The sequence below is a fragment of the Pseudomonas sp. SWRI50 genome (assembly GCF_014269095.1).
GTDB classification, from domain to species: domain Bacteria; phylum Pseudomonadota; class Gammaproteobacteria; order Pseudomonadales; family Pseudomonadaceae; genus Aquipseudomonas; species Aquipseudomonas kermanshahensis.
In genome coordinates, this window is sequence record NZ_JABWRW010000031.1 from 1 (window position 1) to 55590 (window position 55590).

Below are 55590 nucleotides of genomic sequence, written 5' to 3' on the forward strand. Positions count from 1 at the left end.
ACGATGCATCGCCGATGGTAGTGTGGGGTTTCCCCATGTGAGAGTAGGTCATCGTCAAGATTCATTTCGCAAAACCCCTATCTGCGCGAGCAGGTAGGGGTTTTGTCTTTTCCGATCGAAAATAGTCCTTCCTGCGGTCTTTCCGGGCAGCCCTTTTCCTATGCAAGCCCCCTACCCATAGCTATCATGCCAGCCTTATTCCAAGTCGAGACTGGCATGCTGAAGTTGTTGAATCTCCTCAAGGATGGCCGGTTCCATTCCGGAGAAGCCTTGGGGGCAGCCCTCGGGGTGAGTCGCAGCGCCGTTTGGAAGCAGCTGCAGCACCTGGAGACTGAGCTGAACCTCACCATTCACAAGGTTCGTGGGCGTGGCTACCAGTTGGCGGCACCTCTCGCCCTGCTCGAATCACAAGCGATCAATGAGTTCGCCGAGGGTGAGCAGTGGCCTGTTTTCATCCACGAAACCATCGATTCAACCAATGCTGAAGGGCTTCGGCTTGCTAGCGAAGGTCAGCCGGCGCCATTCCTGGTCCTTGCCGAGCGCCAGAGCGCTGGGCGTGGCCGCCGCGGTCGACAATGGGTCAGTCCGTTCGCAGAAAACCTCTATTACAGTCTCGTCCTGCGTGTCGAAGGTGGCATGCGTCAGCTCGAAGGGCTGAGCCTGGTGGTGGGGTTGGCAGTGATGCGGACCCTGCAGGGCTTTGGAGTAAAGGATGTGGGGCTGAAATGGCCCAATGATGTGCTTGTTCGTGGGCAGAAGATCACCGGTATCTTGCTTGAGTTGGTCGGTGATCCTGCAGACGTGTGTCACGTTGTGCTTGGAATAGGTATCAATGTGAACATGCAAGCCAATGACCAGGTCGACCAGGAGTGGACCTCGATGCGGCGTGAGGTAGGCACCGCTATTGATCGCAACCGTCTGGTGGCGAAGCTCAGTCAACAGTTGCAGCATGAATTGGCGCGTCACCGCCGCTATGGTTTTGCTGCTTTCCAGGAAGAATGGGAGCAGGCGCATCTATGGCAGGGGCGTAATGTATCGCTTGTTGCCGGCAGTACTCGCATTGATGGGGTGGTGCTGGGGGTGGACGGGCAGGGCGGTTTGCGCCTTGAGGTCGAAGGTGTAGAAAAGAGCTTCAGTGGTGGTGAGCTCAGTTTGAGGTTGCGTGATGATTCTTGAGCTCGATTGCGGTAACAGCTTCATTAAATGGCGGGTGATTCACGCCGCCGACGCTACGATCGTGGGCGGCGGTATTGTCGATTCCGACCAGGCATTGGTTGCCGAGGTCAGTGCGTTGGCGTCGTTGCGTTTGTCTGGCTGCCGTATCGTCAGTGTGCGCAGCGAAGAAGAAACTGCGGCGCTCTGCGCACTGATCCGTCAGGCGTTCTCGGTAGTGGCGCGCGTTGCCGAACCTGCACAGCAAATGGCAGGGGTGCGTAATGGTTATGAAGACTACCAGCGCCTGGGCATGGATCGTTGGCTTGCGGCATTGGGTGCATTCCACCTGGCCAAAGGGGCTTGCCTGGTGATTGATCTTGGCACCGCCGCCAAATCCGATTTCATTGCCGCCGATGGCGAGCACTTGGGCGGTTACATCTGCCCGGGCATGCCGCTCATGCGCAGCCAGCTGCGTACGCATACACGGCGTATCCGCTATGACGATGCTTCGGCAGTACGCGCACTGACAAGCCTTGCCCCTGGCCGCTCGACGGTCGAGGCTGTGGAGCGTGGCTGTGTGTTGATGCTGCAGGGCTTTGCTCACACTCAGCTTGAGCAGGCGCGGGCGCTGTGGGGGGAGAATTTTACGGTGTTCCTTACCGGTGGGGATGCGCCGTTGGTGCGTGAAGCGGCACCGACGGCGCGCGTAGTCCCTGACCTGGTATTCGTTGGCCTGGCAATGGCCTGCCCACTGGACTGAGGTGCTTATGCGTTGGTTGTTTCTGCTGTTGCTGGTGCTCAACGTCTTCTATTACGTCTGGCACCAACAGGAAGCCCCGCTCAAGGCCAAGGATGTCGCCCCGCTGTCGTTGTACAAAGGTAGTCAGCAAGAAATTCGCCTGTTGCGTGAAACCGGTGTATCCGCGCCGGCCCGTCGTCGTGATGAATGCCTGGTAGTAGGTGGCCTGGCGGCAAAAGAGCAGCTCGATGCACTGCGCCAGCGGCTGTTGAGCCTGGATATCAATGCGTTGCCGGTGCTGGGTCAGTTACCGGGTGCTGATGGTCTCTGGCTCAAGATTTCCCCGGAAAGCGAGCGTTTGCTGGACCAAACAGTACTCGTCGCTCTTTCCAACGATTTCAAAGACTTAAAACATAAAATTATTTTCTGCCAGGGTATTGCAACTGGCGAATAGCTTGATAGAATGGCGCCCGCTTCACAGGGAACACCACTGAGGTGGTAGAACTGGAAGCGGTGTCAAAGCAGCTAAGTTTCAGATTTGATTGAAAAAATTTGAAAAAACGCTTGACACTAGGGGCGGCAGACAAATAGAATGCCGGCCACATCTGGAGGGATTCCCGAGCGGTCAAAGGGGACGGACTGTAAATCCGTTGCGAGAGCTTCGAAGGTTCGAATCCTTCTCCCTCCACCAGTTTTAGCGAGAGCCGCAAGCTCCGCGGGTATAGTTTAGTGGTAGAACCTCAGCCTTCCAAGCTGATGATGCGGGTTCGATTCCCGCTACCCGCTCCAAGTTTGCTGGATTTTGCGCAAAGTGTTTCGCTCTTGTAGCTCAGTTGGTAGAGCACACCCTTGGTAAGGGTGAGGTCAGCGGTTCAAGTCCGCTCAAGAGCTCCATATAAACAAGGCAGATATGAAAATATCTGCCTTTGTTTTATCAGCTTTATCAGCGTAAGACTATTTCTTCTGCGGAGGATTGTATCGATGGCTAAGGAAAAGTTTGATCGTTCCCTACCACACGTGAACGTTGGCACTATCGGCCACGTTGACCATGGTAAAACCACTCTGACCGCAGCTCTGACTCGCGTCTGCTCCGAAGTTTTCGGTTCGGCAGTCGTTGAGTTCGACAAGATCGACTCGGCTCCGGAAGAAAAAGCGCGCGGTATCACCATCAACACCGCTCACGTCGAGTACAACTCGAACATTCGTCACTACGCTCACGTCGACTGCCCAGGTCACGCTGACTACGTGAAGAACATGATCACCGGTGCTGCCCAGATGGACGGCGCGATCCTGGTTTGCTCGGCCGCCGATGGTCCGATGCCACAAACCCGTGAGCACATCCTGCTGTCCCGTCAGGTTGGCGTTCCGTACATCGTGGTCTTCCTGAACAAGGCTGACCTGGTAGACGACGCTGAGCTGCTGGAACTGGTCGAGATGGAAGTTCGCGACCTGCTGTCCACCTACGACTTCCCAGGCGACGACACCCCGATCATCATCGGTTCGGCTCGTATGGCGCTGGAAGGCAAAGACGACAACGAAATGGGCACCAGCGCTGTCAAGAAGCTGGTTGAAACTCTGGACAGCTACATTCCAGAGCCAGAGCGTGCTATCGACAAGCCGTTCCTGATGCCAATCGAAGACGTATTCTCGATCTCGGGTCGTGGTACCGTTGTTACCGGCCGTATCGAGCGTGGTATCGTCCGCGTTCAAGATCCGCTGGAAATCGTTGGTCTGCGTGACACCACCACCACCACCTGCACCGGTGTTGAGATGTTCCGCAAGCTGCTGGACGAAGGTCGTGCTGGCGAGAACTGCGGCGTTCTGCTGCGTGGTACCAAGCGTGACGACGTTGAGCGTGGCCAGGTTCTGGTCAAGCCAGGTTCGGTCAAGCCGCACACCAAGTTCACCGCAGAAGTCTACGTCCTGTCGAAGGAAGAAGGCGGCCGTCACACTCCGTTCTTCAAAGGCTACCGTCCTCAGTTCTACTTCCGTACCACTGACGTGACCGGTAACTGCGAGCTGCCGGAAGGCGTTGAAATGGTAATGCCAGGTGACAACATTCAGATGACTGTCACTCTGATCAAGACCATCGCAATGGAAGACGGTCTGCGCTTCGCTATCCGTGAAGGCGGTCGTACCGTCGGCGCCGGCGTCGTAGCAAAAATTATTGAATAAGTAGTTGATTTACTTGATCAGGCCGGTATAATGGCCGGCCTGATACAGCGTTACAGGTCAGTAGCTCAATTGGCAGAGCGACGGTCTCCAAAACCGTAGGTTGGGGGTTCGATTCCCTCCTGACCTGCCATTCACCTCGGTGTGATTGGCTTTCTTCTCACAGGATCCTCCCCGATGACTCCCAAAACTGAAGCCCAAGAATCGCGTTTTGATCTGTTCAAGTGGCTGGCTGTAGTTGCTTTGGTGGTTGTTGGCGTCGTGGGTAATCAGTATTACTCCGCCTCCCCAATCCTGTATCGCGTACTCGCACTGCTCGCCCTGGCTGCGGCTGCTGGCTTTGTTGCCTTGCAGACTGCGAAGGGTAAGTCGTTCTTTGCGCTGGCGAAGGAAGCTCGTACCGAGATCCGTAAAGTCGTGTGGCCGACCCGCCAAGAAACCACTCAGACCACGCTGATTGTCGTGGCTGTAGTTCTGGTTATGGCGCTGCTGTTGTGGGGTCTTGATTCCCTGCTCGGCTGGGCGGTCTCCTTGATTGTTGGCTAAGGGTGTCCCGTGGCTAAGCGTTGGTACGTAGTGCATGCTTACTCGGGTTACGAGAAGCATGTGATGCGCTCGCTGATCGAGCGCGTCAAGCTGGCTGGCATGGAAGACGGTTTCGGCGAAATTCTGGTTCCGACCGAAGAAGTCGTTGAAATGCGTAACGGCCAAAAGCGCAAAAGTGAGCGCAAATTCTTCCCTGGCTATGTTCTGGTCCAGATGGAGATGAACGAAGGGACTTGGCACTTGGTCAAGGATACCCCTCGTGTGATGGGCTTTATTGGTGGTACCGCAGACAAGCCTGCGCCAATCACTGATAAAGAAGCTGAGGCTATCCTGCGTCGCGTTGCCGACGGCAGCGACAAGCCGAAGCCGAAGACGCTGTTCGAGCCAGGTGAAGTGGTTCGTGTCATTGACGGCCCGTTTGCTGACTTCAATGGCAGTGTCGAAGAGGTTAACTACGAAAAGAGTCGCCTCCAGGTGGCGGTGCTCATTTTCGGTCGCTCTACTCCGGTAGAGCTCGAGTTCAGCCAGGTCGAGAAGGTCTAGGCGAACGAAGCATCCCATACCCCGCAGCCCTGTGTGCTGCGGGGTTTTGTCGTCACTGGGATAAAACGCAAGTCATCCGGGGAGCCATCTGGCGTTTGTACCCGATTTTGGAGTAGCTCATGGCTAAGAAGATTCAGGCTTACATCAAGCTGCAAGTTAAGGCCGGCCAGGCCAACCCAAGCCCACCCGTTGGTCCAGCACTGGGCCAACACGGTGTGAACATCATGGAATTCTGCAAGGCCTTCAACGCCCGTACTCAGGGTCAAGAAGCCGGCCTGCCGACTCCTGTGATCATCACTGTTTACAGCGACCGTAGCTTCACTTTCGAGACCAAGAGCACCCCTGCCTCGGTTCTGCTGAAGAAAGCTGCTGGCCTGACCAGTGGTTCGGCTCGTCCGAACACCGTTAAAGTCGGTACCGTGACCCGTGCTCAGCTCGAAGAGATCGCCAAGACTAAACAGGCTGATCTGACCGCTGCTGACCTGGACGCTGCTGTACGCACCATCGCTGGCTCTGCCCGCAGCATGGGCCTGAACGTGGAGGGTGTGTAATGGCTAAGCTGACCAAGCGCCAAAAGGCCATTGCTTCGAAAATCGAAGCTGGCAAAGTTTACAACTTCGAAGAAGCAGCAGTGCTGCTGGCCGAACTGTCCACCGTGAAGTTCAGCGAATCCTTCGACGTTGCCGTCAACCTCGGCGTTGACCCGCGTAAATCCGACCAGGTCGTTCGTAGCGCTACTGTGCTGCCACACGGCACTGGCAAGACCGTACGCGTTGCCGTCTTCACCCAGGGTCCAGCTGCTGAGGCCGCTCTGGCTGCCGGCGCTGACCGTGTAGGTATGGACGATCTGGCTGCAGAAATGAAAGCCGGCGACCTGAACTATGACGTCGTCATCGCATCGCCTGATGCCATGCGCGTTGTTGGTCAGCTGGGTCAGGTTCTGGGTCCTCGCGGCCTGATGCCTAACCCGAAAGTGGGTACTGTGACTCCAGACGTAGCCGGCGCTGTCAAAAACGCCAAGGCTGGTCAGGTTCGCTACCGTACCGACAAGAACGGTATCATTCACACCTCCGTTGGCAAAGTCGGCTTCGAAGCTGGCAAGCTGAAGGAAAACGTTGAAGCCCTGATCGCTGATCTGAAGCGTATCAAGCCAGCTTCTTCGAAAGGTATCTACGTCAAGCGCGTTACCCTGAGCACCACTATGGGCCCAGGCCTGGTCATCGACCAGGGTTCGCTGAACGCGTAAGACCATGGCGGTGCGACGTGTCGCGCCGCCAGCAAAAAATTGGGGTCCCTGCCTGGCGGGGGCTATCCAAGACCGTAGGCGGCGCAAGCCTTAAACCACAAGCCTACGCAGATGGTGCTCCCGATTCGTTATCGAATCAGACACCAAAACGACATCCGGCTTCGGCCAGATGAAACGGTAGAAACCAGGAGTAAACCCGTGGCAATTAAACTCGAAGACAAGAAGGCCATCGTCGCTGAAGTCAACGAGGCTGCCAAAGTCGCTCTGTCCGCTGTCGTGGCTGATGCCCGTGGTGTGACTGTAGGCGCAATGACCGGACTCCGTAAAGAGGCTCGTGAAGCTGGCGTTTACGTACGTGTCGTACGTAACACCCTGCTCAAGCGCGCTGTTGCCGATACTGAATTCAGTGTCCTCAACGACGCCTTCACTGGCCCGACCCTGATCGCTTTCTCCAACGAACACCCGGGCGCTGCTGCTCGTCTGTTCAAAGAGTTCGCCAAGGGTCAGGACAAGTTCGAGATCAAGGCAGCTGCGTTTGACGGCAAATTCATTGCCGCCAACCAGATCGATGTACTGGCTACCTTGCCGACCCGTGACGAAGCTATCGCACGTCTGATGAGCGTGATTCAAGGCGCCACCAGCAAGCTGGCTCGTACTCTGGCGGCCGTTCGCGACCAGAAAGAAGCTGCTGCTGCCTAAGGCGGCGTAACCTCTTTCAAAATCATTTGTTTAATTTGATGGCTGCGAAGGCTGTCACCCCAATACAGGATTTAAGTCATGTCCCTGACTAACGAGCAAATCATCGAAGCAATCGGCCAGAAAACCGTTCTGGAAGTTGTTGAGCTGATCAAAGCTATGGAAGAAACCTTCGGCGTTACCGCTGCTGTTGCCGCTGCTGGCCCAGCTGCTGCTGCTGCCGTTGTTGAAGAGCAAACCGAGTTCAACGTTGTTCTGGTTGAAGCCGGCGAGAAGAAAGTAAACGTGATCAAGGCCGTTCGTGAACTGACCGGTCTGGGCCTGAAAGAAGCCAAAGAGAAAGTCGACGGCGCTCCTCAGGTCGTAGCTGAAGGCGTTTCGAAAGAAGCCGCTGAAGACGCTAAGAAGAAGCTGGAAGAAGCAGGCGCTAAAGTCGAGCTGAAGTAATTTCGACTTTGCGATGCCAGCCTGAGCGTTGAGCACAAGGCTGATGGCTGGTGGCTTATGCCACCGGCCTTTTTCCGTTATTGGTGGCCGATCAGATCGGCCCCGATAACGAGCTGCAAGACACCCATGTGGGTGGCGCAAACCAAGGGGTTTGCACGATTTTCTGGCTGCTCCCGCCGGGAGAAGCCAAACAAGCAGGTGACCAAGCTGGGGAACGCTGATGGCTTACTCATACACTGAGAAAAAACGTATCCGCAAGGACTTTAGCAAGTTGCCGGACGTCATGGATGTGCCTTACCTCCTGGCCATCCAGCTGGATTCGTATCGCGAATTCCTGCAAGCGGGAGCATCCAAGGATCAGTTCCGCGACGTCGGCCTGCACGCGGCCTTCAAATCGGTATTCCCGATCATCAGCTACTCCGGCAATGCTGCCCTGGAGTACGTAGGCTATCGCCTGGGCGAACCCGCCTTCGATGTGAAGGAATGTGTCCTGCGTGGCGTGACCTTCGCGGTCCCACTGCGGGTCAAGGTGCGCCTGATCATCTTCGACAAGGAATCGTCGAACAAAGCGATCAAGGACATCAAAGAGCAAGAAGTCTACATGGGTGAAATCCCCCTGATGACTGAGAACGGTACCTTCGTAATCAACGGTACCGAGCGTGTGATCGTTTCCCAGCTGCACCGTTCGCCTGGTGTGTTCTTCGACCACGACCGTGGCAAGACGCACAGCTCCGGCAAGCTGCTGTACTCCGCTCGCATCATCCCTTACCGCGGCTCCTGGCTGGACTTCGAGTTCGACCCGAAGGACTGCGTGTTCGTGCGTATCGACCGTCGCCGCAAACTGCCGGCCTCGGTACTGCTGCGCGCACTGGGTTACAGCACCGAAGAGGTTCTGAACACCTTCTACACCACCAACGTGTTCCACGTTTCCGGCGAAAAACTCAGCCTGGAACTGGTACCTCAGCGTCTGCGTGGTGAAGTTGCGGTCATGGACATCCATGACGAAACCGGCAAGGTCATTGTCGAGCAGGGTCGCCGCATCACTGCGCGCCACATCAACCAGCTCGAGAAAGCCGGCGTCAAGCAGCTCGACGTTCCTATGGAATACGTCCTGGGTCGCACCACCGCCAAGGCTATCGTGCATCCGGCTACCGGCGAGATCCTGGCCGAGTGCAACACCGAGCTGACCACCGAGCTGCTGATCAAGGTCGCCAAGGCACAGGTCGTCCGTATCGAGACCCTGTACACCAACGACATCGATTGCGGTCCGTTCATCTCGGACACCCTGAAGATCGACACCACCAGCAACCAGCTGGAAGCCCTGGTCGAAATCTATCGCATGATGCGTCCAGGCGAGCCGCCAACCAAGGATGCTGCCGAGACCCTGTTCAACAACCTGTTCTTCAGCGCCGAGCGTTACGACCTGTCCGCCGTAGGCCGCATGAAGTTCAACCGTCGTATCGGTCGTACCGAGATCGAAGGTTCGGGCGTGCTGAGCAAGGAAGACATCGTCGAGGTCCTCAAGACCCTGGTCGACATCCGTAACGGCAAAGGCATCGTCGACGACATCGACCATCTGGGTAACCGTCGCGTACGTTGCGTCGGCGAGATGGCCGAGAACCAGTTCCGTGTTGGCCTGGTGCGCGTTGAGCGTGCGGTCAAGGAACGTCTGTCGATGGCCGAAAGCGAAGGCCTGATGCCGCAAGACCTGATCAACGCCAAGCCGGTAGCGGCGGCGGTGAAAGAGTTCTTCGGTTCCAGCCAGCTGTCGCAGTTCATGGACCAGAACAACCCGCTCTCCGAGATCACCCACAAGCGCCGCGTTTCTGCACTCGGCCCTGGCGGTCTGACCCGTGAGCGTGCTGGCTTCGAAGTCCGTGACGTACACCCGACCCACTACGGCCGTGTGTGCCCGATCGAGACCCCTGAAGGTCCGAACATCGGTCTGATCAACTCCCTGGCAGCCTATGCCCGCACCAACCAGTACGGCTTCCTCGAAAGCCCGTACCGCGTGGTGAAGGAGGGCGTGGTCAGCGACGACATCGTGTTCCTGTCGGCCATTGAAGAAGCGGATCACGTTATCGCCCAGGCTTCGGCCGCGATGAACGAGAAGAAGCAGCTGATCGATGAGCTGGTAGCGGTTCGTCACCTGAACGAATTCACCGTCAAGGCGCCAGAAGACGTCACCTTGATGGACGTTTCGCCGAAGCAGGTTGTTTCGGTCGCAGCGTCGCTGATTCCGTTCCTCGAGCACGACGACGCCAACCGTGCACTCATGGGTTCGAACATGCAGCGTCAGGCTGTACCGACCCTGCGCGCTGACAAGCCGCTGGTAGGTACCGGCATGGAGCGCAACGTTGCCCGTGACTCCGGCGTCTGCGTCGTTGCCCGTCGTGGCGGCGTGATCGACTCGGTCGATGCCAGCCGTATCGTCGTGCGTGTTGCCGATGACGAAGTCGAAACCGGTGAAGCAGGTGTAGATATCTACAACCTGACCAAATACACCCGTTCGAACCAGAACACTTGCATCAACCAGCGTCCGCTGGTCAGCAAGGGTGATGTGGTCAAGCGTCACGACATCATGGCCGACGGCCCGTCCACCGATATGGGTGAACTGGCACTGGGTCAGAACATGCGCATCGCGTTCATGGCGTGGAACGGCTTCAACTTCGAAGACTCCATCTGCCTGTCCGAGCGTGTGGTTCAGGAAGATCGCTTCACCACGATCCACATTCAGGAGCTGACCTGTGTGGCGCGTGACACCAAGCTTGGCCCAGAGGAAATCACCGCAGACATCCCGAACGTGGGTGAAGCTGCGCTGAACAAGCTGGACGAAGCCGGTATCGTTTACGTAGGTGCTGAAGTCGGCGCTGGCGACATTCTGGTTGGTAAGGTCACTCCGAAAGGCGAGACCCAGCTGACGCCGGAAGAGAAGCTGCTGCGTGCCATCTTCGGTGAGAAGGCAAGCGACGTTAAAGACACCTCCCTGCGTGTGCCAACCGGCACCAAGGGTACTGTCATCGACGTCCAGGTCTTCACCCGTGACGGCGTTGAGCGCGACAGCCGCGCCCTGGCCATCGAGAAGATGCAGCTGGACGAGATCCGCAAGGACCTCAACGAAGAGTTCCGCATCGTCGAAGGTGCAACCTTCGAGCGTCTGCGTTCCGCCCTGAACGGCCAAGTGGTCGACGGTGGTGCGGGCCTGAAGAAAGGCACCGTGATCACTGACGAAGTACTGGACGGTCTGGAGCACGGCCAGTGGTTCAAACTGCGCATGGCCGAAGACGCGCTGAACGAACAGCTGGAAAAGGCTCAGGCTTACATCGTCGATCGCCGTCGTCTGCTGGACGACAAGTTCGAAGACAAGAAGCGCAAGCTGCAGCAAGGCGACGACTTGGCGCCGGGCGTACTGAAGATCGTCAAGGTCTACCTGGCTATCCGCCGCCGCATCCAGCCGGGCGACAAGATGGCAGGCCGTCACGGTAACAAAGGTGTGGTCTCGGTGATCATGCCGGTCGAAGACATGCCGCACGACGCCAACGGTACTCCGGTCGACGTCGTACTGAACCCACTGGGCGTACCTTCGCGTATGAACGTCGGTCAGATCCTTGAAACCCACCTGGGCCTCGCGGCCAAAGGCCTGGGCGAGAAGATCGACCGGATGCTCGAAGAACAGCGCAAAGCCGCTGAGCTGCGCGTGTTCCTGACCGAGATCTACAACGAGATCGGCGGTCGTCAGGAAAGCCTGGAAGAGTTCACCGATGCAGAGATCCTTGCCCTGGCGAACAACCTGAAGAAGGGCGTGCCTATGGCTACCCCAGTCTTCGACGGTGCCAAGGAAAGCGAGATCAAGGCCATGCTGAAACTGGCAGACATGCCAGAAAGCGGCCAGATGGTGCTGTTCGATGGCCGTACCGGCAACAAGTTCGAGCGTCCTGTGACCGTTGGTTACATGTACATGCTCAAGCTGAACCACTTGGTGGACGACAAGATGCACGCGCGTTCCACTGGTTCCTATAGCCTGGTTACCCAGCAGCCGCTGGGTGGTAAGGCGCAGTTCGGTGGTCAGCGTTTCGGGGAGATGGAAGTGTGGGCGCTGGAAGCATACGGCGCGGCATACACCCTGCAAGAAATGCTCACAGTGAAGTCGGACGACGTGAACGGCCGTACCAAGATGTACAAGAACATCGTGGATGGCGATCACCGTATGGAGCCGGGCATGCCCGAGTCCTTCAACGTGTTGATCAAAGAGATCCGTTCGCTCGGTATCGATATCGATCTGGAAACCGAATAACACGTGACGCGAAGGGGAGCGGGGCAGGTAATGCCCGCTTCCTGCTCCGCCAGGAGGAAAGGCCTTGAAAGACCTACTGAATTTGCTGAAAAACCAGGGTCAAGTCGAAGAGTTCGACGCCATCCGCATCGGTCTGGCGTCGCCTGAAATGATCCGTTCGTGGTCGTTCGGTGAAGTTAAGAAGCCGGAAACCATCAACTACCGTACGTTCAAACCCGAGCGTGACGGCCTGTTCTGCGCCAAGATCTTTGGCCCAGTCAAGGACTACGAGTGCCTGTGCGGCAAGTACAAGCGCCTCAAGCACCGCGGTGTGATCTGCGAGAAGTGCGGCGTTGAAGTTGCCCTAGCCAAGGTTCGTCGTGAGCGCATGGCGCACATCGAACTGGCCTCGCCGGTTGCCCACATCTGGTTCCTGAAGTCGCTGCCGTCCCGTATCGGCCTGCTGATGGACATGACCCTGCGTGATATCGAGCGCGTTCTCTACTTCGAGAGCTACGTCGTTATCGACCCGGGCATGACCACCCTTGAAAAAGGCCAGCTGCTGAACGACGAGCAGTACTTCGAAGCGCTGGAAGAGTTCGGTGACGACTTCGACGCCCGCATGGGTGCCGAGGCTGTCCGCGAGCTGCTGCACGCTATCGACCTGGAGCACGAGATCGGCCGCCTGCGCGAAGAGATTCCGCAGACCAACTCGGAAACCAAGATCAAGAAGCTGTCCAAGCGCCTGAAGCTGATGGAAGCTTTCCAGGGCTCGGGCAACCTGCCTGAGTGGATGGTCTTGACCGTCCTGCCAGTACTGCCGCCGGACCTGCGTCCGCTGGTACCGCTGGATGGCGGCCGCTTCGCGACCTCCGACCTGAACGACCTGTATCGTCGGGTGATCAACCGTAACAACCGTCTGAAGCGCCTGCTCGATCTGTCGGCGCCGGACATCATCGTGCGCAACGAAAAGCGCATGCTGCAGGAAGCGGTCGACGCCCTGCTGGACAACGGCCGTCGCGGTCGCGCCATCACTGGCTCGAACAAGCGTCCGCTGAAGTCCCTGGCTGACATGATCAAAGGTAAGCAAGGTCGTTTCCGTCAGAACTTGCTCGGTAAGCGCGTGGACTACTCCGGTCGTTCGGTAATTACCGTAGGTCCGACCCTGCGTCTGCACCAGTGCGGTCTGCCGAAGAAAATGGCCCTCGAGCTGTTCAAGCCGTTCATTTTCGGCAAGCTGGAAATGCGTGGTCTGGCGACCACCATCAAGGCTGCCAAGAAGATGGTCGAGCGCGAGCTGCCAGAGGTGTGGGACGTTCTCGCCGAGGTCATCCGCGAACACCCCGTACTGCTCAACCGTGCACCGACCCTTCACCGTCTGGGTATCCAGGCGTTCGAGCCTGTGCTCATCGAAGGTAAGGCGATCCAGCTGCACCCGTTGGTCTGTGCGGCGTACAACGCCGACTTCGACGGTGACCAGATGGCCGTTCACGTGCCGCTGACGCTGGAAGCCCAGCTCGAAGCGCGCGCGCTGATGATGTCGACCAACAACATTCTGTCGCCAGCCAACGGTGAGCCAATCATCGTTCCGTCGCAGGACGTTGTACTGGGTCTGTACTACATGACCCGTGAAGCCATCAACGCCAAGGGCGAAGGTCGCGTATTCGCAGACCTGCAAGAAGTCGACCGCGTATTCCGCGCCGGCGAAGCTGCCCTGCACGCGAAAATCAAGGTCCGTATCAACGAGACCGTGAATGACCGTGATGGCTCCATCACCAAGAACACCCGCATCGTCGACACCACCGTCGGCCGTGCGCTGTTGTTCCAGGTTGTACCGGCAGGTCTGCCGTACGACGTGGTCAACCAGCCGATGAAGAAGAAAGCGATCTCCAAGCTGATCAACCAGTGCTACCGCGTGGTTGGTCTGAAAGAGACCGTCATCTTCGCTGACCAGCTGATGTACACCGGTTTTGCCTACTCGACCATTTCCGGCGTTTCGATCGGTGTTAACGACTTCGTTATCCCGGACGAAAAAGCCCGCATCATCGGTACTGCTACCGACGAAGTGAAGGAAATCGAGAGCCAGTACGCCTCCGGCCTGGTAACCCAGGGCGAGAAGTACAACAAGGTCATCGACTTGTGGTCGAAGGCGAACGACGAAGTGTCCAAGGCGATGATGGCCAACCTCTCGAAAGAGAAGGTCATCGACCGCGAGGGCAAGGAAGTCGAGCAAGAGTCCTTCAACTCGATGTACATGATGGCTGACTCGGGTGCGCGGGGTTCCGCAGCACAGATCCGTCAGCTGGCCGGTATGCGTGGTCTGATGGCCAAGCCGGACGGCTCGATCATCGAGACGCCGATCACCGCGAACTTCCGTGAAGGTCTGAGCGTACTCCAGTACTTCATCTCGACTCACGGTGCTCGTAAGGGTCTGGCGGATACCGCACTGAAAACTGCGAACTCCGGTTACCTGACGCGTCGTCTGGTAGACGTGGCGCAAGATCTGGTCGTGACCGAGATCGACTGTGGCACCGACCACGGCCTGCTGATGACTCCGCACATCGAAGGCGGTGACGTTGTCGAGCCGCTGGGTGAGCGCGTACTGGGTCGTGTCATTGCCCGTGACGTGTTCAAGCCAGGCACCGAGGACGTCATCGTCCCGGCCGGTACCCTGGTTGACGAGCAGTGGGTCGAGTTCATCGAGCTGAACAGCATCGACGAAGTTATCGTGCGTTCGCCGATCAACTGCGAAACCCGCTACGGTATCTGCGCCAAGTGCTACGGTCGTGACCTGGCTCGTGGTCACCAGGTGAACATCGGTGAAGCTGTCGGCGTTATCGCTGCACAGTCGATCGGTGAGCCGGGTACCCAGCTGACCATGCGTACGTTCCACATCGGTGGTGCTGCAAGCCGGACCTCGGCTGCCGACAGCGTCCAGGTGAAGAACGGCGGTATGGTTCGTCTGCACAACCTGAAGCAGGTCGTGCGCGCCGATGGCAACCTGGTTGCCGTATCGCGTTCCGGCGAGCTGGCCATTGCCGATGAATTCGGTCGTGAGCGTGAGCGTTACAAGCTGCCTTACGGTGCGGTCATTTCGGTCAAGGAAGGTGACAAGGTCGAAGCTGGCGCCATCGTCGCCAAGTGGGACCCGCACACCCACCCGATCGTTACCGAGCTGAAAGGTACCGTGACCTTCGTGGGCATGGAAGAAAACATCACCATCAAGCGTCAGACCGACGAACTGACTGGTTTGACCAACATCGAAGTTCTGGACGTCAAGGATCGCCCTGCCGCAGGCAAGGAAATCCGTCCGGCAATCAAGATGGTCGATGCCAACGGCAAGGACCTGTACCTGCCAGGTACCGACGTACCGGCTCAGTACTTCCTGCCGGCCAACGCCCTTGTCGGTGTGGCTGACGGTGCACAGATCGGTGTTGGTGACGTTATCGCGCGTATCCCGCAAGAAACGTCGAAGACCCGTGACATCACCGGTGGTCTGCCGCGCGTTGCTGACTTGTTCGAAGCGCGCCGTCCGAAAGAAGCCTCGATTCTGGCTGAAGTCAGCGGCACCATCGCGTTCGGTAAAGAGACCAAAGGCAAGCGCCGTCTGGTCATTACGCCGACCGACGGTAGCGATCCGTACGAAGAGCTGATTCCGAAGTGGCGCCACCTGAACGTCTTCGAAGGCGAACAGGTAAACCGCGGCGAAGTTATCTCCGACGGCCCGAGCGATCCGCACGACATCCTGCGTCTGCTGGGTGTGAGCGCGCTGGCCAAGTACATCGTCAACGAGATCCAGGACGTTTACCGCCTGCAAGGCGTTAAGATCAACGACAAGCACATCGAGACCATCCTGCGTCAGATGCTGCGTAAGGTCGAGATCGCCGAGTCGGGTGATTCCAGCTTCATCAAGGGCGACCAGATGGAACTGACTCACGTACTGGTCGAGAACGAGCGTCTCGCTAGCGAAGACAAGTTCATCTCGAAGTTCTCGCGTGTGCTGCTGGGTATCACCAAGGCTTCGCTGTCGACCGAATCGTTCATCTCCGCGGCTTCCTTCCAGGAAACCACCCGCGTACTGACCGAAGCGGCTGTCACCGGCAAGCGCGATTACCTGCGCGGCCTGAAAGAGAACGTGGTCGTGGGTCGTCTGATCCCGGCCGGTACTGGTCTGGCTTACCACAGCGAGCGCAAGCGCCGCCGTGATGCCGACAAACCGCTGCGTGTGAGCGCCAGTGAGGTGGAAGCCGCACTGACCGAAGCGCTGAATTCCAGCGGTAACTAAGTACAGGGCAGGGCCCCGGCAAGCCCCGAACGGCCATCGTCGACATGAATTGTTGCCGATGACCGGGCGGGGAGGGCCGGGGCCTCGTCTTGACTGGGTGCAAGATCCTCCGTAGACTTTTGTACCCTTAAATTTGGTGAGGCTCCGTCTCGCCAATTTTTGGCTTTCTTGCAAGACAATAGAGTCGCAAGACAATCAGTGGAGCTAGTAGATGGCAACTATCAACCAGCTGGTACGTCAGCCGCGTAAGCGTTCGGTCGAGAAGTCCGACGTTCCTGCGCTGCAGAACTGCCCGCAACGTCGTGGCGTGTGCACCCGCGTGTACACCACCACGCCGAAAAAACCTAACTCGGCACTGCGTAAAGTTTGCCGTGTGCGTCTGACCAACGGTTTCGAGGTTTCCTCGTACATCGGCGGTGAAGGCCACAACCTGCAAGAGCACAGCGTCGTCCTGATCCGTGGCGGCCGTGTAAAAGACTTGCCAGGTGTTCGTTACCACACCGTTCGCGGCTCTCTGGATACTTCGGGCGTTAAAGGCCGTAACCAGGGTCGTTCGAAGTACGGTACCAAGCGTCCGAAGTAATCGGTCGTTTGCACCCATCCATTTTTTTGAGTCGATAAGAGTAAGGTCGGGCAGGGGTCGAAGACCCACGTCCCGGGCTAACCTGAAGACCGTTTGAGGGCTTATCATGCCAAGACGTCGTGTAGCAGCAAAACGTGAGATTCTGGACGATCCTAAGTACGGATCCCAAATCCTCGCCAAGTTCATGAACCACGTGATGGAAAGCGGCAAGAAGGCCGTGGCCGAGCGCATCGTTTACGGTGCACTGGACAAGGTCAAAGAGCGCAAGAACAGCGACCCCCTGGAAATCTTCGAGAAAGCTCTCGACGCCATCGCTCCGCTGGTCGAAGTAAAGTCCCGTCGTGTCGGCGGTGCCACTTACCAGGTTCCGGTTGAAGTTCGTCCATCCCGTCGTAATGCTCTGGCAATGCGCTGGCTCGTAGACTACGCCCGCAAGCGCGGCGAGAAGTCGATGGCTCTGCGCCTGGCTGGCGAGCTGCTGGATGCTGCTGAAGGCAAGGGTGCTGCAGTCAAGAAGCGTGAAGACGTTCACCGTATGGCTGAAGCCAACAAAGCGTTCTCGCACTACCGCTTCTAATTCAAGCATCAATCATTTTGCGAGGGCTTTATGGCTCGTACTACAGCAATTAACCGCTACCGTAACATTGGTATCTGTGCCCACGTTGACGCGGGCAAGACCACCACTACCGAGCGGATCCTGTTCTACACAGGCCTGAGCCACAAGATGGGCGAGGTGCACGACGGCGCCGCGACCACCGACTGGATGGTTCAGGAGCAGGAGCGGGGTATTACCATTACCTCCGCTGCCGTAACTACCTTCTGGAAAGGCTCCGTTGGTCAGTACGACAACTACCGCGTAAACGTCATCGATACCCCTGGCCACGTTGACTTCACCATTGAAGTAGAGCGTTCGCTGCGCGTACTCGACGGCGCGGTCGTTGTGTTCTGCGGTACCTCCGGCGTTGAACCTCAGTCCGAAACCGTATGGCGTCAGGCCAACAAATACGGCGTTCCACGTGTTGTTTACGTGAACAAGATGGACCGTGCCGGTGCAAACTTCCTGCGCGTCGTAGGTCAGATCAAGAACCGTCTGGGTCACACCCCGGTTCCTGTTCAGCTGGCCATCGGTTCGGAAGATAACTTCCAGGGTCAGGTCGACCTGATCAAGATGAAGGCTATCTACTGGAACGACGACGACAAAGGCACCACCTATCGCGAGGAAGAAATTCCTGCCGATATGCTGGAGCTGGCTGAAGAGTGGCGCTCCAACATGGTTGAGGCGGCTGCCGAGGCCAGCGAAGAGCTGATGAACAAGTACCTGGAAGGCGAAGAGCTGACCGTCGAAGAGATCAAAGCCGGTCTGCGCGCGCGCACCCTGGCCAGCGAAATCGTACCGGCCGTCTGCGGTTCGTCGTTCAAGAACAAGGGCGTTCCCCTGGTTCTCGACGCCGTCATCGACTACCTGCCTGCTCCGACCGAGATTCCTGCAATCCAGGGTATCAACCCGGACGACAAGGATCTGGACAAAGACGATCCGGCTGTTCGTAAAGACGAGCGTCACGCTGACGACGACGAGCCGTTCTCGGCTCTGGCGTTCAAGATCGCGACTGATCCGTTCGTGGGTACTCTGACCTTCGTTCGCGTCTACTCGGGTGTTCTGACCTCCGGTGACTCCGTCATCAACTCGGTCAAGGGCAAGAAAGAGCGCGTTGGTCGTATGGTGCAGATGCACGCCAACCAGCGTGAAGAGATCAAGGAAGTGCGCGCTGGCGACATCGCGGCCCTGATCGGCATGAAGGACGTGACCACAGGCGAAACCCTGTGCAACGCCGACAAGCCAATCATCCTTGAGCGTATGGACTTCCCTGAGCCGGTTATTTCGCTCTCCGTAGAGCCGAAAACCAAGGCTGACCAGGAGAAGATGGGTATCGCTCTGGGCAAACTGGCCCAGGAAGACCCGTCGTTCCGCGTCAAGACCGACGAAGAGACTGGTCAGACCATCATCTCGGGCATGGGTGAGCTGCACCTGGACATCCTCGTTGACCGCATGAAGCGCGAGTTCAACGTCGAAGCCAACATCGGTAAGCCTCAGGTTTCGTACCGCGAGAAGATCACCAAGTCCAACGTCGAGATCGAAGGCAAGTTCGTTCGTCAGTCGGGCGGTCGTGGTCAGTTCGGTCACTGCTGGATCCGTTTCTCGGAGCCGGACGTCGACGAGAAGGGCAATATCACCGAAGGTCTGGTCTTCACCAACGAAGTCGTTGGTGGTGTGATTCCTAAGGAATTCATCGCCCCGATCCAGAAGGGTATCGAAGAGCAGATGAAAAACGGCGTTGTTGCCGGCTATCCGCTGCTCGGCCTGAAGGCCACGGTATTCGACGGTTCGTACCACGACGTCGACTCCAACGAAATGGCGTTCAAAATCGCTGCTTCGATGGCTACCAAGCAACTGGCCCAGAAGGGCGGTGGCGTGGTGCTTGAGCCGATCATGAAGGTCGAAGTTGTAACCCCGGAAGACTACCTGGGTGACGTGATGGGTGACCTGAGCCGTCGTCGCGGGATGATCCAGGGTAATGAAGACTCGGTGTCCGGCAAGGTAATCACTGCTGAGGTACCGCTCGGAGAAATGTTCGGTTATGCGACCGACGTTCGTTCCATGTCTCAGGGTCGCGCAAGCTACTCCATGGAATTCTCCAAATACGCCGAAGCTCCGTCGAACATCGTCGAAGCACTCGTTAAAAAACAAGGCTAATCCCCTTTAGGCAAGAGGTTCACTGTCGTGGCTAAAGAAAAATTTGATCGTTCCCTTCCCCACGTTAACGTCGGCACCATCGGCCACGTTGACCACGGTAAGACCACTCTGACCGCAGCTCTGACTCGCGTCTGCTCCGAAGTTTTCGGTTCGGCAGTCGTTGAGTTCGACAAGATCGACTCGGCTCCGGAAGAAAAAGCGCGCGGTATCACCATCAACACCGCTCACGTCGAGTACAACTCGAACATTCGTCACTACGCTCACGTCGACTGCCCAGGTCACGCTGACTACGTGAAGAACATGATCACCGGTGCTGCCCAGATGGACGGCGCGATCCTGGTTTGCTCGGCCGCCGATGGTCCGATGCCACAAACCCGTGAGCACATCCTGCTGTCCCGTCAGGTTGGCGTTCCGTACATCGTGGTCTTCCTGAACAAGGCTGACCTGGTAGACGACGCTGAGCTGCTGGAACTGGTCGAGATGGAAGTTCGCGACCTGCTGTCCACCTACGACTTCCCAGGCGACGACACCCCGATCATCATCGGTTCGGCTCGTATGGCGCTGGAAGGCAAAGACGACAACGAAATGGGCACCAGCGCTGTCAAGAAGCTGGTTGAAACTCTGGACAGCTACATTCCAGAGCCAGAGCGTGCTATCGACAAGCCGTTCCTGATGCCAATCGAAGACGTATTCTCGATCTCGGGTCGTGGTACCGTTGTTACCGGCCGTATCGAGCGTGGTATCGTCCGCGTTCAAGATCCGCTGGAAATCGTTGGTCTGCGTGACACCACCACCACCACCTGCACCGGTGTTGAGATGTTCCGCAAGCTGCTGGACGAAGGTCGTGCTGGCGAGAACTGCGGCGTTCTGCTGCGTGGTACCAAGCGTGACGACGTTGAGCGTGGCCAGGTTCTGGTCAAGCCAGGTTCGGTCAAGCCGCACACCAAGTTCACCGCAGAAGTCTACGTCCTGTCGAAGGAAGAAGGCGGCCGTCACACTCCGTTCTTCAAAGGCTACCGTCCTCAGTTCTACTTCCGTACCACTGACGTGACCGGTAACTGCGAGCTGCCGGAAGGCGTTGAAATGGTAATGCCAGGTGACAACATTCAGATGACTGTCACTCTGATCAAGACCATCGCAATGGAAGACGGTCTGCGCTTCGCTATCCGTGAAGGCGGTCGTACCGTCGGCGCCGGCGTCGTAGCCAAAATCATCGAGTAATCACTCGACCGATTGAAAAAACCCCCGCTCAGCGGGGGTTTTTTTTATTGGGTTGACACTAAATTGGGGCGTCTATAGAATCACGCCTCCTTTTAGCGGGCGTAGTGCGTCCGTTGGGAACAGCCTGGAGTCTGAAATCCAATGCAAAATCAGCAAATCCGTATCAGGTTGAAGGCTTTCGACCATCGCCTGATCGACCAATCCACCCAGGAAATCGTGGAAACCGCGAAACGTACTGGTGCACAAGTGCGTGGTCCAATTCCACTGCCTACCCGCAAAGAGCGTTTCACCGTTCTGGTCTCCCCGCACGTCAACAAAGACGCGCGTGACCAGTACGAGATTCGCACTCATAAGCGTGTTCTGGACATCGTCCAGCCAACGGATAAAACCGTTGACGCGCTGATGAAGCTTGATCTCGCGGCAGGTGTGGAAGTGCAGATCAGCCTCGGCTAAGACTTCGGTCTTGTCCGTGTAACGCTCTGAAATGGGCGGCCATAGCGGGTGAAAGCCCCGTACACTCATGAGGTTACAACATGACTATTGGTGTAGTCGGTCGTAAATGCGGTATGACCCGCGTTTTCACCGAAGAAGGTGTCTCCATTCCGGTCACGGTCATTGAGATCGAGCCGAATCGCGTCACCCAGTTCAAGACTGAAGAAACCGATGGCTACCGTGCAGTGCAAGTCACTGTCGGCGAGCGTCGTGCTTCGCGTGTGACTGCTGCTCAAGCAGGTCACTTCGCTAAAGCGAACGTTGCCGCTGGTCGCGGTGTCTGGGAGTTCCGCCTTGAAGAAGGCGAGTTCCAGGCTGGCGACTCGATCAAAGCTGAACTCTTCACTGCAGGCCAGCTGGTAGACGTTACTGGTCAGTCCAAAGGTAAAGGCTTCGCCGGTACCATCAAGCGCTGGAACTTCCGTGGTCAGGACAACACCCACGGTAACTCCGTGTCGCACCGCGTCCCAGGCTCCATCGGCCAGTGCCAGACTCCTGGTCGTGTGTTCAAGGGCAAGAAAATGTCCGGTCACATGGGCGCCGAGCGCGTGACTGTTCAGTCCCTGGAAGTAGTACGCGTAGACGCTGAACGCAACCTGCTGCTGATCAAGGGTGCCGTACCTGGCGCTACTGGCGGCGACGTGGTTGTACGTCCGGCTGTCAAGGCTCGCGGTTAAGGGGAAACTGACATGCAACTTAATGTAAATGACGCTCAGGCGATCGAAGTTTCCGAACTGACTTTCGGTGGCGAATTCAACGAGACGCTGGTTCACCAAGCAGTCGTGGCCTACATGGCCGGCGGCCGTCAGGGCACCAAGCAGCAAAAGACCCGTTCCGACGTGGCTGGTGGCGGTAAGCGCCCATGGCGTCAGAAGGGTACTGGCCGTGCTCGTGCTGGTACCACTCGTGGTCCGATCTGGCGTGGCGGTGGTGTTACCTTCGCAGCTCGCCCTCAAGATCACTCGCAAAAGCTCAACAAGAAGATGTATCGCGCAGCTCTGCGCTCCATCCTCGCTGAGCTGGTGCGTAGCGACCGTCTGGTCGTGGTTCAGGACTTCGCTGTTGAAGCACCGAAAACCAAAGATCTGCTGAACAAGCTGAACGGCATGGGTCTGAGCGACGTTCTGATCGTTTCGGACGCTGTTGATCAGAACCTGTACCTGGCTGCTCGCAACCTGCCACACGTCGATGTACGTGACGTGCAAGGTTCCGACCCGGTCAGTCTGATCGCATACGAGAAAGTGTTGATCACTGTCTCGGCCGTGAAGAAATTCGAGGAGCTGCTGGGATGAACCAGGAACGCGTATTCAAAGTCCTCCTTGGCCCGCACGTTTCCGAGAAGGCTACCGTTCTGGCTGAGAAAAAAGGCCAGTTCGTATTCAAGGTTGCTACTGACGCAACCAAGCTGGAAATCAAGAAAGCTGTCGAAGGCCTGTTCAACGTAAAAGTTGAAAACGTGTCGACCGTTAACGTTCTGGGTAAAACCAAGCGTACCGCACGTGGTCTGGGCAAGCGTAATGACTGGAAGAAGGCAATTGTCTCCCTTCAGCCAGGCCAAGATCTCGATTTCAGCAGCAGTGCTGAGTAAGGAAGGGGTGCATCATGGCAATCGTTAAATGCAAACCGACTTCCCCTGGCCGCCGTTTCGTGGTCAAGGTGGTCAACAAGGAGCTCCACAAGGGCGCTCCTCACGCACCGCTGCTCGAGAAGAAATCGAAGTCTGGTGGTCGTAACAACAATGGCCGCATTACCACTCGTCACGTTGGTGGTGGTCATAAGCAGCATTACCGTCTGGTCGACTTCCGTCGCAACGACAAAGATGGCATCCCAGCCACTGTCGAGCGTATCGAATACGATCCAAACCGTACTGCTCACATCGCCCTGCTGTGCTATGCAGACGGTGAGCGTCGCTACATCATCGCCCCTAAAGGCGTGAGCGCTGGCGACCAGCTGATCGCAGGTTCCCTGGCCCCAATCAAGGCCGGTAACTCCCTGCAGCTGCGTAACATCCCAGTAGGTAGCACCATTCACGGCATCGAACTGAAGCCGGGTAAAGGTGCACAGATCGCTCGTTCCGCTGGTGCTTCGGCTCAGCTGATCGCTCGCGAAGGTGTCTACGTGACCCTGCGTCTGCGCTCTGGTGAAATGCGTAAAGTACTGGCTGAGTGCCGTGCGACCCTGGGCGAAGTCTCGAACTCCGAGCACAGCCTGCGTTCGCTGGGTAAAGCAGGTGCCAAACGCTGGCGCGGCGTTCGCCCAACCGTTCGTGGCGTTGCCATGAACCCGGTTGACCACCCGCATGGTGGTGGTGAAGGTCGTACCTCCGGTGGTCGTCATCCGGTATCGCCATGGGGCTTCCCAACCAAGGGTGCTAAAACCCGTGGTAATAAGCGTACCGACAACATGATCGTCCGTCGTCGCAAGTAACTAGAGGGATACGACAGTGCCACGTTCTCTGAAAAAAGGTCCTTTTATCGATCTTCACCTGTTGAAGAAGGTCGAAGTGGCGGTGGAGAAGAACGATCGCAAGCCAGTTAAAACCTGGTCGCGTCGCTCGATGATCCTGCCACAAATGGTCGGTCTGACCATCGCGGTTCACAACGGTCGCCAACATGTCCCAGTTCTCGTGAACGAAGACATGGTCGGCCACAAACTGGGCGAGTTCGCCGGTACCCGCACCTATCGCGGGCACGTGGCTGACAAGAAAGCCAAGCGTTAAGGGGTAAGGAAATGGAAGTAGCCGCTAAGTTGTCGGGCGCTCGCATCTCCGCCCAGAAAGCCCGCTTGGTCGCCGACCAGATCCGCGGGAAGAAGGTGGGCGAAGCGCTCAACCTGTTGGCCTTCAGCAGCAAAAAAGCCGCTGAAATCATGAAGAAAGTCCTCGAGTCGGCCGTTGCCAACGCCGAACACAACGAAGGCGCAGACGTTGATGACCTGAAGGTCTCCACCGTCTTCGTCAACGAAGGGCGTTCGCTGAAGCGCATCATGCCACGTGCCAAAGGCCGTGCTGATCGCATCGTCAAGCGGTCTTGCCATATCACTGTCAAGGTTGCGGACAAGTAACGGAGTCGATCAGATGGGTCAGAAAGTACATCCCACTGGCATTCGCCTGGGAATCGTCAAGGAGCACACCTCCGTCTGGTACGCAGACGGTGCTACTTACGCAGATTACCTGTTGAAGGATCTGAAAACACGTGAGTACCTCCAAGACAAACTAAAAAGCGCGTCCGTAAGCCGTATCGATATTCATCGTCCGGCTCAAACTGCACGCATCACCATCCACACCGCTCGTCCCGGTATCGTTATCGGTAAGAAAGGTGAGGATGTCGAGAAGCTGCGTCAGGACCTGACCAAGCAGATGGGTGTGCCTGTGCACATCAACATCGAAGAGATCCGCAAGCCGGAACTCGACGCTATGCTGGTTGCGCAGAGCGTAGCTCAGCAGCTGGAACGCCGCGTAATGTTCCGTCGCGCCATGAAGCGCGCCGTACAGAACGCCATGCGTATTGGTGCCAAGGGCATCAAGATCCAGGTGAGCGGTCGTCTCGGCGGCGCCGAGATTGCTCGTACCGAGTGGTATCGCGAAGGTCGTGTGCCTCTGCACACCCTGCGTGCCGATATCGACTACAACACCTACGAAGCTCACACCACTTACGGTGTGATCGGTGTGAAGGTTTGGATCTTCAAAGGCGAAGTTATTGGTGGTCGCCAAGAAGAACTGAAACCACAAGCACCAGCGCCTCGTAAAAAAGCTGCTAAGTAAGGGGTACGCCAAATGTTGCAACCAAAGCGTACAAAATTCCGCAAGCAGATGACTGGCCACAACCGTGGTCTGGCACTGCGCGGTAGCAAAGTCAGCTTCGGCGAATTCGCCCTGAAAGCTGTTGCTCGCGGTCGCCTCACCGCTCGCCAGATCGAGTCGGCACGTCGTGCTCTGACTCGTCACGTGAAACGTGGCGGTAAGATCTGGATCCGTGTCTTCCCGGACAAGCCGATCTCCAAGAAACCTCTCGAGGTTCGTATGGGTAAAGGTAAGGGTTCCGTGGAATACTGGGTTGCCCAGATCCAGCCAGGCAAAGTCCTGTACGAGATCGAGGGTGTTTCTGAAGAGCTGGCGCGCGAAGCTTTCGCCCTGGCTGCTGCAAAGCTGCCTCTCGCCACCTCCTTTGTTAAGCGGACGGTGATGTGATGAAAGCGAATGAACTTCGTGAAAAATCGGCACAGCAGCTGAACGAGCAACTGCTCGGCTTGCTGCGCGACCAGTTCAATCTGCGTATGCAGAAAGCAACTGGCCAGTTGGGGCAGTCGCACCTGCTCTCGCAAGTTAAGCGTGACATCGCTCGCGTGAAAACTGTGCTCAACCAGCAGGCAGGTAAGTGATCATGGCTGAAGCTGAAAAAACCGTCCGTACGCTGACTGGCCGTGTCGTCAGCGACAAAATGGACAAGACCATCACCGTTCTGATCGAGCGTCGCGTAAAGCACCCGATCTACGGTAAATACGTTAAGCGTTCGACTAAGCTGCACGCGCACGACGAAGCCAACCAGTGCAAGATCGGCGACAAGGTTTCCATCCGTGAAACCCGTCCGCTGGCCAAGACCAAGTCCTGGGCACTGGTTGAAGTCCTCGAACGCGCTGTTGAAGTCTAAGGGCTAGGGGTCGGAGAAATTTTATGATTCAGACTCAATCCATGCTCGATGTGGCCGATAACAGCGGCGCTCGTCGCGTCATGTGCATCAAGGTACTCGGCGGTTCGCACCGCCGTTACGCCGGCATCGGTGACATCATCAAAGTAACCGTCAAGGAAGCAATTCCGCGCGGTAAGGTCAAAAAAGGCCAAGTGATGACCGCTGTTGTCGTCCGTACCCGTCACGGTGTACGTCGCGCTGACGGTTCCATCATTCGTTTCGACGGCAACGCTGCTGTTCTGCTGAACAACAAGCAAGAGCCGATCGGCACTCGCATCTTCGGGCCAGTGACCCGTGAACTTCGTACTGAGAAGTTCATGAAGATCGTCTCGCTCGCCCCTGAAGTGCTGTAAGGAGATCCGACATGCAAAAGATTCGTCGTGACGACGAGATCATCGTGATCGCCGGCAAAGACAAAGGTAAGCGCGGTAAGGTGCTGAAGGTTCTCGCTGATGACCGTCTGGTCATCGGTGGCGTGAACCTGGTCAAGCGTCATACCAAGCCTAACCCGATGGCGGGCGTTCAGGGCGGTATCGTCGAGAAAGAAGCGCCTCTGCACGCTTCCAACGTTGCCATCTTCAACGGCGAAACCAACAAGGCTGACCGCGTTGGTTTCAAAGTAGAAGACGGTAAGAAAATTCGTGTCTTCAAGTCGACCCAAAAAGCGGTTGATGCTTGAACACTGCTAGGTAGAAGACCATGGCACGACTGAAAGAGATTTACCGGAACGAAATCGCTCCCAAGCTTAAGGAAGAACTTAAGCTGTCGAACGTGATGGAAGTTCCGCGCGTTACCAAAATCACCCTGAACATGGGTCTGGGCGAAGCGATCGGCGACAAAAAAGTCATCGAGCACGCTGTTGCCGACCTGGAAAAGATCACCGGTCAAAAGCCGGTCGTGACTTTCGCTCGTAAATCCATCGCGGGCTTCAAAGTCCGTGAAGGATGGCCGATCGGCGTCAAGGTGACCCTGCGTAGCGACAAGATGTACGAATTCCTGGACCGCCTGCTGGCGATCTCCCTGCCTCGGGTTCGCGACTTCCGCGGCCTGAATGCCAAGTCCTTCGATGGCCGTGGCAACTACAGCATGGGCGTGAAAGAGCAGATCATCTTCCCGGAAATCGATTACGACAAGATCGATGCTCTGCGCGGTTTGGACATCACCCTGACCACCACTGCTCGTTCGGATGACGAAGGCCGCGCTCTGCTGCGTGCTTTCAAATTCCCGTTCCGCAACTGATTGGAGTAGGAAAATGGCCAAGAAGAGCATGAAAAACCGCGAGCTGAAGCGTCAGCTCACGGTAGCCAAGTTCGCCAAAAAGCGTGCTGAGCTGAAAGCGACCATCGTCAACCTGAACGCCTCTCCAGAAGAGCGTTTCGCTGCCGTTGTCGCTCTGCAGAAGCAGCCACGTGATGCCAGCGCTGCGCGTCTGCGCAACCGTTGCCGCCTGACCGGTCGTCCTCACGGTGTATACCGTAAGTTCGGCCTGGGCCGTAACATGCTGCGTCAAGCGGCAATGCGCGGTGACGTACCAGGTCTGGTCAAGGCCTCCTGGTAATCGCTGCAGGTGTGATCCCGGTGGAAGGGGAGCAATCTTCCGACCGCCGGTGACCTCGCCAACAAACAAGCCCCTATATGGGGCTTGTTTCGTTTCTACCTTGTGTCTAGAATGACCGGCTCACCTGAGCCTGGGTTTTTTGCCCAATCCGCTCGGGTGGTTGTGATAGCCGCAAGGCTAATAATTCTTGTATCAGGAGCATCTAGCCCATGAGTATGCAGGACCCGTTAGCGGACATGCTAACTCGCATCCGTAATGCCCAGATGGCTGAAAAGTCCGTCGTAAGCATGCCTTCCTCTACGCTGAAGGTCGCGGTTGCCAAAGTTCTGAAGGATGAAGGTTACATCGCTGGCTACCAAGTCAGTGGCGAAGCCAAGCCCTCCCTGTCGATCGAACTGAAGTACTTCGAAGGCCGTCCGGTCATCGAGGAACTGAAGCGCTCCAGCCGTCCAGGCCTGCGCCAGTACAAGGCCGTTACCGATCTGCCGAAAGTACGTGGCGGTTTGGGCGTGTCTATTGTCTCCACCAACAAAGGTGTGATGACTGATCGCGCTGCGCGCGCTGCCGGTGTCGGCGGCGAAGTTCTCTGCACAGTGTTCTAAGGGGGGATAGACATGTCTCGCGTCGCTAAGAACCCCGTTAAGCTGCCATCTGGTGTCGAAGTCAAATTCGCCGGCCAGCAGCTTTCGGTGAAGGGTGCCAAAGGCACTCTCGAACTGAACGTTCACTCGTCTGTTGAAGTTACCGAAGAGTCTGGTGAGCTGCGTTTCGTCGCTCGCAATGGTGACCAGCAAGCTCGCGCCATGGCCGGTACTACCCGCGCTCTGGTCAACAACATGGTCCAGGGCGTAAGCCAAGGCTTCGAGCGCAAGCTCCAGCTGGTCGGTGTTGGTTACAAGGCACAGGCCAAGGGCACTATCCTGAACCTGGCCCTGGGCTTCTCGCACCCAGTGGACTACGAACTGCCAGCCGGTATCACCGCTGAAACGCCTAGCCAGACCGACATCCTGATCAAGGGTATCGACAAGCAGCTGGTAGGTCAGGTGGCCGCTGAAATCCGCGACTTCCGTCCACCAGAGCCTTACAAAGGTAAAGGTGTGCGTTACGCGGACGAAGTAGTCCGTCGTAAAGAAGCCAAGAAGAAGTAGGGCCTAGCAAATGACCGACAAAAAAGTTACTCGACTGCGTCGCGCTCGCAAAGCACGCCTCAAGATGCACGAACTCGAAGTCGTGCGCCTGTGCGTGTTCCGCTCCTCGCAGCACATCTACGCCCAGGTCATTTCGGCCGACGGCAGCAAGGTTCTGGCAAGCGCCTCGACCTTGGACAAAGACCTGCGTGATGGCGCCACTGGCAACATCGACGCGGCCACTAAGGTTGGCAAGCTGGTAGCTGAGCGTGCGAAAGCCGCCGGTGTATCTCAAGTTGCCTTTGACCGTTCCGGCTTCAAGTACCATGGCCGCGTCAAAGCGCTGGCTGATGCTGCTCGTGAAGGCGGGCTGGAGTTCTAAGTTATGGCAAATAACGATCAAAAGCGCGACGAAGGCTACATCGAGAAGCTGGTTCAAGTTAACCGCGTTGCCAAGACCGTAAAAGGCGGCCGTATCTTCACCTTCACCGCGTTGACCGTGGTTGGTGATGGTAAAGGTCGTGTCGGCTTCGGCCGTGGCAAATCGCGCGAAGTACCTGCTGCGATCCAGAAAGCCATGGAAGCTGCTCGTCGCAACATGATCCAGGTTGACCTGAAGGGCACCACCCTGCAGTACGCCACCAAGGCTGCCCACGGCGCCTCGAAGGTTTACATGCAGCCTGCCTCGGAAGGTACCGGTATCATCGCCGGCGGTGCAATGCGTGCTGTCCTGGAAGTTGCTGGCGTTCAGAACGTTCTGGCCAAGTGCTACGGTTCGACCAACCCAGTGAACGTGGTTTACGCCACCTTCAAGGGTCTGAAAGCCATGCAATCTCCTGAATCCATTGCTGCCAAGCGCGGCAAGAGCGTCGAGGAGATCTTCTGATCATGGCAACCGTTAAAGTAACGCTGATCAAGAGCGTCTCGGGCCGTATCCCTAACCACAAACTGTGCGTTAAGGGTCTGGGTCTGCGTCGCATCGGTCACACTGTAGAAGTCCAGGATACTCCCGAGAATCGCGGGATGATCAACAAGGCTTACTACATGCTGCGCGTCGAGGGTTAATCGATGAAACTCAATGATCTGAGTCCAGCGCCGGGTTCCCGTCGCGAAAAGCATCGTCCGGGTCGTGGTATCGGTAGCGGTCTGGGTAAGACCGGCGGCCGTGGCCACAAAGGTCAGACCTCCCGTTCGGGTGGTTCGATCGCTCCGGGCTTCGAAGGCGGTCAACAGCCGCTGCACCGTCGTCTGCCGAAATTCGGCTTCGTTTCCCTGAAAGCCATGGACCGCGCAGAAGTGCGTCTGTCCGAGCTGGCCAAAGTGGAAGGCGACGTGATCTCCGTGCAATCCCTGAAGGATGCCAACGTGATCAACCAGCACATTCAGCGTGTGAAAATCATGCTGTCTGGCGAAGTTACTCGCGCAGTCACCATCAAGGGCATCGCAGCCACCAAGGGTGCGCGTGCGGCTATCGAAGCAGCTGGCGGCAAATTCGAGGAATAAATGGCTAAGCAAGGTGCTCTCTCTTCGCTCGGTAAGGGCGGGATGTCGGAACTCTGGGCTCGTCTGCGCTTTCTGTTCATGGCGATCATCGTCTATCGGATAGGTGCGCATATCCCGGTTCCAGGCATCAATCCGGACCGTCTGGCGGATCTGTTTCGGCAGAATGAGGGGACCATTCTTAGCTTGTTCAACATGTTTTCCGGTGGCGCGCTTGAGCGCATGAGCATCTTTGCACTGGGGATCATGCCGTACATTTCGGCATCGATCATCATGCAGCTGATGACGGCGGTCAGCCCGCAACTGGAGCAGTTGAAGAAGGAAGGTGAAGCTGGCCGTCGCAAGATCAGCCAGTACACCCGCTACGGCACCGTTATCCTGGCGCTGGTCCAAGCCATTGGCATGTCCATTGGCCTGGCCAACCAGGGCGTGGCGTTTTCTGTCGGCCTGGGCTTCCATGTCGTCGCGGTTTCCACGTTTGTGGCCGGCGCGATGTTCATGATGTGGCTGGGCGAGCAGATCACCGAGCGCGGTGTGGGCAACGGTATCTCGATGTTGATCTTCGCAGGTATCGTTGCCGGTCTTCCGAGAGCAATCGGGCAGTCTTTCGAGTCTGCGCGTACAGGCGATATCAACATTTTCGCCCTGGTCGCAATCGGTTTGCTGGCAGTAGCGATTATCGGTTTCGTGGTGTTCATTGAGCGTGGTCAGCGTCGTATCGCCGTTCACTACGCCAAGCGTCAGCAGGGCCGCAAGGTCTTCGCTGCGCAGACCAGCCACTTGCCGTTGAAGGTGAACATGGCGGGGGTTATCCCGGCTATTTTCGCCAGCAGCATTTTGCTGTTCCCGGCTTCGCTGGGTGCCTGGTTCGGTCAGTCCGAAGGTATGGGCTGGTTGCAGGACATCTCGCAGTCGATCGCTCCTGGTCAGCCGTTGAACATCTTGCTGTTTAGTGCAGGGATCATTTTCTTCTGCTTCTTCTACACAGCGCTGATGTTCAATCCGAAAGACGTAGCGGAAAACCTGAAGAAGTCCGGTGCCTTTATTCCGGGTATCCGTCCTGGTGAACAGTCGGCTCGCTACATTGATGGCGTTCTGACCCGTTTGACCATGTTCGGTGCTCTTTACATGATGGCCGTCTGCCTTCTGCCCCAGTTCCTGGTGGTGGCAGCAAATGTGCCGTTCTACCTTGGCGGGACCTCGTTGCTGATTGTGGTAGTGGTTGTGATGGACTTCATGTCCCAAGTACAATCGCACCTCGTTTCGCACCAGTACGAATCCCTGATGAAGAAAGCCAACCTGAAAGGCTACGGTGGCAGCGGTTTGCTGCGCTGATACGCCCCTAAGGTTCGAGGAGTCGGTAATGAAAGTTCGTGCATCGGTGAAAAAGCTGTGCCGTAACTGCAAGATCATCCGTCGCGAAGGCGTCGTACGAGTGATCTGCAGCGCGGAACCGCGTCACAAACAGCGCCAAGGCTGAGTGTGATCGTCGCTTCAAACCCAGCAGCTAGTGTGCTGCTGGGTTGATTATTCGTTTCTACAGCGATATTATCTCGCGCCCTATTTCTTGGCTTCCGGGGCGTAGGTAGCTGTCAATTGGAGTCCCACTGAATGGCCCGTATTGCAGGCGTCAACATTCCAGATAACAAGCATACTGTTATCTCGCTGACCTACATCTATGGTGTCGGTCGCACAACTGCGCAGAAGATCTGTGCAGACGCTGGTGTAAACCCAGCCGCTAAGATCAAGGATCTGAGCGACGAGCAAATCGAAACCCTGCGTGGCGAAGTCGCGAAGTTCACCACCGAAGGTGACCTGCGTCGTGACATCAACATGAAGATCAAGCGCTTGATGGACCTGGGTTGCTACCGCGGCCTGCGTCATCGTAAAGGTCTGCCGGTTCGCGGTCAGCGCACCAAGACCAACGCACGCACCCGTAAGGGCCCGCGTAAGCCGATCCGCAAGTAACCGCCCAGGAATATAGACATGGCAAAACCTGCTGCTCGTCCTCGTAAGAAAGTCAAAAAGACAGTGGTTGATGGCATCGCCCACATCCATGCGTCTTTCAACAACACCATCGTGACCATCACCGACCGTCAGGGCAATGCTTTGTCCTGGGCGACCTCCGGTGGTTCGGGTTTCCGTGGTTCGCGCAAATCCACCCCGTTCGCAGCACAGATCGCTGCTGAGCGTGCTGGTCAAGCTGCGCTGGAATACGGTCTGAAGAACCTCGACGTTAACGTCAAGGGTCCAGGTCCAGGTCGTGAGTCCGCCGTTCGTGCATTGAACAGCTGCGGCTACAAGATCGCCAGCATCACCGACGTGACGCCAATCCCGCACAACGGGTGCCGTCCGCCGAAGAAGCGTCGCGTGTAATCAGGAGACAGAAGAATGGCACGTTACATTGGTCCAAAATGCAAACTGTCTCGTCGTGAAGGCACCGATCTGTTCCTGAAGAGCGGCGTTCGCGCTCTGGAATCGAAGTGCAACATCGAAGCAGCCCCAGGTATCCACGGCCAGCGCCGTGGCCGTCAGTCCGACTACGGTACCCAGCTGCGCGAGAAACAAAAAGTCCGTCGTATCTACGGTGTTCTGGAGCGTCAGTTCCGCGGTTACTACCAAGCTGCTGCCTCGAAAAAAGGCGCAACCGGTGAGAACCTGCTGCAACTGCTCGAGTGCCGTCTGGATAACGTCGTCTACCGTATGGGCTTCGGCTCGACTCGTTCCGAGTCCCGTCAGCTGGTTTCGCACAAAGCGATCAGCGTCAACGGTAAGACTGTAAACATTCCATCCTACCAAGTTCGTCCGGGTGACGTGGTCGCGGTTCGCGAGAAGTCGCTGAGCCAGCTGCGCATTGTTCAAGCCCTTGAACTGTGCGCCCAGCGTGGCCGCGTTGAGTGGGTTGACGTGGATGCTGCTAAAAAGTCGGGCGTTTTCAAGAACGTTCCTGCTCGCAGCGACCTGTCTGCCGACATCAACGAGAACCTGATTGTCGAGCTCTACTCCAAGTAAGGGCTAGAAAATAGGTGCATCCATGCAGATTTCGGTAAATGAGTTCCTGACTCCCCGCCACATTGATGTGCAGGTAGTCAGTCCGACCCGCGCCAAGATCACGCTCGAGCCTCTCGAGCGTGGCTTCGGCCATACCCTGGGCAACGCGCTGCGCCGCATCCTGTTGTCCTCCATGCCTGGCTGTGCAGTAGTCGAGGCCGAGATCGATGGCGTACTCCATGAGTACTCCGCGATCGAAGGTGTTCAGGAAGACGTAATTGAAATCCTGTTGAACCTGAAAGGCCTGGCTATCAAACTGCACGGTCGTGACGAAGTTACGCTGACCTTGTCGAAAAAGGGTTCGGGGGTGGTTACCGCTGCCGATATTCAGCTGGATCACGATGTCGAGATCGTCAACCCCGATCACGTAATCGCGAACCTGGCGTCGAACGGCGCCCTGAACATGAAGCTCACCGTAGCTCGTGGTCGTGGTTACGAGCCGGCCGACTCCCGTCAAACCGACGAAGACGAAAGCCGTAGCATTGGCCGTCTGCAGTTGGACGCTTCGTTCAGCCCGGTGCGTCGTATCGCCTATGTGGTCGAAAACGCCCGTGTTGAACAGCGTACCAACTTGGACAAGCTGGTCATTGATCTGGAAACCAACGGCACCCTGGATCCTGAAGAGGCAATCCGCCGCGCTGCGACCATCCTGCAACAGCAGCTGGCCGCGTTCGTCGACCTCAAAGGTGACAGTGAGCCTGTCGTAGTCGAGCAGGAAGACGAGATCGATCCGATCCTGCTGCGTCCGGTTGACGACCTGGAACTGACTGTACGTTCGGCCAACTGCCTCAAGGCGGAGAACATCTACTACATCGGCGACCTGATTCAGCGTACCGAAGTAGAGCTGTTGAAGACTCCTAACCTGGGCAAGAAGTCCCTGACTGAAATCAAGGACGTCCTGGCCTCTCGTGGTCTGTCTCTCGGCATGCGCCTCGACAACTGGCCGCCTGCAAGTCTTAAGAAAGACGACAAGGCGACCGCCTGATCGTCGTAATCACCGAACGTAGTGTTTGGTAAGGAATGAATCATGCGTCATCGTAAAAGTGGACGTCACCTGAGCCGTACCAGCTCTCACCGCAAAGCTATGTTCCAGAACATGGCTGTGTCGCTGATCGAGCACGAGCTGATCAAAACCACCCTGCCGAAAGCCAAGGAACTGCGCCGCGTTGCCGAGCCGCTGATCACCCTGGCCAAGGAAGACAGCGTTGCTAACCGTCGTCTGGCCTTCGACCGTACCCGTTCGAAGTCCGCTGTTGGCAAACTGTTCAACGATCTGGGCAAGCGTTACGCCACCCGTCAGGGCGGCTACCTGCGCATCCTGAAGTGCGGTTTCCGCGCTGGCGACAACGCGCCTATGGCGTACGTCGAGCTGGTTGATCGTCCAGTCGGTGGTGCTGTAGAAGCTGCCGAGTAAGACGTTCTGTCTGCTACAAAGAACCGGGCCTTGTGCCCGGTTTTTTGTGTCTGCAAGTATTGTTAATTTCTATTGATACAAGTCATGTAATGAATTTGTCCTGAAGCGACCGCTCGTCAATACTCCTATCCAAGCCGATTAGCCGGCAGTTCTAGACCGATAAGGAGAGCCCATGAGCAAGATTCTCACCACCGCCAGCGGTGCACCTGTAGCTGACAACCAGAATTCCCGCTCTGCCGGCCCCCGCGGCCCGCTGCTGCTCGACGATTTCCACCTGATCGAGAAGCTCGCCCACTTCAACCGCGAGAACATCCCAGAACGTCGTGTTCACGCCAAGGGTTCGGGCGCGTACGGCACCTTTACCGTTACCCGCGACATCACCGGCTACACCAGCGCCAAGCTGTTCGAACAGGTCGGCAAGGAGACCGAAACCTTCCTGCGCTTCTCCACGGTCGGTGGCGAACGTGGTTCGGCTGACACCGAGCGTGATCCGCGTGGTTTCGCCGTCAAGTTCTATACCGAGGAAGGCAACTGGGACATCGTTGGCAACAACACCCCGGTGTTCTTCATCCGTGACCCGCTCAAGTTCCCGGACTTTATCCACACCCAGAAGCGCCACCCGCAGTCCAACCTGAAGAACGCGCAAATGATGTGGGACTTCTGGTCACACTCGCCCGAGGCGCTGCACCAGGTCACCATCCTGTTCTCTGACCGCGGCATCCCGGACGGCTACCGTCACATGCACGGGTTTGGCAGCCACACCTACAGCCTGATCAGCGCCGCCGGTGAACGTACCTGGGTGAAGTGGCACTTCAAGACCCAGCAAGGCATCAAGAACCTCGCCCCTGCTGACGCTGCACGCTTGGCCGGTACAGACCCGGACTACGCCCAGCGCGACCTGTTCGAGGCCATCGAGCGCGGCGACTACCCGCGCTGGACCGTGTGCATCCAGGTGATGACTGAGGCCGAGGCCGCCAGCCGTGACGAGAACCCGTTCGATGTGACCAAGACCTGGTCGCAGAAGGATTATCCGCTGATTGAGGTGGGCGTACTGGAGCTCAACCGTAACCCGCTCAACTACTTCGCTGAGGTCGAGCAAGCGGCGTTTGGTCCGAGCAACATGGTCCCAGGTGTCGGGCTGTCGCCTGACCGCATGCTGCAGGGCCGGGTGTTCGCCTACGCCGATGCACACCGCTACCGCGTGGGCACCAACCACCAGCAGTTGCCGGTCAACGCACCGCGCTCTGCGGTCAACAGCTACCAGCGTGATGGTTCGATGGCTATTGGCAGCTACGGCAGCGCGCCGAACTACGAGCCCAATAGCTATGGCGATGCACCCAAGCAGTCGCCACGCCATGCTGAGCCTGCCCTGGCCCTGAATGGCTCGGCTGATCGCTACGATCACCGTGAGGACAATGACTACTACAGCCACGCCGGTGCACTGTTCCGCTTGATGAACGAACACCAGAAGGCCCTGCTGATCAACAACATCGCGGGCGCCATGGCAGGCGTGAGCGACGATGTCATCCAACGCCAGTTGCAGTACTTCTTCAAGGCTGACCCGGCCTACGGTGAGGGCATTGCCAAGGCGCTGGGCGTGAATCTCGCCTAAGTCGAAGTGATAAGAAGAACCGCCCTCATTTGGGCGGTTTTTCAATGAATATCACTACTGTTTAACCGATTTTTTGCATCTAATTGCGCGTTTTTCAGTGACCGCGAGCAAAACGTGGTTCACACTATGTCCATTGATGTTTTCACATGGAGAAGCAGGGCGATGCAAGGTCACCCGGACGTAATCAACTACCTCGTCACGTTGCTGAAGGGCGAACTGGCAGCACGCGACCAGTACTTCATTCACTCGCGTATGTATGAAGACTGGGGCCTGTCCAAGCTCTACGAGCGCATCAACCACGAGATGGAAGAAGAAACGCAGCACGCCGACGCGCTGATGCGCCGTATCCTCATGCTCGAAGGCACCCCCGACATGCGCGCGGATGACCTCGAAGTCGGCAGCACCGTGCCGGAGATGATCGAAGCCGACCTCAAGCTGGAATACAAGGTCCGCGCCGCGCTGTGCAAAGGCATCGAGCTGTGCGAGCTGCACAAGGACTACATCAGCCGCGACATCTTGCGCGCGCAGTTGGCCGATACCGAAGAAGATCACACCTACTGGCTGGAGAAGCAGCAGGGCCTGATCAAGGTTATCGGCCTGGAGAACTACCTGCAGTCGCAGATGTAAGTTATCCACAGTCAATAAAAAGCCCCTGGCACTTACGGTGCCAGGGGCTTTTTTATGCACAGGCGAATCAGGCCCGGTCACGCTCCAACAGCGGCTTGAGGTAATGCCCGGTGTAGGACTGCTTCATCTTGGCCAGTTCTTCCGGTGTACCGCTGGCAATGATCTGCCCACCTTTGGAGCCACCTTCCGGCCCCAAGTCCACCAGCCAGTCGGCGGTCTTGATCACGTCCAGGTTGTGCTCGATCACCACCACGGTGTTGCCGTGGTCGCGCAGGCGGTGCAGCACATCGAGCAACTGCTGGATATCGGCAAAGTGCAGGCCCGTGGTTGGCTCGTCGAGGATATACAGGGTCTTGCCGGTATCGCGCTTGGACAGCTCGCGGGACAGCTTCACCCGCTGAGCCTCACCGCCCGACAAGGTAGTCGCCGACTGGCCCAGCTTGATGTAGGACAGGCCTACGTCCATCAGGGTTTGCAGCTTGCGCGCTAACGCCGGGACCGCGTCGAAGAACTCGCGGGCGTCCTCGATGGTCATTTCCAGCACCTCGTGGATGTTCTTGCCCTTGTACTTGATCTCCAGGGTTTCGCGGTTGTAGCGCTTGCTTTTGCACACGTCGCACGGCACGTAGATGTCGGGCAGGAAGTGCATCTCGACCTTGATCAGGCCATCGCCCTGGCAGGCCTCGCAACGGCCGCCCTTGACGTTGAACGAGAAGCGCCCTGGGCCGTAGCCGCGTGAGCGCGATTCTGGAACACCCGAGAACAGCTCGCGGATCGGCGTGAAAATGCCGGTGTAGGTTGCCGGGTTCGAACGCGGTGTGCGACCAATCGGGCTCTGGTCGATATCCACCACTTTGTCCAGGTGCTGCATGCCATCCATGCTGCTGTGCGGCGCGGCTTCCAGGCTGCTCGCGCCGTTGAGCGCGGTAGCGGCGAGCGGGTACAGGGTGTTGTTGATCAGGGTCGATTTGCCCGAACCCGACACGCCCGTTACGCAGGTCAGCAGGCCGATCGGGATTTCCAGGTCGACGTTCTGCAGGTTGTTACCGCGCGCGCCCTTGAGCTTCAGCGAGAGTTTCTTGTCGCGTGGCGTGCGTTTGGCTGGGACGACGATTTTCTTGCGCCCGGACAGGTATTTGCCAGTCAGCGAGTCAGGATGCGCCATGACCTCCTCGGGCGTGCCCTCGGCGACGATCTGGCCGCCATGCACCCCGGCACCCGGGCCGATGTCCACCACATAGTCGGCTAAACGAATAGCGTCTTCGTCGTGTTCCACCACGATGACCGTATTGCCCAGGTCGCGCAGGTGGTTGAGGGTGGCCAGCAAGCGGTCGTTGTCACGTTGATGAAGACCGATGGACGGTTCATCGAGGATGTACATCACCCCGACCAGGCCCGCACCGATCTGGCTGGCCAGGCGGATGCGCTGGGCCTCACCACCCGATAGTGTGTCGGCGCTGCGGTCCAGGGTGAGGTAGTCCAGGCCGACGTTGACCAGAAACTGCAGGCGCTCGCAGATTTCCTTGAGAATTTTCGCTGCAATTTCACCACGGCGCCCGGTCAGGGTCAGCTCGCCGAAGTAGCTGCTGGCTTCACCGATCGGCAGGTTGGTGACGGCCGGTAGGGTTTTTTCGCCCACCCACACGTGCCGAGCTTCGCGCCGCAGACGGGTGCCGCGGCAGTCAGGGCAGGGTTGGGTGCCGAGCAGTTTGGCCAGCTCTTCACGCACGGTGGCCGACTCGGTCTCGCGGTAGCGCCGCTCCAGGTTCGGCACGATGCCTTCGAACGGGTGCGAGCGTTTGACGATGTCGCCGCGGTCATTGAGGTATTTGAAGTCGACGCTCTGCTTGCCGCTGCCTTGCAGGATCACCTTCTGGTGCTCGGCCGACAGCTCGCCGAACGGCGCCTCAAGGCTGAACCCGTAGTGCGCGGCCAGCGAGCCAAGCATCTGGAAGTAATAGACGTTGCGCCGGTCCCAGCCGCGTATAGCGCCCTCGGCCAGGGTCAGCTCGGTGTTGACCAGGCGTTTGGTGTCGAAGAACTGTTTGACCCCCAGGCCGTCACAGGTCGGACAAGCACCGGCCGGGTTGTTGAAGGAGAACAGCTTGGGCTCCAGCTCACTGATCGCATGGCCACAGACCGGGCAGGCGAAGCGGGCGGAGAAGATCATCTCTTCGCCTTCTTCGTCGTCCATCGGCGCCACCAAGGCGATACCGTCGGCCAATTTGAGTGCCGTCTCGAACGACTCGGCCAGACGCTGCTGCAGGTCGGCGCGGACCTTGAAGCGGTCTACCACCACATCGATGCTGTGCTTCTTCTGTTTATCCAGCTTGGGCAGCTCATCGAGCTCGTAGAGCTTGCCGTTGACCCGCGCGCGGACGAAGCCCTGGGCGCGCAGCTCGTCGAACACGGCCAAGTGCTCGCCCTTGCGCTCGCGGATCACCGGTGCCAGCAGCATCAGCTTGCTGCCTTCGGGGCGCTCCAGTACCAGGTCGACCATCTGGCTGACGGTCTGCGCCTCCAGCGGGATGTCGTGGTCCGGGCAGCGCGGCGTGCCAACGCGGGCGTAAAGCAGGCGCAGGTAGTCGTAGATCTCGGTGATGGTGCCGACGGTGGAGCGGGGGTTGTGCGAGGTCGACTTCTGCTCGATGGAAATGGCCGGGGAGAGGCCTTCGATGGTGTCGACGTCGGGCTTTTCCATCATCGACAGGAACTGCCGGGCATAGGCCGACAGGGATTCGACATAACGGCGCTGGCCTTCGGCGTACAGTGTGTCGAACGCCAGTGAGGACTTGCCGGACCCGGACAGGCCGGTGATGACGATCAGCTTGTCCCGCGGCAGGGTCAGGTCGATGTTCTTCAGGTTGTGGGTACGTGCCCCACGAATCAGGATCTTGTCCACTGCGGCCTCGCTCGGCGGGCATAAACAAAGAAGTATACGGCGCGCTGCCAGTACGCGGCAAAGCGTCGCGTATATGCCGTCAAGCTGTCGGACTGATAGAATCGCCGCCGGTTCACACGAGGTTAATCCATGCACGACACCCACAACGAGCGCATGAGTGGCAGCGAAACCCGCGCCGCAGGCGGCCTGGCCCTGGTCTTTGCCTTTCGTATGCTGGGCATGTTCATGGTCTTGCCGGTGCTGGCCACCTACGGCATGGACCTGGCCGGTGCCACACCCGCGCTGATTGGCCTGGCCATTGGCGCCTACGGCCTTACCCAGGCGGTCCTGCAGATCCCGTTCGGCATGGTGTCCGACCGCATCGGCCGGCGCCCGGTAATTTACCTGGGGCTGGTGATCTTCGCCCTGGGCAGCGTGCTGGCGGCCCAGGCCGACTCTATCTGGGGGGTCATCGCCGGGCGCATTCTGCAGGGCGCGGGGGCGATTTCCGCCGCCGTCATGGCACTGCTGTCCGACCTGACCCGGGAACAGCATCGCACCAAGGCCATGGCCATGATCGGCATGAGCATCGGCCTGTCGTTCGCTGTCGCCATGGTCGTCGGCCCGCTGTTGACCCGTGCCTACGGGCTGTCAGGATTGTTCTTGTCCACGGCAGGGCTTGCGCTGGTGGGCACCCTGCTGATCGCCTTCGTCGTGCCTAGCACTCACAGCACCTTGCAGCACCGTGAGTCGGGCGTTGCCCGCCAGGCACTGGGCCCGACCCTGCGCCATCCGGACCTTCTGCGCCTGGACATCAGTATCTTCATCCTCCACGCCATCCTCATGGCCAGCTTCGTCGCACTGCCCTTGGCCTTCGTCGAGCGTGGCGGCCTGCCCAAGGAAGAGCACTGGTGGGTCTACCTGACCGCGCTGTTCATCTCATTTTTTGCAATGATCCCGTTCATCATCTACGGCGAAAAAAAGCGCAAGATGAAACGCGTACTGGCCGGAGCGGTCAGTGTGTTGCTGCTGGTCGAGGTGTTCTTCTGGCAGTGGGCTGACAACTTGCGCGGACTGGTGATTGGCACCGTGGTATTCTTTACCGCATTCAACCTGCTGGAAGCCTCGCTGCCTTCGTTGGTGAGCAAGGTGTCGCCTGCGGGTGGCAAGGGAACGGCGATGGGGGTGTACTCCACCAGCCAGTTCCTGGGCGCCGCCCTGGGGGGCATCCTCGGTGGCTGGTTGTTCCAGCACGGTGGGCTGAACATGGTGTTCCTCGGTTGCGCGCTGCTGTGTGCCGTATGGTTGGTCGTCGCGTTGCGCATGAACGAGCCGCCGTATGTGACCAGCCTGCGCATGCCGCTGACGCCCGAGGCAGTCCGGGAAGCCGGGTTGACCGAACGCCTGATGGCCGTGCCGGGTGTGACCGACGCCGTTGTGGTGGCAGAAGAAGCCGCCATCTATATCAAACTGGATACGAAAATTTTGGACCGTACGACCCTCGAGCGTCTGGTGAACCCAGCCTCTTCGGCGTGCGAAGCCTAGGAGAACGTTATGGCCCGTGGGGTTAACAAAGTCATTCTGGTCGGCACCTGTGGCCAGGATCCCGAAGTCCGCTACCTGCCCAACGGTAACGCCGTGACCAACCTGAGCCTGGCTACCAGCGAGCAGTGGACCGACAAGCAGTCGGGCCAGAAGGTCGAGCGTACCGAGTGGCACCGTGTGTCGCTGTTCGGCAAGGTTGCCGAAATCGCCGGCGAATACCTGCGCAAGGGTTCGCAGGTGTACATCGAAGGCAAGCTGCAGACCCGCGAGTGGGAAAAAGACGGCATCAAGCGCTACACCACCGAGATCATCGTCGACATCAACGGCACCATGCAGCTGCTGGGCGGCCGTCCGCAGAACCAGCAAGGTGGCGGCGACCAGTACAACCAGGGTGGTGGCAACAACTACAACCAGGGTGGCCAGCAGCAACAATACAACCAGGCGCCACCACGTCAGCAGGCCCAGCGCCCGCAACAGGCTCCTCAGCGCCCAGCGCCGCAGCAGCCAGCGCCGCAGCCGGCGGCTGACTTTGACAGCTTTGATGACGATATTCCGTTCTAAGCAACGATAAAGACGAGTTTGTACAACAGTCTTTGAAAGGCCCCGCGCTAGCGGGGCCTTTCGTTTCTGCAGTGTGTCGACAGAAGTTATACATCACAGTAAGCACTTACGCCGTCTATCATGACGTGCTCAGCGGTAATCTCCAATTTTAGAGCCCCGTTATCAGCATTCAGACGAATAATACCGTTTTCTTTCGTAATGTTTAGGTCAAGCATGCAGTTTGATTGCATGCCAGAAATTTGCAGTTCTCTGACGCCTACGGCTAGCAGTCTTAACTGGATGCGGTTGAATCCTGCGGTTTTCCACTTTGTGGGTGGGTGATTGGGGAATTCCCTCAGGTCAAACCTTAGGAGGACTTTTGGGCCATCACGCTGAATTTCAATGCCATGCACATTGACACCTTTTAGTAAGGGCGTGTCCTCCCCGTATAGGGAGTTAAGTGCTGTCGGGTCGACAAGGTGTTCAGTCCAATTAATCATTTTGCCTCGCTAAGAATCCCATTAGTATTCAGTCCGCCGGATAAGCCAATAGCATCACTTTCGACATACCGCCAAGTCTGCGGGTCATGACCACGGAAGTAATTGTAGTGCAGCCCGCTCTCAGCGTCGTAGTACTGCCCAGGAAAGCACAGGTTGAGCAACGTCTGTTGTCCTGAACCCTGCGGATCCTGATTCAAGCCCTACAAGTAAGTGGTAAAGCCTTGGCTGGTAATTTTGGCGACGCGCTGGCCAAGGCTGTTGTACCGGTACTGCGCCGCCAATTGGTCGTTGATCTGTACATAGGCCAAGCGATCTACGCGTCATAATCTTTCACGTAATTCGCGTATTTCATCAGGTAATATTTTTATTGTCCTAATTTCTGGTGTGCACTCAGCTATCTTTTTCCATTTTGCTCCTGATTAGCACGTAGGAATCTTTGGGGTTTGGTAGCCGAACATGATGGATTCGCTTCACATGCTTCCTCAAAACCAGATGCGTAATGATTAGGTGAATTGTCTCGAGTATTTCATCAAGATCCTTGGGGGCTTATCTTGTAGGCCGCTCCCCGATTTACTGGCCTTGTTGATTGTGATTCCGTTGACCTAATACCTGAATATTGAATAACTCACGATCTACTGGGTCAAATATATTCACACTTGGGTTCACCTTGGTGGAAATAAATCCAAGGCCCACATCGTCATGCGGGTATATAAACAATCCAAGCCTCTCAAAATAGATGAAAATATGTCCGCAAAGCCCGCCCAGTGTCATTTGGATATAATAGGCTTTATAGAGAAGATTTATATTCTCCTCTGTAATTGGTACATTCCTGAATCCATCGCCGTCAACAATGCTATAGGGTGAGCTTAATAGCGGCTCGATAAATTTCTTCACATCTGAATCGCTGTATTCATACAGGGGTTTCAGGTCGCTTATATCACAACCTAGAGTCAGGCTTGATATTGCGGAAACTCCAAATTCAATCTCTTTCCTAACTAGGTTGTCAAGTATGGATATTGCAATCTCGCCCCCGTGCCTTATCTTGTTGCCAATGTAATAAAAATATCCATAATATCCGTGTGAGCTAGTGTAGCTTTCAAGGCATATACTGTTTTTGAAATCTTCTATGATCATACATTAATCAACCTTAATTGCAGTGCCATTAGCTGCTGCCTGCGGGGAGGTAGGACAGGATTGATTGATACTGATTTAGGACAGATGTGGGACAAGAATAGGACAGCTTCCGCCATCACCGATGGAAGAGGTAATTGAGAGACTGCGAGATGGGACTGAAGGACGGGAGATTGGGGGGAGCGCTACACCGGGGGGGCAAGTCGTAGCGCTCTTTTTCTCGCGGGTAAATAACCCACCCTACAAGACTGAGATTAGATGGTCCGACTGTAGGAATTAGCTTTCGTCTGAACATGGATAGCCTGTCATGTCGAGTGAAAGAGACAGTTCTGAAATCAACTTAACCAAAGACTTAGAAAACTTTAATGGAAGTACTACGGTTTCATCAAGGCTGTAATAAACAGCAATCCTAAAAACTGAATCCTCTAGCGCCAATCTTTCTCCAAGAACCTTCAACCCTTCGATAAAATCGCATGCAGTTTTATCGAACACCAGCCAGTCATTAAAATCGAAATCATTTATCGATATGGATAGATGACCCGTTTTTGAACTTGCGCTACTCATATATTTATTGGGCAGTTTCATCGCCAATGCAGCAAGCTCTGAACAGTCAGTATTTTTTATTACAATCTCAAGGCTGCATTCATAAATCATCTTAGGTACCTTGTAAAATTAGCACATTGGAAGTTTAGGCTTTGGGCAGCCGAACATTGTAGGATGCACCTCGCAGGCCTCTTCAAAGCCAGGAGGAAGTATTAGCGGAGGTACTAAGTTTAGAATATCGTCAATTCCCCCGCCCCCGCCCTTGTTATCTGGCTTAGGCTTACCTTTTTCCAACCACTCCTTGTGGTACTCATCGGCTACATCTTTCGAAACCTGCCCATTAGGCCCCTTCAGATCATTCATGTCACCTTGTTTGTGGAACCACCTCCAAAAGGCCCTCGGTAAGCGGAATAAACATTTCGCCATGTAGAGGTCGACTTTTGGCTCTGGCCGGCTTACCGGGCCAATGCCGAGATAGTCATATTCGTATTTCGTACTAAACGCCTGGCAAAGTGCAGTGGCAGATGCATTGGGTGGCACAATATTCCCAATACTCCATTCCTTATCACCCGCAACCGCAAGAACACTACAGCTGACCAATAGAGCGGCCAGTATTGCTTTCATCCATGTAAATCGCACTGTTTCCATCCTTGGTGTGTATTGCAACAAGGATTATATACAGGTTGAGTTGCTTCAGCGGGAGAGTGCCTGGCGGGATTTTACGTGATCTGTGGCGGTGTTCACTGCTTGCAAGTATGCAATGTGGCAACCGACCCAGCGTCAAAGTCGCCGCGAATTCAGGCTTTGCTGCCGCGTTGCGGCAGATCGCGGGGCAAGCCCGCTCCCACAACAATGGATGACCATACTTTTCGTACAAAAACCTAGTAAAAAAGCCGCGGCTCCGGCGAATCCAGCAAGCTGACCAGCTTGGTCAGAGCAAAGCCCAACTCCGCGCGGCTTGGCGTCATCAGTGCGATACGCACGCCGCAGGTGGCAGCGCTGCGCTCCGGAAGGAACTGACTGCCACTCACCACCGTGACGCCGTTGTTGCGCGCCAGGTTGGCAAATTCGTCGCTGGTCCACGGCTCGGGCAGCTCCAGCCAAAGATGGAAACTGTTGGGCTGGCTGCGGACCTTGTAGTTACCCAGGATCTCGCGGGCCATTTGCTGGCGCGCGGCCGCTTCGTCCTGCTGCACCTGCACCAGTTGGTCGGCCATGCCGCTGTTGATCAGGTTGCTGGCCAGTTGCGCCATCAACGGCGAGGGCATCCAGACGCTGCTGCGCACCATCGACGAGAGCCGCGAAAGGGTTTGGGGCGGGGCATAGAGGTAACCGATCCGCAGCGCGGGGAGCACGCTTTTGGACAAGCTGGTCAGGTACACCGAGCGCTCTGGGGCATAGGCCGCCAACGGTTTGTAATCAGGGGCCGGTTCAAGGAAGCCATAGATATCGTCATCGACGATGAACAGGTCGAACTCGCGGGCGATCTCGGCGATGGCTTCACGGCGCGCGTGGGGCATGATCGAGTTGGTGGGGTTCTGGTGGGTGGTCACGCACACCAGCAGGGAAGGGCGGTGTTCCTGGCACGCCGCGCGCAAGGCCTCGGGAATTAAACCGTGCTCGTCCATGGCCACGCCGCGCAGGCGGCGCCCCATGCTGTGCGCCAGGGAAATGATGCCCGGGTAGCAGAATGACTCGCACAGGATGACGTCATCGTTCTTGGACAAACTGCTGATGGCCACCAGCAGCCCGTGTTGGGCGCCCGAGGTCAGCACCACCTGCTGCCAGTTCGCTTCGGGTAGCCAGCGTTGAATCCAGGCCGCACCGGCCTGCTTGTGCGTCGCGTGACCACCCTCGGTGACGTAATCGAGCACCTGGGCCAGGTCGGGAGATGCTGCCAGTTCGTTTATTGCCCCGCGCAACCAGTCGGTCATGTGCGCGTCATTGGGTTTGATGATCGAAAGGTCGATCTGGCCACTCTCGCGCTCGGCTGGCGCAGGCATGGGGCGTGCTGCCGAGGCTGGCGCATGCGCCGGGCGTTGCTGCAACACAAAGGTGCCGCGGCCGACCTCGCCCACCACCAGGCCCCGTTTGGCGGCTTCGTCATAGGCGCGCCCAATGGTGCCAGGCGTCACGTTCAATGATTCGGCCAAGTCCTTGAGGGTCGGCAGGCGATCGCCAGCGCTCAGTCGGCCGCTGCCGATGTCCTGTTCAAGGGCGTCGGCGATCATCAGATAGACCGGCTGCGCCAGGTCGCTGTAGTGAGGAACCCACATAGAAATGGCACCAAAGGCTGCAAGAACGCGGAAGCCTAGCACGAAAGGTCTGATAGGAGTAATTGTGTTTTCTTGTAGGCAAATTACATCGATTGAGCTGGCTTTTGCCGGCCAGATGAGCGACTGAAGGTCCTTCAGCTTCGGCAGCGCTCGGCGAACTGCTCCAGGGAATTCAGTGATTTTCCAGAAATCTTTTGAAATCAATAAGTTGATTGAATCGATGCAATAGATGTGCTCACGCTGTGCTGAAATAAATTGAGTCGATTCTATTTTTGTAATTACAATGATTGAGTCGATGCAATCTGCGGGGTGCCGCCCAGGCTCCACTTATCTCATCGCACAGCTGTGAACGGCTTCAAAAAAAGACAACGTCTGCCGCCTCTGCCCGGCTAAGCACGACACCGAATGGCCTCAAGCTAGCTCAATGGAATATCACTCGAAATGGAAAGCGCACACCTGCAACAGGGAGCCGAGCCTCAGACTTCACTGGAGATCCGCCTGCCTTGGGTAACCTCAAGTGCCTGGCAAACCTTGCTGAACAATACCCCCCTCGATTTTGAAACCAGCAAAGAGCTCTACCCTCAGCTCAAGGATCAGGCGCAGGAGGTGCTGGGCAACGCACTGTGCCAGCAGATTCGTGGTTTCGTTGAAGACCCGCAACTGACCAGCATGATCGTGCGCAATTGCCCACGCGACCGTGACGTACCTCCTACGCCGTACTCGGGTGTGCTCAGCCCGCGCAGCACGCCGATTGCCTGCCTGGTCAGCCTGACCATGCAGAGCCTGATGGGCATCAACCCGATCGTTTATGAGGGGGAGAACGACGGCCGGCTGTTCCGCCATGTCATTCCGGCACGCACTTCATCCAGCCACAAGAGCTCCCATGGTTCGCGGCTGCGTTTTTCCTACCACGTCGACAACCCCGACCTGCCGCTGTCATCCGAACCACTCGGCACGGCCTCCTGCTGCCCGGAATACCTGTCGTTCTTTGGCATGCGCTGCGACCCGCGCATCAGCACAACGCTGGTCAACCTCGATGCGGTAGTGGCGGCGCTGCCGTCGGCCACCGTGCGTGAGCTTTGCCTGCCACAGTTCGAAATCCGCCGCCCCGACTCATTTACCGCCAATCGGCGATGCACCGCCGAGTTGCCCGTGCTGGCGCATGGCAATGCCGGCGAGTGGTTGTGCCGTTTCGACAGCGAGAACACCCACGGCCTGAACCTGCGTGCCGAGCAAGCCCTGGCCAGCTTGCGCGGTGTGCTGGAGACCCGCCGCTTCGACGAGCCACACCTGCTGCTGCCGGGCGACTTCATGATTTTCAAGAATCAGCGTGTGTTGCATGCCCGTGATGGCTTCGAGCCGCAGAACGACGGTGCCGACCGCTGGCTGTTGCGCCTGTTCGCGGTCAACGACCTGAACCGTGTGCATTTTGCCCGTGCGGACCACCTCTACGAAGTGCGCTCCTGATCTTTCTCAACGACTCGATGGAAGTAACGATATGGAACTGTTAGGCGCTTTCTGGGCGGAACACTGGCTGCTGGCGATCCTGATGCTGGGGGCGATCGCGTTCATTGCAGGCTTCGTCGACAGCATTGCCGGTGGCGGCGGGTTGTTCCTGGTCCCTGGGTTTCTGTTAGTGGGCATGCCGCCTCAGGTGGCTCTCGGGCAAGAAAAACTGGTGAGCACACTCGGCACGCTGGCCGCCATCCGCAACTTTCTGGCCAACAGCAAGATGGTTTGGAAGGTGGCGCTGGTCGGGGTGCCGTTCTCATTGCTCGGTGCTTATCTGGGGGCGCACCTGATCGTGTCGATCTCCCAGGAGACCGTGGGCAAGATCATCCTGGCTTTGATCCCGTTCGGCATCCTGATCTTCCTCACCCCCAAAGACCGCCCGGTCGAGGAGCGCGAACTGTCCCCGCGCACGCTCTACACCGTGGTGCCGTTGACCTGCCTGACCATCGGCTTCTATGACGGCTTCTTCGGCCCAGGCACCGGCAGCATGTTCATCATCGCTTTCCATTACCTGCTGCGCATGGACCTGGTCTCCAGCTCCGCAAACTCCAAGACCTTCAACTTCGCCTCCAACATCGGCGCGCTGGTGGCGTTCATCATGGCCGGCAAGGTTGTGTACCTGCTGGCCCTGCCACTGGTGGCCTGCAACATTCTCGGCAACCACATGGGCAGTGCCCTGGCCTTGCGCAAAGGCAACGACGTGGTGCGCAAAGTGTTGGTGTTTTCGATGCTGTGCCTGTTCACCAGCCTGGGCGTGAAGTACCTGGTTTGACCTACCTACTCGGAGATAACTGATGAAAACCGCATTCGTAACCGGCGCCTCCTCGGGGTTTGGCCGAGCCATCTGCCGTACGTTGATTGCCAAGGGCTACCGCGTGATCGGTGGCGCCCGGCGCATGGACAAACTGCAGGCGCTGGAGGGTGAGCTGGGGGTCAACTTCATCCCCTTGGCGTTGGATGTCACCGACCCTGCGTCGCTTGAAACGGCTGTCGAGCAGATTCGTGATGCCTCGCTGCAAATCGATCTGTTGGTCAACAACGCCGGGCTGGCGCTGGGGGTCGATCGCGCCCAGGCCAGCAGCGCCGAGAATTGGCAGCGGATGATCGATACAAACATCACCGGGCTGGCCATGGTCACCCACAAGATCCTGCCGCAGATGGTGGAAGCAGACAGCGGGATGATCATCAACATCGGCTCGATTGCCGGCACCTATCCCTATCCAGGCGGCAACGTGTATGGCGCCAGCAAGGCATTCGTGCGCCAGTTCAGCCTCAACCTGCGTGCCGACCTGGCCGGTACCCGCGTGCGGGTGAGCAATATCGAGCCGGGCCTGTGCTCGGGCACCGACTTTTCGGTGGTGCGCCTGAAGGGCGACCTGGACGCGGTGGAGGCGCTGTACCGCGACGTGGAAGCCATCCTGCCAGAGGACATCGCGGCTACGGTGGCGTGGATCGCCGAGCAGCCCGCGCATGTGAATATCAACACCCTCGAAATCATGCCGGTGGCGCAGAGCAGTGCGGCGCTGAATGTGGTGCGTAATCTGCCCAGGCCGTTGGGCGCTGCTTGATAGAGGGGTGCGCGCAGGGTGTTCGACACACCAGCTTCAGCGCCTGTGAGATCGAGCGCCGCCCGCGCGGCGCTTCGCGGGGCAAGTCGGACCGCCGCACCGCCGCTCCCACATCTGTTTCGGGCCAGTGAGGCCTGTGGCATTTGCGCGCGACCGCCTTGTTTGTCCGACGCGATATCGAGGCGGGCGCCAAGGAGCCGCGCGCCAATGCCTCAGGAATAATTGGCCCGAAACAGATGTGGGAGCGGGCTTGCCCCGCGAAGCGCCGCGCGGGCGGCGCTCGATCTCACAGGCGCTGGAGATGTTATGGCGAGCACCTGTCAGCCTCCACACCGATCCCCCCCTGACCCCTGTCATAGCACCTTCCCGATTCTTGACTAGTCTTACCTATCGGTGGCCATCAAAAACCCGCCACCGTGACTACCAAGAGGCGCCGGCCATGTTCCGCGCGTCCACCACCTGATCAGGAGTGCACGATGGACCTCAACCGTCGGCAGTTCTTCAAGGTCGCCGCTGTCGGCCTTGGAGGCTCGAGCCTGGCGGCGTTGGGCATGGCCCCGACGCCGGCCTTCGCCGAGCAGGTGCGTCACTTCAAGCTGGCGCACACCAAAGAGACCCGCAACACCTGCCCCTACTGCTCGGTCGGCTGCGGCCTGATCATGTACAGCCAGGGTGATGCGGGCAAGAACGTCAAACAGAACATCATCCATATCGAAGGCGACGCCGACCACCCGGTCAACCGCGGCACCCTGTGCCCAAAAGGCGCGGGCCTTCTGGACTTTATCCACAGCCCAAGCCGGCTGCAGTACCCCGAGGTGCGCAAGCCGGGCAGCAAGGAGTGGGTGCGGGTGGAGTGGGACGAGGCGCTCGACCGCGTCGCCGACCTGATGAAGCAGGACCGCGATGCCAACTTCATCGAGAAGAACGCCCAGGGGCAAACCGTCAACCGCTGGCTTACCACCGGTTTTCTCGCCGCCTCCGCCGCCTCCAGCGAGGCCGGCTACCTGACCCACAAGGTTGTTCGTGCAACAGGCATGCTGGGGTTCGATAACCAAGCACGTGTCTGACATGGCCCGACGGTGGCAAGTCTTGCCCCGACGTACGGCCGTGGTGCCATGACCAACCACTGGTCCGATATCGCCAACGCGAATCTGGTCCTGGTGATGGGGGGCAACGCAGCAGAAGCGCATCCGTGCGGCTTCAAGTGGGTGACCGAAGCCAAGGCGCACAACAAGGCGCGGCTGATCGTGGTCGACCCGCGGTTTACCCGTACCGCCTCGGTGGCGGACTACTACGCGCCCATCCGCACCGGCAGCGACATCGCCTTCATGGGCGGGCTGATCAATTACCTGCTGAGCACCGACAAGATCCAGCACGAGTACGTGCGCAACTACACCGACGTGTCGTTCATCGTCAAAGAAGGCTATGGCTTCGAGGACGGGCTGTTCAGCGGCTACGACGCGGCCAAGCGCGTGTACGCCGACAAGTCCGGTTGGGGCTACGAGCTGGGTGAGGACGGCTTTGCCAATGTTGACCCGACCTTGCAGCACCCGCGTTGCGTGTTCCAGCTGATGAAGCAGCACTACAGCCGCTACACCCCGGAGCTCGCCAGCATGACCTGTGGCATGCCGCAGGACGCCATGATGAAAATCTGGGAAGAGATCGCCACCTGCTCGGTACCGGGCAAGACCATGACGATTCTCTACGCACTGGGCTGGACCCAGCACTCTATTGGCGCGCAGATCATCCGCAGTGCGGCGATGGTGCAGCTGTTGCTGGGTAACGTCGGCATGCCGGGTGGTGGGGTCAACGCCTTGCGTGGGCACTCCAATATCCAAGGCCTGACCGACCTCGGCCTGCTGTCCAACTCGCTGCCGGGTTACCTGACCCTGGCCGGTGATGCCGAGCAAGACTACGCCGCGTTCATCGACAAGCGTGCCTCCAAGCCGCTGCGCCCTGGGCAGCTGTCCTACTGGCAGAATTACGGCAAGTTCCACGTCAGCCTGATGAAGGCCTGGTATGGCGCCAATGCCACGGCGGAAAACAACTGGGGCTACGACTGGCTACCCAAGCTCGATGTGCCGGCCTACGACGTGCTGCGCATGTTCGAGATGATGGGCCAGGGCAAGGTCAACGGCTACATCTGCCAAGGCTTCAACCCGATTGCCGCGCTGCCGGACAAGAACCGTGTCACCGCCGCGCTAGGCAAGCTCAAGTGGCTGGTGATCATGGACCCGCTGGCCACCGAAACCTCGGAGTTCTGGCGCAATGCCGGGCCGTTCAACGACGTCGACACGGCCAATATCCAGACCGAAGTGATCCGCCTGCCCACCACTTGCTTTGCCGAGGAGGACGGCTCGCTGGTCAACAGCAGCCGCTGGCTGCAATGGCACTGGAAAGGTGCCGACGGCCCGGGCCAGACCCGTACCGACGTGCACATCATGAGCGAGCTGTTCCTGCGCCTGCGCCAACGCTACCAGGCCGAGGGCGGCGCTTACCCCGATGCGTTGATGAACATCAGCTGGCCGTACAAGGTCCCTGAAGAGCCGTCCCCGGAGGAGCTGGCCAAGGAAATGAACGGCTGGGCGGTAACCGACGTCACCGACCCGACCGGCGCGGTGCTCAAGGGCGGGCAACAGTTGTCGGGCTTCGGCCAGCTCAAGGACGACGGCAGTACCGCTTCGGGTTGCTGGATTTTCGCCGGCTGCTGGACCGAGCAAGGCAACCAGATGGCACGCCGCGACAACAGCGACCCGTACGGCATGCACCAGGTGCAGAACTGGGCCTGGGCCTGGCCGGCCAACCGCCGCATCCTCTACAACCGTGCCTCCAGCGACCCGCAAGGCAAGCCATGGGACCCAGAGAAAAAACGCCTGGTGTGGTGGAACGGCAAAGTCTGGACCGGTACCGATGTGCCCGACTTCAAGGTCGACTCGCCACCGGAAGCCGGGATGAATCCGTTCATCATGAACCCCGAGGGCGTGGCGCGGTTCTTTGCCATCGACAAGATGGCCGAAGGCCCGTTCCCCGAGCACTACGAGCCGTTCGAAACGCCGATCGGCATCAACCCGCTGCACCCGCAGAACAAGAAGGCCACCAGCAACCCGGCCGGGCGCATCTTCGATTCAGTGTGGGACAGCCTCGGCACCCATGATGAATTCCCTTACGCGGCGACCACCTACCGGCTGACCGAGCACTTCCACTTCTGGAGCAAGCATTGCCGGCTCAACGCGATCGCCCAGCCCGAGCAGTTCGTCGAGATCGGCGAGGTGCTGGCGAATGAGAAGGGCATCAAGGCAGGTGACCGGGTGCGGGTGTCTAGCAAGCGCGGGCATATCGACGCGGTGGCGGTGGTGACCAAGCGGATTCGCCCGCTGCAGGTCAACAACCAGACCGTGCACCAGATCGGCATCCCGTTGCACTGGGGCTTCACCGGGGCGACCCGGTACGGCTACCTGACCAACACCCTGGTGCCGTTCCTGGGTGATGGCAACACCCAGACGCCGGAGTCCAAGTCGTTCCTCGTCAAAGTGGAGAAACTCTGATGGCCAGCCAAGACATCATCGCCCGCTCGGCCACCACCACCGTACCGCCTTCGGTACGCCAGCAGGAGGAAGTCGCCAAGCTGATCGACACCACCAAGTGCATCGGCTGCAAGGCCTGCCAAGTGGCCTGTTCGGAGTGGAACGAGCTGCGTGACGAGGTTGGCCACAACCACGGCACTTACGACAACCCCCAGGACCTCACCGCCGAGACCTGGACCCTGATGCGCTTCACCGAGCACGAGCGCGACGACGGCAACCTGGAGTGGCTGATCCGCAAGGATGGCTGCATGCACTGCGCCGACCCCGGTTGCCTGAAAGCCTGCCCGAGCCCGGGGGCGATCATCAAGCACGCCAACGGTATCGTCGATTTCAACCAGGACCACTGCATCGGTTGCGGCTACTGCATCACCGGCTGCCCGTTCAACATCCCGCGCATATCGCAGAAGGACCACAAGGCGTACAAGTGCACGCTGTGTTCCGACCGGGTGAGCGTGGGGCTGGAGCCGGCCTGCGTGAAAACCTGCCCGACCGGGGCGATCGTTTTCGGCAGCAAGGACGAGATGAAGGTGCATGCCGCCGAGCGCATCGTCGACCTCAAGTCACGTGGCTACGACAACGCCGGGCTGTACGACCCGGACGGCGTCGGTGGCACCCACGTGATGTACGTGCTGCACCATGCCGACACGCCCCGGCTGTACGCCGGCCTGCCGGACCAGCCGGTGATCAGCCCGCTGGTAGGCTTGTGGAAGGGCTTCACCAAGCCGCTGGCGCTGTTGGCCATGGGCGCGGCGGTGCTGGCTGGGTTCTTCCACTATGTGCGGGTTGGCCCACAGCGGGTCGAAGAGGACGAGCACCCCACGCCGCCTGATGACAGCGTGCACCAGGTGGACCCTGCGGTGCATGTGTACGATCCGAAGCAGCCCGGTGGGCAAGGGGAGCAACGGCCATGAACCACAACAAGCCTATCCTGCGTTACAACGCCAACGAGCGGACCAACCACTGGATTGTCGCCATTCTGTTTTTCATGGCCGGGCTGTCTGGGCTGGCGCTGTTCCATCCGGCCCTGTTCTGGCTAAGCCACCTGTTCGGCGGTGGGCCGTGGACACGCATCCTGCACCCGTTCATGGGCGTGGCCATGTTCGTGTTCTTCCTCGGCCTGGTGGTGCGTTTCTGGCGCGCCAACTTCATCACCGCCAACGACCGCCTGTGGCTGCGCCGCATCGACCGGGTGATGGTCAACCGTGAAGACGGCGTGCCGCCCATTGGCAAGTACAACGCCGGGCAGAAGCTGCTGTTCTGGACGCTGCTGCTGTGCATGCTGGTGCTGTTGCTGAGCGGTGTGGTCATCTGGCGCGCGTACTTCAGCCATTTCTTCGATATCGGCTCCATTCGCCTGGCTACCTTGCTGCATGCGCTGGCGGGTTTTGTGCTCATCCTTAGCATCATTGTGCACATCTACGCCGGTATCTGGATCAAGGGCTCCATTGGCGCCATGCTGCATGGTTGGGTCAGCCGCGCCTGGGCCCGCAAACATCATGAGCTGTGGTACCGCGAGGTGACCGGCGACAAGCCCCCGGGTGATCACGGACGTAAAGAAGGATGAGTACATGAGTACGATACTCGTACCCGGGCAGATCGAGGCGTCGGCGGTGGCGCCACCCTTTTTGCACCTGCCACCCAAGGGCTTGTTCGCCCTGCGCGCCGAGCGGCTGGAGCTACTCGCTGAAGATAATGCCCTTGGCGATTACCTGTGGCTGATCGCGCGGCTGTGCCACATCCAGCAGTGGCTTGTGGATAACCCACCTGGTGCTTTGCCTGTGGCCGAAGATCGCCAGCGCCTGTGCATAAGTCATGGGCTGCCGCCGCTGGCAGCCGACAGCCTGGTGCGCGAAGGGCCGTGGCTGGTCTGGCTGCAGACGTTGCTCGATCAGTTCGGTGAAGTGGCCACGGGGCCGTTGGCTGAAGCGCTGCAGGCACTGCGCAAAAGTGACGACGGCCAGCGCAAGGGCTGGGGCATCGCGTTGCTGGCAGGGCAGTTCGATGCCGTGCCGGCCGCGTTTGTGCCGTTTCTGGGCGCGGCGCTGCAAGCCGCCTGGTCCTATTGGCTGCTGGCGCTGCCGGCTTGCGAGCTCAAGCCGGCCGGCAGCTTGGCCCAATGCCCGGCCTGCGGGTCGCCAGCGTTGGCCGGTGTGGTGCGTAACCGTGGCAAGCATAACGGCCTGCGTTACCTGGCCTGCTCGTTGTGTGCCTGCGAGTGGCATGTGGTGCGGGTCAAGTGCGTGTACTGCGAGTCGAGCAAGGACCTGCGCTATACCAGCTTGGAGGATGATCGCCATGCGCCGGGCAAGGCGCCGTTGCAGGCTGAGTGTTGCCCGGGGTGCAACACCTACCTGAAGCAGCATTATCTGGAGAACGATGCCGCTGCCGAGCCGCTGGCCGATGACCTGGCCAGCCTGGCGCTGGATATCCGGCTGGATGAGGAAGGGTTTCATCGCCTGGCGCCAAACCTGCTGCTGGCGCCGGGTGGCGGGTGAGTGTCTACACTGCAAGATCGAGTCGCGCCCTTCGCGGGGCAAGCCCGCTCCCACAGGTACTTCGATGTATTCGGAACCAGCAAGTTCTCAGTGGGAGCGGGCTTGCCCCGCGAAAGGGCCAGAACAGACAACGGATCATCTGAAGGTAGTACCTGATGTCTTCAAGCCTCGCCAACGACACCCCACGCCTGCCTTCCATCGACACCCTCCTGCGTCATCCGGCCTGCCTCCCGTTGATCGACCGCCACGGCCGCGACGCTGTCCTCGCCACCCTGCGCCTACTGCTCG

General features: G+C 58.1%; 63 protein-coding genes, 4 tRNA genes and 1 pseudogene (1 of these 68 only partly in view). 61 read left to right on the forward strand and 7 right to left on the reverse strand.

The annotated features are described in order from the left end of the window. Positions 1–216: 216 nt before the first annotated feature. From birA to bfr, 51 genes are all read left to right on the forward strand, one after another. Positions 217–1176: a bifunctional biotin--[acetyl-CoA-carboxylase] ligase/biotin operon repressor BirA gene (gene birA, locus HU750_RS23955; RefSeq protein ID WP_186682783.1), complete on the forward strand. Its 960-nt coding sequence runs from the start codon at positions 217–219 to the stop codon at positions 1174–1176. Then, positions 1166–1915: a pantothenate kinase gene (locus tag HU750_RS23960; protein ID WP_027595483.1), complete on the forward strand. Its 750-nt coding sequence runs from the start codon at positions 1166–1168 to the stop codon at positions 1913–1915. The genes birA and HU750_RS23960 overlap by 11 nt, the downstream gene beginning before the upstream one ends. A 7-nt stretch (positions 1916–1922) precedes the next feature. Further along, the gene (locus HU750_RS23965) at positions 1923–2348 is read left to right on the forward strand and encodes a hypothetical protein (protein ID WP_099452742.1); all 426 of its coding nucleotides are present in this window, start codon (positions 1923–1925) and stop codon (positions 2346–2348) included. A gap of 153 nt (positions 2349–2501) precedes the next feature. Next, positions 2502–2585, forward strand: a tRNA-Tyr gene (locus HU750_RS23970). A 24-nt stretch (positions 2586–2609) separates the two neighbouring features. After that, positions 2610–2683 (forward strand) — tRNA-Gly (locus tag HU750_RS23975). A gap of 29 nt (positions 2684–2712) precedes the next feature. After that, a tRNA-Thr gene (locus HU750_RS23980) sits at positions 2713–2788 on the forward strand. 87 nt (positions 2789–2875) lie between these two features. After that, positions 2876–4069: an elongation factor Tu gene (gene tuf / locus HU750_RS23985; protein WP_016484647.1), complete on the forward strand. Its 1194-nt coding sequence runs from the start codon at positions 2876–2878 to the stop codon at positions 4067–4069. A gap of 54 nt (positions 4070–4123) precedes the next feature. After that, positions 4124–4199, forward strand: a tRNA-Trp gene (locus tag HU750_RS23990). 44 nt (positions 4200–4243) lie between these two features. Continuing rightward, entirely contained in the window at positions 4244–4612 is a 369-nt protein-coding gene (secE, locus tag HU750_RS23995; RefSeq protein ID WP_027595465.1) for a preprotein translocase subunit SecE, read from the forward strand. 9 nt (positions 4613–4621) lie between these two features. Further along, a complete protein-coding gene (gene nusG, locus HU750_RS24000; protein WP_003255501.1) occupies positions 4622–5155 on the forward strand; it encodes a transcription termination/antitermination protein NusG in 534 nt (177 codons plus the stop codon). Between the two features lie 119 nt (positions 5156–5274). Beyond that, positions 5275–5706, forward strand: coding sequence for a 50S ribosomal protein L11 (gene rplK, locus HU750_RS24005; RefSeq protein WP_027595466.1), 432 nt, complete (start codon positions 5275–5277; stop codon positions 5704–5706). Continuing rightward, entirely contained in the window at positions 5706–6401 is a 696-nt protein-coding gene (gene rplA / locus HU750_RS24010) for a 50S ribosomal protein L1 (RefSeq protein ID WP_027595467.1), read from the forward strand. Before rplK ends, rplA begins: the two co-directional genes overlap by 1 nt. 198 nt (positions 6402–6599) lie before the next feature. Further along, positions 6600–7100 (forward strand): 50S ribosomal protein L10, encoded by a 501-nt coding sequence (gene rplJ, locus HU750_RS24015; protein ID WP_027595468.1) that lies wholly within the window; start codon positions 6600–6602, stop codon positions 7098–7100. 78 nt (positions 7101–7178) lie between these two features. Continuing rightward, positions 7179–7544: a 50S ribosomal protein L7/L12 gene (gene rplL, locus HU750_RS24020; RefSeq protein ID WP_007957596.1), complete on the forward strand. Its 366-nt coding sequence runs from the start codon at positions 7179–7181 to the stop codon at positions 7542–7544. A gap of 50 nt (positions 7545–7594) precedes the next feature. Next, positions 7595–7765 (forward strand): hypothetical protein, encoded by a 171-nt coding sequence (locus HU750_RS24025; protein WP_155951450.1) that lies wholly within the window; start codon positions 7595–7597, stop codon positions 7763–7765. Next, a complete protein-coding gene (gene rpoB / locus HU750_RS24030) occupies positions 7765–11838 on the forward strand; it encodes a DNA-directed RNA polymerase subunit beta (RefSeq protein WP_027595469.1) in 4074 nt (1357 codons plus the stop codon). The genes HU750_RS24025 and rpoB overlap by 1 nt, the downstream gene beginning before the upstream one ends. Positions 11839–11902: 64 nt before the next feature. After that, positions 11903–16102 (forward strand): DNA-directed RNA polymerase subunit beta', encoded by a 4200-nt coding sequence (rpoC, locus tag HU750_RS24035; protein ID WP_186682785.1) that lies wholly within the window; start codon positions 11903–11905, stop codon positions 16100–16102. A 211-nt stretch (positions 16103–16313) separates the two neighbouring features. Then, a complete protein-coding gene (rpsL, locus tag HU750_RS24040; RefSeq protein ID WP_003255492.1) occupies positions 16314–16685 on the forward strand; it encodes a 30S ribosomal protein S12 in 372 nt (123 codons plus the stop codon). Positions 16686–16791: 106 nt separating this feature from the next. Beyond that, a complete protein-coding gene (gene rpsG, locus HU750_RS24045; RefSeq protein WP_008089143.1) occupies positions 16792–17262 on the forward strand; it encodes a 30S ribosomal protein S7 in 471 nt (156 codons plus the stop codon). Between the two features lie 30 nt (positions 17263–17292). After that, positions 17293–19437, forward strand: a complete 2145-nt coding sequence (gene fusA, locus HU750_RS24050) for an elongation factor G (RefSeq protein ID WP_027595471.1) — start codon at positions 17293–17295, stop codon at positions 19435–19437. Between the two features lie 27 nt (positions 19438–19464). Then, on the forward strand, positions 19465–20658 hold the full coding sequence (tuf, locus tag HU750_RS24055) for an elongation factor Tu (RefSeq protein ID WP_016484647.1): 1194 nt from the start codon (positions 19465–19467) through the stop codon (positions 20656–20658). Between the two features lie 141 nt (positions 20659–20799). Next, complete coding sequence (gene rpsJ, locus HU750_RS24060) at positions 20800–21111, forward strand: 30S ribosomal protein S10 (RefSeq protein WP_003186070.1); 312 nt, start codon at positions 20800–20802, stop codon at positions 21109–21111. 80 nt (positions 21112–21191) lie between these two features. Continuing rightward, a complete protein-coding gene (gene rplC / locus HU750_RS24065; RefSeq protein WP_027594871.1) occupies positions 21192–21827 on the forward strand; it encodes a 50S ribosomal protein L3 in 636 nt (211 codons plus the stop codon). Between the two features lie 12 nt (positions 21828–21839). Further along, a complete protein-coding gene (gene rplD / locus HU750_RS24070) occupies positions 21840–22442 on the forward strand; it encodes a 50S ribosomal protein L4 (protein ID WP_003255485.1) in 603 nt (200 codons plus the stop codon). Then, positions 22439–22738 (forward strand): 50S ribosomal protein L23, encoded by a 300-nt coding sequence (gene rplW, locus HU750_RS24075; protein ID WP_003255484.1) that lies wholly within the window; start codon positions 22439–22441, stop codon positions 22736–22738. Before rplD ends, rplW begins: the two co-directional genes overlap by 4 nt. Positions 22739–22752: 14 nt before the next feature. After that, a complete protein-coding gene (gene rplB / locus HU750_RS24080; RefSeq protein WP_027594872.1) occupies positions 22753–23577 on the forward strand; it encodes a 50S ribosomal protein L2 in 825 nt (274 codons plus the stop codon). Positions 23578–23593: 16 nt separating this feature from the next. Continuing rightward, positions 23594–23869: a 30S ribosomal protein S19 gene (gene rpsS / locus HU750_RS24085; protein WP_003255482.1), complete on the forward strand. Its 276-nt coding sequence runs from the start codon at positions 23594–23596 to the stop codon at positions 23867–23869. 11 nt (positions 23870–23880) lie between these two features. Beyond that, positions 23881–24213: a 50S ribosomal protein L22 gene (rplV, locus tag HU750_RS24090; RefSeq protein WP_003103908.1), complete on the forward strand. Its 333-nt coding sequence runs from the start codon at positions 23881–23883 to the stop codon at positions 24211–24213. 13 nt (positions 24214–24226) lie between these two features. After that, entirely contained in the window at positions 24227–24913 is a 687-nt protein-coding gene (gene rpsC, locus HU750_RS24095) for a 30S ribosomal protein S3 (protein WP_003255481.1), read from the forward strand. Positions 24914–24925: 12 nt separating this feature from the next. Further along, a complete protein-coding gene (gene rplP, locus HU750_RS24100; RefSeq protein ID WP_003255479.1) occupies positions 24926–25339 on the forward strand; it encodes a 50S ribosomal protein L16 in 414 nt (137 codons plus the stop codon). Further along, the gene (gene rpmC, locus HU750_RS24105) at positions 25339–25530 is read left to right on the forward strand and encodes a 50S ribosomal protein L29 (RefSeq protein WP_002555481.1); all 192 of its coding nucleotides are present in this window, start codon (positions 25339–25341) and stop codon (positions 25528–25530) included. Before rplP ends, rpmC begins: the two co-directional genes overlap by 1 nt. A 2-nt stretch (positions 25531–25532) precedes the next feature. Next, entirely contained in the window at positions 25533–25799 is a 267-nt protein-coding gene (gene rpsQ, locus HU750_RS24110; RefSeq protein WP_003255478.1) for a 30S ribosomal protein S17, read from the forward strand. A 23-nt stretch (positions 25800–25822) separates the two neighbouring features. Next, entirely contained in the window at positions 25823–26191 is a 369-nt protein-coding gene (rplN, locus tag HU750_RS24115) for a 50S ribosomal protein L14 (RefSeq protein WP_002555479.1), read from the forward strand. Positions 26192–26202: 11 nt separating this feature from the next. Beyond that, positions 26203–26517: a 50S ribosomal protein L24 gene (gene rplX / locus HU750_RS24120; protein ID WP_003255476.1), complete on the forward strand. Its 315-nt coding sequence runs from the start codon at positions 26203–26205 to the stop codon at positions 26515–26517. Positions 26518–26537: 20 nt separating this feature from the next. Next, the gene (gene rplE, locus HU750_RS24125) at positions 26538–27077 is read left to right on the forward strand and encodes a 50S ribosomal protein L5 (RefSeq protein ID WP_003255474.1); all 540 of its coding nucleotides are present in this window, start codon (positions 26538–26540) and stop codon (positions 27075–27077) included. A gap of 13 nt (positions 27078–27090) precedes the next feature. Then, a complete protein-coding gene (rpsN, locus tag HU750_RS24130) occupies positions 27091–27396 on the forward strand; it encodes a 30S ribosomal protein S14 (protein ID WP_012316516.1) in 306 nt (101 codons plus the stop codon). A gap of 209 nt (positions 27397–27605) precedes the next feature. Beyond that, positions 27606–27998, forward strand: coding sequence for a 30S ribosomal protein S8 (gene rpsH / locus HU750_RS24135; protein WP_027594873.1), 393 nt, complete (start codon positions 27606–27608; stop codon positions 27996–27998). Between the two features lie 12 nt (positions 27999–28010). After that, positions 28011–28544, forward strand: a complete 534-nt coding sequence (rplF, locus tag HU750_RS24140) for a 50S ribosomal protein L6 (RefSeq protein ID WP_027594874.1) — start codon at positions 28011–28013, stop codon at positions 28542–28544. Between the two features lie 10 nt (positions 28545–28554). Continuing rightward, positions 28555–28905 (forward strand): 50S ribosomal protein L18, encoded by a 351-nt coding sequence (gene rplR / locus HU750_RS24145; protein WP_008089801.1) that lies wholly within the window; start codon positions 28555–28557, stop codon positions 28903–28905. A 3-nt stretch (positions 28906–28908) separates the two neighbouring features. After that, entirely contained in the window at positions 28909–29409 is a 501-nt protein-coding gene (gene rpsE, locus HU750_RS24150; RefSeq protein WP_003255465.1) for a 30S ribosomal protein S5, read from the forward strand. Positions 29410–29411: 2 nt separating this feature from the next. Continuing rightward, positions 29412–29588, forward strand: a complete 177-nt coding sequence (rpmD, locus tag HU750_RS24155; RefSeq protein ID WP_008089798.1) for a 50S ribosomal protein L30 — start codon at positions 29412–29414, stop codon at positions 29586–29588. Positions 29589–29591: 3 nt separating this feature from the next. Beyond that, positions 29592–30026: a 50S ribosomal protein L15 gene (gene rplO / locus HU750_RS24160; protein WP_003255461.1), complete on the forward strand. Its 435-nt coding sequence runs from the start codon at positions 29592–29594 to the stop codon at positions 30024–30026. After that, entirely contained in the window at positions 30027–31358 is a 1332-nt protein-coding gene (secY, locus tag HU750_RS24165) for a preprotein translocase subunit SecY (protein ID WP_003257108.1), read from the forward strand. A 28-nt stretch (positions 31359–31386) separates the two neighbouring features. After that, complete coding sequence (rpmJ, locus tag HU750_RS24170) at positions 31387–31503, forward strand: 50S ribosomal protein L36 (RefSeq protein ID WP_002555468.1); 117 nt, start codon at positions 31387–31389, stop codon at positions 31501–31503. 131 nt (positions 31504–31634) lie between these two features. Beyond that, on the forward strand, positions 31635–31991 hold the full coding sequence (rpsM, locus tag HU750_RS24175) for a 30S ribosomal protein S13 (protein WP_003255457.1): 357 nt from the start codon (positions 31635–31637) through the stop codon (positions 31989–31991). Between the two features lie 18 nt (positions 31992–32009). Then, on the forward strand, positions 32010–32399 hold the full coding sequence (rpsK, locus tag HU750_RS24180; protein ID WP_003255454.1) for a 30S ribosomal protein S11: 390 nt from the start codon (positions 32010–32012) through the stop codon (positions 32397–32399). 15 nt (positions 32400–32414) lie between these two features. Beyond that, positions 32415–33035: a 30S ribosomal protein S4 gene (gene rpsD / locus HU750_RS24185; protein ID WP_009681977.1), complete on the forward strand. Its 621-nt coding sequence runs from the start codon at positions 32415–32417 to the stop codon at positions 33033–33035. 22 nt (positions 33036–33057) lie between these two features. Next, on the forward strand, positions 33058–34059 hold the full coding sequence (locus HU750_RS24190; RefSeq protein WP_003255452.1) for a DNA-directed RNA polymerase subunit alpha: 1002 nt from the start codon (positions 33058–33060) through the stop codon (positions 34057–34059). A 42-nt stretch (positions 34060–34101) separates the two neighbouring features. Then, on the forward strand, positions 34102–34488 hold the full coding sequence (gene rplQ / locus HU750_RS24195) for a 50S ribosomal protein L17 (protein WP_003255451.1): 387 nt from the start codon (positions 34102–34104) through the stop codon (positions 34486–34488). 172 nt (positions 34489–34660) lie between these two features. Next, the gene (locus HU750_RS24200; protein ID WP_186682787.1) at positions 34661–36100 is read left to right on the forward strand and encodes a catalase; all 1440 of its coding nucleotides are present in this window, start codon (positions 34661–34663) and stop codon (positions 36098–36100) included. A 162-nt stretch (positions 36101–36262) separates the two neighbouring features. Continuing rightward, complete coding sequence (gene bfr, locus HU750_RS24205) at positions 36263–36727, forward strand: bacterioferritin (RefSeq protein WP_008089766.1); 465 nt, start codon at positions 36263–36265, stop codon at positions 36725–36727. A 67-nt stretch (positions 36728–36794) separates the two neighbouring features. Here the strand turns inward: bfr and uvrA are convergent, their stop codons facing one another. After that, positions 36795–39629 carry an excinuclease ABC subunit UvrA gene (gene uvrA / locus HU750_RS24210; RefSeq protein WP_186682789.1) on the reverse strand — a complete coding sequence of 945 codons (2835 nt, stop codon included), beginning with the start codon at positions 39627–39629 and terminating at the stop codon, positions 36795–36797. Positions 39630–39758: 129 nt separating this feature from the next. Here uvrA and HU750_RS24215 point away from each other — a divergent pair, with 129 nt between their 5' ends. Together HU750_RS24215 and HU750_RS24220 are read left to right on the forward strand one after the other, a co-directional pair. Beyond that, a complete protein-coding gene (locus HU750_RS24215) occupies positions 39759–41153 on the forward strand; it encodes an MFS transporter (protein ID WP_085274033.1) in 1395 nt (464 codons plus the stop codon). 9 nt (positions 41154–41162) lie between these two features. Continuing rightward, positions 41163–41714 carry a single-stranded DNA-binding protein gene (locus tag HU750_RS24220; RefSeq protein ID WP_027594878.1) on the forward strand — a complete coding sequence of 184 codons (552 nt, stop codon included), beginning with the start codon at positions 41163–41165 and terminating at the stop codon, positions 41712–41714. An 86-nt stretch (positions 41715–41800) separates the two neighbouring features. Here HU750_RS24220 and HU750_RS24225 read toward each other — a convergent pair whose 3' ends face one another. The 6 genes and pseudogenes from HU750_RS24225 to HU750_RS24250 all read right to left on the reverse strand — a co-directional run bounded on the left by HU750_RS24225 (position 41801) and on the right by HU750_RS24250 (position 46143). After that, positions 41801–42193 (reverse strand): Imm50 family immunity protein, encoded by a 393-nt coding sequence (locus tag HU750_RS24225; RefSeq protein WP_186682791.1) that lies wholly within the window; start codon positions 42191–42193, stop codon positions 41801–41803. A 17-nt stretch (positions 42194–42210) separates the two neighbouring features. Next, positions 42211–42504, reverse strand: a pseudogene (locus HU750_RS24230) (RHS repeat-associated core domain-containing protein); the annotation flags it as partial. Positions 42505–42763: 259 nt separating this feature from the next. Then, positions 42764–43327, reverse strand: a complete 564-nt coding sequence (locus HU750_RS24235; RefSeq protein WP_186682793.1) for a hypothetical protein — start codon at positions 43325–43327, stop codon at positions 42764–42766. 273 nt (positions 43328–43600) lie between these two features. Continuing rightward, on the reverse strand, positions 43601–43978 hold the full coding sequence (locus tag HU750_RS24240) for a hypothetical protein (protein ID WP_186682795.1): 378 nt from the start codon (positions 43976–43978) through the stop codon (positions 43601–43603). An 18-nt stretch (positions 43979–43996) separates the two neighbouring features. Beyond that, positions 43997–44491: a hypothetical protein gene (locus tag HU750_RS24245; protein WP_186682797.1), complete on the reverse strand. Its 495-nt coding sequence runs from the start codon at positions 44489–44491 to the stop codon at positions 43997–43999. 257 nt (positions 44492–44748) lie between these two features. Further along, positions 44749–46143, reverse strand: a complete 1395-nt coding sequence (locus tag HU750_RS24250; RefSeq protein ID WP_186682799.1) for an aminotransferase-like domain-containing protein — start codon at positions 46141–46143, stop codon at positions 44749–44751. A 441-nt stretch (positions 46144–46584) separates the two neighbouring features. Between HU750_RS24250 and HU750_RS24255 the strand changes: the two genes are divergently transcribed. From HU750_RS24255 to selA, 8 genes are all read left to right on the forward strand, one after another. Further along, the gene (locus HU750_RS24255; RefSeq protein ID WP_099452747.1) at positions 46585–47610 is read left to right on the forward strand and encodes a TauD/TfdA family dioxygenase; all 1026 of its coding nucleotides are present in this window, start codon (positions 46585–46587) and stop codon (positions 47608–47610) included. A gap of 31 nt (positions 47611–47641) precedes the next feature. Beyond that, positions 47642–48427, forward strand: coding sequence for a sulfite exporter TauE/SafE family protein (locus HU750_RS24260; RefSeq protein ID WP_027594881.1), 786 nt, complete (start codon positions 47642–47644; stop codon positions 48425–48427). 22 nt (positions 48428–48449) lie between these two features. Continuing rightward, positions 48450–49223 (forward strand): SDR family NAD(P)-dependent oxidoreductase, encoded by a 774-nt coding sequence (locus HU750_RS24265; protein ID WP_027594882.1) that lies wholly within the window; start codon positions 48450–48452, stop codon positions 49221–49223. 476 nt (positions 49224–49699) lie between these two features. Then, entirely contained in the window at positions 49700–52768 is a 3069-nt protein-coding gene (fdnG, locus tag HU750_RS24270; protein WP_186682801.1) for a formate dehydrogenase-N subunit alpha, read from the forward strand. Further along, a complete protein-coding gene (fdxH, locus tag HU750_RS24275; protein ID WP_027594885.1) occupies positions 52768–53718 on the forward strand; it encodes a formate dehydrogenase subunit beta in 951 nt (316 codons plus the stop codon). The genes fdnG and fdxH overlap by 1 nt, the downstream gene beginning before the upstream one ends. Continuing rightward, positions 53715–54371, forward strand: a complete 657-nt coding sequence (locus tag HU750_RS24280) for a formate dehydrogenase subunit gamma (protein ID WP_099428202.1) — start codon at positions 53715–53717, stop codon at positions 54369–54371. The genes fdxH and HU750_RS24280 overlap by 4 nt, the downstream gene beginning before the upstream one ends. Before the next feature lie 4 nt (positions 54372–54375). Next, a complete protein-coding gene (gene fdhE / locus HU750_RS24285; protein WP_186682803.1) occupies positions 54376–55302 on the forward strand; it encodes a formate dehydrogenase accessory protein FdhE in 927 nt (308 codons plus the stop codon). A gap of 155 nt (positions 55303–55457) precedes the next feature. Further along, positions 55458–55590, forward strand: the beginning of a protein-coding gene (gene selA / locus HU750_RS24290) for an L-seryl-tRNA(Sec) selenium transferase (protein WP_186682805.1). It continues 1295 nt past the right edge of the window; the window shows 133 of its 1428 coding nt (coding positions 1–133); it begins with the start codon at positions 55458–55460; the stop codon falls past the right edge of the window.

Coding starts and splice junctions, on each gene's coding strand:
- rplQ (WP_003255451.1), top strand. CDS start 34,102: ATGCGTCATCGTAAAAGTGGACGTCACCTGAGCCGTACCAGCTCTCAC.
- HU750_RS24235 (WP_186682793.1), bottom strand. CDS start 43,327: ATGATCATAGAAGATTTCAAAAACAGTATATGCCTTGAAAGCTACACT.
- HU750_RS24280 (WP_099428202.1), top strand. CDS start 53,715: ATGAACCACAACAAGCCTATCCTGCGTTACAACGCCAACGAGCGGACC.
- rpsM (WP_003255457.1), top strand. CDS start 31,635: ATGGCCCGTATTGCAGGCGTCAACATTCCAGATAACAAGCATACTGTT.
- fusA (WP_027595471.1), top strand. CDS start 17,293: ATGGCTCGTACTACAGCAATTAACCGCTACCGTAACATTGGTATCTGT.
- rpsG (WP_008089143.1), top strand. CDS start 16,792: ATGCCAAGACGTCGTGTAGCAGCAAAACGTGAGATTCTGGACGATCCT.
- rpsN (WP_012316516.1), top strand. CDS start 27,091: ATGGCCAAGAAGAGCATGAAAAACCGCGAGCTGAAGCGTCAGCTCACG.
- bfr (WP_008089766.1), top strand. CDS start 36,263: ATGCAAGGTCACCCGGACGTAATCAACTACCTCGTCACGTTGCTGAAG.
- rplN (WP_002555479.1), top strand. CDS start 25,823: ATGATTCAGACTCAATCCATGCTCGATGTGGCCGATAACAGCGGCGCT.
- rplX (WP_003255476.1), top strand. CDS start 26,203: ATGCAAAAGATTCGTCGTGACGACGAGATCATCGTGATCGCCGGCAAA.
- rplK (WP_027595466.1), top strand. CDS start 5,275: ATGGCTAAGAAGATTCAGGCTTACATCAAGCTGCAAGTTAAGGCCGGC.
- HU750_RS24220 (WP_027594878.1), top strand. CDS start 41,163: ATGGCCCGTGGGGTTAACAAAGTCATTCTGGTCGGCACCTGTGGCCAG.
- rplF (WP_027594874.1), top strand. CDS start 28,011: ATGTCTCGCGTCGCTAAGAACCCCGTTAAGCTGCCATCTGGTGTCGAA.
- rpoB (WP_027595469.1), top strand. CDS start 7,765: ATGGCTTACTCATACACTGAGAAAAAACGTATCCGCAAGGACTTTAGC.
- rplB (WP_027594872.1), top strand. CDS start 22,753: ATGGCAATCGTTAAATGCAAACCGACTTCCCCTGGCCGCCGTTTCGTG.
- rpmD (WP_008089798.1), top strand. CDS start 29,412: ATGGCAACCGTTAAAGTAACGCTGATCAAGAGCGTCTCGGGCCGTATC.
- rpsH (WP_027594873.1), top strand. CDS start 27,606: ATGAGTATGCAGGACCCGTTAGCGGACATGCTAACTCGCATCCGTAAT.
- HU750_RS24200 (WP_186682787.1), top strand. CDS start 34,661: ATGAGCAAGATTCTCACCACCGCCAGCGGTGCACCTGTAGCTGACAAC.
- HU750_RS24225 (WP_186682791.1), bottom strand. CDS start 42,193: ATGATTAATTGGACTGAACACCTTGTCGACCCGACAGCACTTAACTCC.
- rplR (WP_008089801.1), top strand. CDS start 28,555: ATGACCGACAAAAAAGTTACTCGACTGCGTCGCGCTCGCAAAGCACGC.
- HU750_RS23965 (WP_099452742.1), top strand. CDS start 1,923: ATGCGTTGGTTGTTTCTGCTGTTGCTGGTGCTCAACGTCTTCTATTAC.
- rplV (WP_003103908.1), top strand. CDS start 23,881: ATGGAAGTAGCCGCTAAGTTGTCGGGCGCTCGCATCTCCGCCCAGAAA.
- birA (WP_186682783.1), top strand. CDS start 217: ATGCTGAAGTTGTTGAATCTCCTCAAGGATGGCCGGTTCCATTCCGGA.
- rplO (WP_003255461.1), top strand. CDS start 29,592: ATGAAACTCAATGATCTGAGTCCAGCGCCGGGTTCCCGTCGCGAAAAG.
- rpmC (WP_002555481.1), top strand. CDS start 25,339: ATGAAAGCGAATGAACTTCGTGAAAAATCGGCACAGCAGCTGAACGAG.
- secY (WP_003257108.1), top strand. CDS start 30,027: ATGGCTAAGCAAGGTGCTCTCTCTTCGCTCGGTAAGGGCGGGATGTCG.
- HU750_RS24260 (WP_027594881.1), top strand. CDS start 47,642: ATGGAACTGTTAGGCGCTTTCTGGGCGGAACACTGGCTGCTGGCGATC.
- rpsD (WP_009681977.1), top strand. CDS start 32,415: ATGGCACGTTACATTGGTCCAAAATGCAAACTGTCTCGTCGTGAAGGC.
- rpsE (WP_003255465.1), top strand. CDS start 28,909: ATGGCAAATAACGATCAAAAGCGCGACGAAGGCTACATCGAGAAGCTG.
- HU750_RS24190 (WP_003255452.1), top strand. CDS start 33,058: ATGCAGATTTCGGTAAATGAGTTCCTGACTCCCCGCCACATTGATGTG.
- fdhE (WP_186682803.1), top strand. CDS start 54,376: ATGAGTACGATACTCGTACCCGGGCAGATCGAGGCGTCGGCGGTGGCG.
- rplE (WP_003255474.1), top strand. CDS start 26,538: ATGGCACGACTGAAAGAGATTTACCGGAACGAAATCGCTCCCAAGCTT.
- HU750_RS24265 (WP_027594882.1), top strand. CDS start 48,450: ATGAAAACCGCATTCGTAACCGGCGCCTCCTCGGGGTTTGGCCGAGCC.
- secE (WP_027595465.1), top strand. CDS start 4,244: ATGACTCCCAAAACTGAAGCCCAAGAATCGCGTTTTGATCTGTTCAAG.
- tuf (WP_016484647.1), top strand. CDS start 2,876: ATGGCTAAGGAAAAGTTTGATCGTTCCCTACCACACGTGAACGTTGGC.
- rplL (WP_007957596.1), top strand. CDS start 7,179: ATGTCCCTGACTAACGAGCAAATCATCGAAGCAATCGGCCAGAAAACC.
- rpsC (WP_003255481.1), top strand. CDS start 24,227: ATGGGTCAGAAAGTACATCCCACTGGCATTCGCCTGGGAATCGTCAAG.
- rplA (WP_027595467.1), top strand. CDS start 5,706: ATGGCTAAGCTGACCAAGCGCCAAAAGGCCATTGCTTCGAAAATCGAA.
- rplP (WP_003255479.1), top strand. CDS start 24,926: ATGTTGCAACCAAAGCGTACAAAATTCCGCAAGCAGATGACTGGCCAC.
- HU750_RS23960 (WP_027595483.1), top strand. CDS start 1,166: ATGATTCTTGAGCTCGATTGCGGTAACAGCTTCATTAAATGGCGGGTG.
- HU750_RS24255 (WP_099452747.1), top strand. CDS start 46,585: ATGGAAAGCGCACACCTGCAACAGGGAGCCGAGCCTCAGACTTCACTG.
- rplW (WP_003255484.1), top strand. CDS start 22,439: ATGAACCAGGAACGCGTATTCAAAGTCCTCCTTGGCCCGCACGTTTCC.
- HU750_RS24245 (WP_186682797.1), bottom strand. CDS start 44,491: ATGAAAGCAATACTGGCCGCTCTATTGGTCAGCTGTAGTGTTCTTGCG.
- rpsQ (WP_003255478.1), top strand. CDS start 25,533: ATGGCTGAAGCTGAAAAAACCGTCCGTACGCTGACTGGCCGTGTCGTC.
- rplC (WP_027594871.1), top strand. CDS start 21,192: ATGACTATTGGTGTAGTCGGTCGTAAATGCGGTATGACCCGCGTTTTC.
- HU750_RS24240 (WP_186682795.1), bottom strand. CDS start 43,978: ATGATTTATGAATGCAGCCTTGAGATTGTAATAAAAAATACTGACTGT.
- rpmJ (WP_002555468.1), top strand. CDS start 31,387: ATGAAAGTTCGTGCATCGGTGAAAAAGCTGTGCCGTAACTGCAAGATC.
- fdxH (WP_027594885.1), top strand. CDS start 52,768: ATGGCCAGCCAAGACATCATCGCCCGCTCGGCCACCACCACCGTACCG.
- rpsJ (WP_003186070.1), top strand. CDS start 20,800: ATGCAAAATCAGCAAATCCGTATCAGGTTGAAGGCTTTCGACCATCGC.
- rpsL (WP_003255492.1), top strand. CDS start 16,314: ATGGCAACTATCAACCAGCTGGTACGTCAGCCGCGTAAGCGTTCGGTC.
- rpsK (WP_003255454.1), top strand. CDS start 32,010: ATGGCAAAACCTGCTGCTCGTCCTCGTAAGAAAGTCAAAAAGACAGTG.
- HU750_RS24215 (WP_085274033.1), top strand. CDS start 39,759: ATGCACGACACCCACAACGAGCGCATGAGTGGCAGCGAAACCCGCGCC.
- HU750_RS24250 (WP_186682799.1), bottom strand. CDS start 46,143: ATGTGGGTTCCTCACTACAGCGACCTGGCGCAGCCGGTCTATCTGATG.
- rplD (WP_003255485.1), top strand. CDS start 21,840: ATGCAACTTAATGTAAATGACGCTCAGGCGATCGAAGTTTCCGAACTG.